The organism is Wolbachia endosymbiont (group A) of Limnophora tigrina (assembly GCF_964263225.1).
Taxonomy (GTDB): Bacteria; Pseudomonadota; Alphaproteobacteria; order Rickettsiales; family Anaplasmataceae; genus Wolbachia.
Genome location: NZ_OZ181654.1, coordinates 807,402 through 865,072 on the forward strand (window position 1 = coordinate 807,402; position 57,671 = coordinate 865,072).

Annotated in this window: 56 protein-coding genes and 3 pseudogenes (1 of these 59 only partly in view); 16 read left to right on the forward strand and 43 right to left on the reverse strand. The window is 35.0% G+C overall.

Features of this window, described 5'->3' with window-relative positions; genetic code table 11:
* The 3 genes and pseudogenes from ACE38P_RS03725 to ACE38P_RS03735 form a co-directional block, all read right to left on the reverse strand.
* A protein-coding gene (locus ACE38P_RS03725; RefSeq protein WP_374699526.1) for an RHS repeat-associated core domain-containing protein crosses the window boundary here: on the reverse strand, positions 1–976 show its 5' portion. Its footprint begins 731 nt before the window's first position; the window shows 976 of its 1,707 coding nt (coding positions 1–976); it begins with the start codon at positions 974–976; its stop codon lies off the left edge, out of view.
* A complete protein-coding gene (locus tag ACE38P_RS03730) occupies positions 969–6,527 on the reverse strand; it encodes a SpvB/TcaC N-terminal domain-containing protein (RefSeq protein ID WP_374699527.1) in 5,559 nt (1,852 codons plus the stop codon). The genes ACE38P_RS03725 and ACE38P_RS03730 overlap by 8 nt, the downstream gene beginning before the upstream one ends.
* A 154-nt stretch (positions 6,528–6,681) precedes the next feature.
* Positions 6,682–7,218, reverse strand: a pseudogene (locus ACE38P_RS03735) (patatin-like phospholipase family protein); the annotation flags it as partial.
* A gap of 221 nt (positions 7,219–7,439) precedes the next feature.
* On the opposite strand from ACE38P_RS03735, the gene ACE38P_RS03740 reads away from it, so the two are divergent.
* Entirely contained in the window at positions 7,440–8,453 is a 1,014-nt protein-coding gene (locus tag ACE38P_RS03740; RefSeq protein WP_341816137.1) for an IS110 family transposase, read from the forward strand.
* A gap of 45 nt (positions 8,454–8,498) precedes the next feature.
* On the opposite strand, the gene ACE38P_RS03745 is transcribed toward ACE38P_RS03740, so the two are convergent.
* From ACE38P_RS03745 to ACE38P_RS03755, 3 genes and pseudogenes are all read right to left on the reverse strand, one after another.
* Positions 8,499–9,428, reverse strand: a complete 930-nt coding sequence (locus tag ACE38P_RS03745) for a patatin-like phospholipase family protein (protein ID WP_374699483.1) — start codon at positions 9,426–9,428, stop codon at positions 8,499–8,501.
* 317 nt (positions 9,429–9,745) lie between these two features.
* Positions 9,746–10,141, reverse strand: a pseudogene (locus tag ACE38P_RS03750) (patatin-like phospholipase family protein); the annotation flags it as partial.
* On the reverse strand, positions 10,138–10,356 hold the full coding sequence (locus ACE38P_RS03755) for a hypothetical protein (protein WP_012673232.1): 219 nt from the start codon (positions 10,354–10,356) through the stop codon (positions 10,138–10,140). The gene ACE38P_RS03755 and the pseudogene ACE38P_RS03750, both read right to left, overlap by 4 nt.
* A 124-nt stretch (positions 10,357–10,480) precedes the next feature.
* Here ACE38P_RS03755 and ACE38P_RS03760 point away from each other — a divergent pair, with 124 nt between their 5' ends.
* On the forward strand, positions 10,481–11,017 hold the full coding sequence (locus ACE38P_RS03760) for an ankyrin repeat domain-containing protein (RefSeq protein ID WP_374699529.1): 537 nt from the start codon (positions 10,481–10,483) through the stop codon (positions 11,015–11,017).
* On the opposite strand, the gene ACE38P_RS03765 is transcribed toward ACE38P_RS03760, so the two are convergent.
* From ACE38P_RS03765 to ACE38P_RS03780, 4 genes are read right to left on the reverse strand one after another with little or no spacing between them, the layout of a single operon-like run.
* Positions 10,983–11,963, reverse strand: a complete 981-nt coding sequence (locus ACE38P_RS03765) for a phage late control D family protein (protein WP_374699530.1) — start codon at positions 11,961–11,963, stop codon at positions 10,983–10,985. The genes ACE38P_RS03760 and ACE38P_RS03765 overlap by 35 nt on opposite strands.
* Position 11,964: 1 nt before the next feature.
* A complete protein-coding gene (locus tag ACE38P_RS03770) occupies positions 11,965–12,138 on the reverse strand; it encodes a tail protein X (protein ID WP_374699531.1) in 174 nt (57 codons plus the stop codon).
* Between the two features lie 10 nt (positions 12,139–12,148).
* Complete coding sequence (locus ACE38P_RS03775; protein ID WP_374699532.1) at positions 12,149–12,556, reverse strand: phage tail protein; 408 nt, start codon at positions 12,554–12,556, stop codon at positions 12,149–12,151.
* A gap of 3 nt (positions 12,557–12,559) precedes the next feature.
* Positions 12,560–14,422 (reverse strand): phage tail tape measure protein, encoded by a 1,863-nt coding sequence (locus tag ACE38P_RS03780; protein WP_374699533.1) that lies wholly within the window; start codon positions 14,420–14,422, stop codon positions 12,560–12,562.
* A 47-nt stretch (positions 14,423–14,469) separates the two neighbouring features.
* Between ACE38P_RS03780 and ACE38P_RS03785 the strand changes: the two genes are divergently transcribed.
* Positions 14,470–15,927 carry an IS4 family transposase gene (locus ACE38P_RS03785; protein WP_374699293.1) on the forward strand — a complete coding sequence of 486 codons (1,458 nt, stop codon included), beginning with the start codon at positions 14,470–14,472 and terminating at the stop codon, positions 15,925–15,927.
* On the opposite strand, the gene ACE38P_RS03790 is transcribed toward ACE38P_RS03785, so the two are convergent.
* The 27 genes and pseudogenes from ACE38P_RS03790 to ACE38P_RS03920 form a co-directional block, all read right to left on the reverse strand.
* Complete coding sequence (locus ACE38P_RS03790; protein WP_374699534.1) at positions 15,902–16,276, reverse strand: hypothetical protein; 375 nt, start codon at positions 16,274–16,276, stop codon at positions 15,902–15,904. The genes ACE38P_RS03785 and ACE38P_RS03790 overlap by 26 nt on opposite strands.
* A 112-nt stretch (positions 16,277–16,388) precedes the next feature.
* Entirely contained in the window at positions 16,389–16,640 is a 252-nt protein-coding gene (locus ACE38P_RS03795) for a phage tail assembly protein (RefSeq protein WP_253309268.1), read from the reverse strand.
* A gap of 16 nt (positions 16,641–16,656) precedes the next feature.
* The gene (locus tag ACE38P_RS03800; RefSeq protein ID WP_374699535.1) at positions 16,657–17,157 is read right to left on the reverse strand and encodes a phage major tail tube protein; all 501 of its coding nucleotides are present in this window, start codon (positions 17,155–17,157) and stop codon (positions 16,657–16,659) included.
* Complete coding sequence (locus tag ACE38P_RS03805) at positions 17,157–18,335, reverse strand: phage tail sheath subtilisin-like domain-containing protein (protein ID WP_374699536.1); 1,179 nt, start codon at positions 18,333–18,335, stop codon at positions 17,157–17,159. Before ACE38P_RS03805 ends, ACE38P_RS03800 begins: the two co-directional genes overlap by 1 nt.
* A complete protein-coding gene (locus tag ACE38P_RS03810) occupies positions 18,328–18,879 on the reverse strand; it encodes a hypothetical protein (RefSeq protein WP_374699537.1) in 552 nt (183 codons plus the stop codon). The genes ACE38P_RS03805 and ACE38P_RS03810 overlap by 8 nt, the downstream gene beginning before the upstream one ends.
* 15 nt (positions 18,880–18,894) lie before the next feature.
* A complete protein-coding gene (locus ACE38P_RS03815) occupies positions 18,895–20,346 on the reverse strand; it encodes a hypothetical protein (protein ID WP_374699538.1) in 1,452 nt (483 codons plus the stop codon).
* Entirely contained in the window at positions 20,343–20,537 is a 195-nt protein-coding gene (locus tag ACE38P_RS03820) for a hypothetical protein (protein WP_007301885.1), read from the reverse strand. Before ACE38P_RS03820 ends, ACE38P_RS03815 begins: the two co-directional genes overlap by 4 nt.
* A gap of 4 nt (positions 20,538–20,541) precedes the next feature.
* Positions 20,542–21,732, reverse strand: a complete 1,191-nt coding sequence (locus ACE38P_RS03825; protein ID WP_374699539.1) for a hypothetical protein — start codon at positions 21,730–21,732, stop codon at positions 20,542–20,544.
* A gap of 12 nt (positions 21,733–21,744) precedes the next feature.
* Complete coding sequence (locus ACE38P_RS03830; RefSeq protein WP_374699540.1) at positions 21,745–23,670, reverse strand: DUF4815 domain-containing protein; 1,926 nt, start codon at positions 23,668–23,670, stop codon at positions 21,745–21,747.
* Between the two features lie 16 nt (positions 23,671–23,686).
* Positions 23,687–24,373 carry a hypothetical protein gene (locus ACE38P_RS03835; protein ID WP_374699541.1) on the reverse strand — a complete coding sequence of 229 codons (687 nt, stop codon included), beginning with the start codon at positions 24,371–24,373 and terminating at the stop codon, positions 23,687–23,689.
* Between the two features lie 20 nt (positions 24,374–24,393).
* Complete coding sequence (locus ACE38P_RS03840) at positions 24,394–25,599, reverse strand: phage tail protein (RefSeq protein ID WP_374699813.1); 1,206 nt, start codon at positions 25,597–25,599, stop codon at positions 24,394–24,396.
* A 6-nt stretch (positions 25,600–25,605) separates the two neighbouring features.
* Positions 25,606–26,403 carry a baseplate J/gp47 family protein gene (locus tag ACE38P_RS03845; RefSeq protein WP_374699275.1) on the reverse strand — a complete coding sequence of 266 codons (798 nt, stop codon included), beginning with the start codon at positions 26,401–26,403 and terminating at the stop codon, positions 25,606–25,608.
* Between the two features lie 9 nt (positions 26,404–26,412).
* A complete protein-coding gene (locus ACE38P_RS03850) occupies positions 26,413–26,748 on the reverse strand; it encodes a GPW/gp25 family protein (protein ID WP_264687695.1) in 336 nt (111 codons plus the stop codon).
* Positions 26,749–26,753: 5 nt separating this feature from the next.
* The gene (locus tag ACE38P_RS03855; protein WP_374699276.1) at positions 26,754–27,008 is read right to left on the reverse strand and encodes a PAAR domain-containing protein; all 255 of its coding nucleotides are present in this window, start codon (positions 27,006–27,008) and stop codon (positions 26,754–26,756) included.
* Between the two features lie 8 nt (positions 27,009–27,016).
* Positions 27,017–27,472, reverse strand: a complete 456-nt coding sequence (locus ACE38P_RS03860) for a phage baseplate assembly protein V (RefSeq protein ID WP_065094332.1) — start codon at positions 27,470–27,472, stop codon at positions 27,017–27,019.
* Entirely contained in the window at positions 27,459–27,932 is a 474-nt protein-coding gene (locus ACE38P_RS03865; protein WP_374699277.1) for a hypothetical protein, read from the reverse strand. Before ACE38P_RS03865 ends, ACE38P_RS03860 begins: the two co-directional genes overlap by 14 nt.
* The gene (locus ACE38P_RS03870; protein WP_264377374.1) at positions 27,913–28,401 is read right to left on the reverse strand and encodes a phage tail protein; all 489 of its coding nucleotides are present in this window, start codon (positions 28,399–28,401) and stop codon (positions 27,913–27,915) included. Before ACE38P_RS03870 ends, ACE38P_RS03865 begins: the two co-directional genes overlap by 20 nt.
* The gene (locus ACE38P_RS03875) at positions 28,394–28,714 is read right to left on the reverse strand and encodes a hypothetical protein (RefSeq protein WP_374699278.1); all 321 of its coding nucleotides are present in this window, start codon (positions 28,712–28,714) and stop codon (positions 28,394–28,396) included. Before ACE38P_RS03875 ends, ACE38P_RS03870 begins: the two co-directional genes overlap by 8 nt.
* 83 nt (positions 28,715–28,797) lie before the next feature.
* The gene (locus ACE38P_RS03880; protein WP_374699279.1) at positions 28,798–29,802 is read right to left on the reverse strand and encodes a major capsid protein; all 1,005 of its coding nucleotides are present in this window, start codon (positions 29,800–29,802) and stop codon (positions 28,798–28,800) included.
* Between the two features lie 43 nt (positions 29,803–29,845).
* The gene (locus ACE38P_RS03885) at positions 29,846–30,217 is read right to left on the reverse strand and encodes a head decoration protein (protein WP_164224825.1); all 372 of its coding nucleotides are present in this window, start codon (positions 30,215–30,217) and stop codon (positions 29,846–29,848) included.
* Positions 30,210–31,295: a S49 family peptidase gene (locus ACE38P_RS03890; protein ID WP_374699814.1), complete on the reverse strand. Its 1,086-nt coding sequence runs from the start codon at positions 31,293–31,295 to the stop codon at positions 30,210–30,212. Before ACE38P_RS03890 ends, ACE38P_RS03885 begins: the two co-directional genes overlap by 8 nt.
* Positions 31,295–32,700, reverse strand: a pseudogene (locus tag ACE38P_RS03895) (phage portal protein). Before ACE38P_RS03895 ends, ACE38P_RS03890 begins: the two are co-directional and overlap by 1 nt.
* On the reverse strand, positions 32,701–32,925 hold the full coding sequence (locus ACE38P_RS03900; protein ID WP_174516715.1) for a gpW family head-tail joining protein: 225 nt from the start codon (positions 32,923–32,925) through the stop codon (positions 32,701–32,703).
* Positions 32,915–34,756 carry a phage terminase large subunit family protein gene (locus ACE38P_RS03905; RefSeq protein ID WP_374699280.1) on the reverse strand — a complete coding sequence of 614 codons (1,842 nt, stop codon included), beginning with the start codon at positions 34,754–34,756 and terminating at the stop codon, positions 32,915–32,917. Before ACE38P_RS03905 ends, ACE38P_RS03900 begins: the two co-directional genes overlap by 11 nt.
* A complete protein-coding gene (locus ACE38P_RS03910) occupies positions 34,753–36,222 on the reverse strand; it encodes an ankyrin repeat domain-containing protein (RefSeq protein ID WP_374699281.1) in 1,470 nt (489 codons plus the stop codon). Before ACE38P_RS03910 ends, ACE38P_RS03905 begins: the two co-directional genes overlap by 4 nt.
* 18 nt (positions 36,223–36,240) lie before the next feature.
* Positions 36,241–36,714: a hypothetical protein gene (locus ACE38P_RS03915; RefSeq protein ID WP_374699815.1), complete on the reverse strand. Its 474-nt coding sequence runs from the start codon at positions 36,712–36,714 to the stop codon at positions 36,241–36,243.
* 129 nt (positions 36,715–36,843) lie between these two features.
* Positions 36,844–37,314 carry a Holliday junction resolvase gene (locus tag ACE38P_RS03920; protein WP_374699542.1) on the reverse strand — a complete coding sequence of 157 codons (471 nt, stop codon included), beginning with the start codon at positions 37,312–37,314 and terminating at the stop codon, positions 36,844–36,846.
* 920 nt (positions 37,315–38,234) lie between these two features.
* On the opposite strand from ACE38P_RS03920, the gene ACE38P_RS03925 reads away from it, so the two are divergent.
* From ACE38P_RS03925 to ACE38P_RS03945, 5 genes are read left to right on the forward strand one after another with little or no spacing between them, the layout of a single operon-like run.
* Positions 38,235–38,726 carry a sigma-70 family RNA polymerase sigma factor gene (locus ACE38P_RS03925; protein ID WP_374699543.1) on the forward strand — a complete coding sequence of 164 codons (492 nt, stop codon included), beginning with the start codon at positions 38,235–38,237 and terminating at the stop codon, positions 38,724–38,726.
* A 51-nt stretch (positions 38,727–38,777) separates the two neighbouring features.
* Positions 38,778–39,575 carry an ATP-binding protein gene (locus ACE38P_RS03930; RefSeq protein WP_374699544.1) on the forward strand — a complete coding sequence of 266 codons (798 nt, stop codon included), beginning with the start codon at positions 38,778–38,780 and terminating at the stop codon, positions 39,573–39,575.
* 23 nt (positions 39,576–39,598) lie between these two features.
* Positions 39,599–40,087, forward strand: a complete 489-nt coding sequence (locus tag ACE38P_RS03935; RefSeq protein WP_374699545.1) for a hypothetical protein — start codon at positions 39,599–39,601, stop codon at positions 40,085–40,087.
* A complete protein-coding gene (locus ACE38P_RS03940) occupies positions 40,084–41,310 on the forward strand; it encodes an AAA family ATPase (RefSeq protein ID WP_374699391.1) in 1,227 nt (408 codons plus the stop codon). Before ACE38P_RS03935 ends, ACE38P_RS03940 begins: the two co-directional genes overlap by 4 nt.
* A 15-nt stretch (positions 41,311–41,325) precedes the next feature.
* A complete protein-coding gene (locus ACE38P_RS03945; RefSeq protein ID WP_374699390.1) occupies positions 41,326–43,341 on the forward strand; it encodes an AAA family ATPase in 2,016 nt (671 codons plus the stop codon).
* A gap of 12 nt (positions 43,342–43,353) precedes the next feature.
* Here ACE38P_RS03945 and ACE38P_RS03950 read toward each other — a convergent pair whose 3' ends face one another.
* Together ACE38P_RS03950 and ACE38P_RS03955 are read right to left on the reverse strand one after the other, a co-directional pair.
* Positions 43,354–44,463, reverse strand: a complete 1,110-nt coding sequence (locus ACE38P_RS03950; RefSeq protein WP_374699389.1) for a hypothetical protein — start codon at positions 44,461–44,463, stop codon at positions 43,354–43,356.
* Positions 44,429–45,625, reverse strand: coding sequence for a hypothetical protein (locus tag ACE38P_RS03955; protein WP_374699388.1), 1,197 nt, complete (start codon positions 45,623–45,625; stop codon positions 44,429–44,431). Before ACE38P_RS03955 ends, ACE38P_RS03950 begins: the two co-directional genes overlap by 35 nt.
* Before the next feature lie 342 nt (positions 45,626–45,967).
* Here ACE38P_RS03955 and ACE38P_RS03960 point away from each other — a divergent pair, with 342 nt between their 5' ends.
* The 7 genes from ACE38P_RS03960 to ACE38P_RS03995 all read left to right on the forward strand — a co-directional run bounded on the left by ACE38P_RS03960 (position 45,968) and on the right by ACE38P_RS03995 (position 53,030).
* On the forward strand, positions 45,968–47,599 hold the full coding sequence (locus ACE38P_RS03960; protein ID WP_374699546.1) for a recombinase family protein: 1,632 nt from the start codon (positions 45,968–45,970) through the stop codon (positions 47,597–47,599).
* On the forward strand, positions 47,529–48,995 hold the full coding sequence (locus ACE38P_RS03965; RefSeq protein WP_374699547.1) for a YifB family Mg chelatase-like AAA ATPase: 1,467 nt from the start codon (positions 47,529–47,531) through the stop codon (positions 48,993–48,995). The genes ACE38P_RS03960 and ACE38P_RS03965 overlap by 71 nt, the downstream gene beginning before the upstream one ends.
* Positions 48,996–49,072: 77 nt before the next feature.
* Positions 49,073–49,579 (forward strand): hypothetical protein, encoded by a 507-nt coding sequence (locus tag ACE38P_RS03970; RefSeq protein WP_374699548.1) that lies wholly within the window; start codon positions 49,073–49,075, stop codon positions 49,577–49,579.
* Between the two features lie 227 nt (positions 49,580–49,806).
* Positions 49,807–50,991, forward strand: a complete 1,185-nt coding sequence (gene ftsZ / locus ACE38P_RS03975) for a cell division protein FtsZ (RefSeq protein ID WP_264375783.1) — start codon at positions 49,807–49,809, stop codon at positions 50,989–50,991.
* On the forward strand, positions 50,991–51,389 hold the full coding sequence (locus ACE38P_RS03980) for an EVE domain-containing protein (RefSeq protein ID WP_064085650.1): 399 nt from the start codon (positions 50,991–50,993) through the stop codon (positions 51,387–51,389). The genes ftsZ and ACE38P_RS03980 overlap by 1 nt, the downstream gene beginning before the upstream one ends.
* A 339-nt stretch (positions 51,390–51,728) precedes the next feature.
* Positions 51,729–52,187, forward strand: a complete 459-nt coding sequence (ybeY, locus tag ACE38P_RS03990; protein WP_015587883.1) for an rRNA maturation RNase YbeY — start codon at positions 51,729–51,731, stop codon at positions 52,185–52,187.
* A gap of 54 nt (positions 52,188–52,241) precedes the next feature.
* Positions 52,242–53,030 carry a succinate dehydrogenase iron-sulfur subunit gene (locus ACE38P_RS03995; protein WP_064085649.1) on the forward strand — a complete coding sequence of 263 codons (789 nt, stop codon included), beginning with the start codon at positions 52,242–52,244 and terminating at the stop codon, positions 53,028–53,030.
* A 3-nt stretch (positions 53,031–53,033) separates the two neighbouring features.
* On the opposite strand, the gene ACE38P_RS04000 is transcribed toward ACE38P_RS03995, so the two are convergent.
* From ACE38P_RS04000 to ACE38P_RS04015, 4 genes are read right to left on the reverse strand one after another with little or no spacing between them, the layout of a single operon-like run.
* Positions 53,034–54,170 (reverse strand): hypothetical protein, encoded by a 1,137-nt coding sequence (locus ACE38P_RS04000; protein WP_019236658.1) that lies wholly within the window; start codon positions 54,168–54,170, stop codon positions 53,034–53,036.
* A 35-nt stretch (positions 54,171–54,205) separates the two neighbouring features.
* Entirely contained in the window at positions 54,206–54,997 is a 792-nt protein-coding gene (locus ACE38P_RS04005; RefSeq protein ID WP_064085647.1) for a GNAT family N-acetyltransferase, read from the reverse strand.
* Complete coding sequence (locus ACE38P_RS04010; RefSeq protein ID WP_029237689.1) at positions 54,987–55,469, reverse strand: phosphatidylglycerophosphatase A; 483 nt, start codon at positions 55,467–55,469, stop codon at positions 54,987–54,989. The genes ACE38P_RS04005 and ACE38P_RS04010 overlap by 11 nt, the downstream gene beginning before the upstream one ends.
* A gap of 19 nt (positions 55,470–55,488) precedes the next feature.
* Positions 55,489–56,466 carry an NAD(P)H-dependent glycerol-3-phosphate dehydrogenase gene (locus ACE38P_RS04015; protein WP_374699550.1) on the reverse strand — a complete coding sequence of 326 codons (978 nt, stop codon included), beginning with the start codon at positions 56,464–56,466 and terminating at the stop codon, positions 55,489–55,491.
* 323 nt (positions 56,467–56,789) lie between these two features.
* Here ACE38P_RS04015 and ACE38P_RS04020 point away from each other — a divergent pair, with 323 nt between their 5' ends.
* The gene (locus ACE38P_RS04020; protein WP_010406882.1) at positions 56,790–57,560 is read left to right on the forward strand and encodes a response regulator transcription factor; all 771 of its coding nucleotides are present in this window, start codon (positions 56,790–56,792) and stop codon (positions 57,558–57,560) included.
* The last annotated feature ends 111 nt before the right edge of the window (positions 57,561–57,671 follow it).

Genomic DNA, 57,671 nt, shown 5'->3' on the forward strand with positions numbered 1-57,671 from the left:
CATCTGAAAATAAACCTGTACCTATAAACGAGTTATTCAAGTCATCTATTGTGGTATTTGCGTTAGGGTATAGTGATTTAGCTGCCGTAATGTATGGACCTCTGCTTTTAGTTAAGCCATAAATTTTATCTCCCTCTTGAAATGTGTTAATAAATTCTGTATAATCAACAGCATTTTCACCTTGATTTCTAGCATTCCCACCTTTATCTCTATAAATTGCAGGATTACCCCCAACAAACTGATAAAGATTAGGTCCGTCCACAGTCCCAGCAGGATCAGGATTTATCCATCTTAGGAGCCACGGAGCATAATAACGTGCACCGTAGTAATAGAGACCTGTGCTATCATCTCTTTCTTTCCCTGAATACCTATATTCTTTTTCTGTAACTTCACGGACAGTTTTCCCGGCAATAAGTGCTGTGCCACCAAATGGCAGATACTCTTCATATGTCATGATTTCAGCATTATCGTTCAGTTCTAATGCCACTGAATCTAAATGATTACTCAGCTGATAACGGTCTTGGCTTTCTCTTGTCTCGTCTGAAGTGCCTTTAGTCCAATAATGATGGAGAGCTACTCTACTTTTATCGTCCATTACATGGACAGTATACTTCTCTTTGCTTAAACTATTATTTTGGTAGGTTCTGATAACTTCAATATCACCAAAGTAAATTTTTTCCACTCGAGTAGAGTTTGTTTCATTATTCTGATAAGTTTCAGTAACTTTTCTGACTCGTTGTCCACTACTGTCATAGACATAATATTCACTATCATTTTTCCCGCTAGGCCTAGTTATAATATCAACATAGGCGATGTTATCGCGGTAATTCCAGTGCAAGTTCTGTGTACCACTGAGCTTCAATAAATTACCCCTTTCATCGTAACTTGCATCTATATCATTTTCACTCATAGGCCTAATATCTATTATCGGCAAACAGCGATTAGATTTATTCGATATGTAAAATTCTTTAGCCATTAACACCTACATGCCTAATTTTCGTAATGTTACTGCCATAATCAAAATCATAATATTCAGTGTAATTACTAATCGCATTTTGATTATTTAGATGCGGAATTTGTGTAATAATTCCTTCCTTTCCACTAAGTGCTGGATGTTCTTTGCCAGTTGCTTGAATCAGTCGATAAAGCGAATCATAGTGATAATCAGACTTAGTATCTATGCTTTTGTTATTTGGAAAAATAGTCTTATAAGACTCATCTTCCATTGTAGTAATGTTTCCTATTGGATCATACGTATAGTGAATACTTTGTAATTTCTTTTGTCCTTTTTGACTTTCTAGTTTAGTAAGCTGAAAAGTTTTAGGATCATAGCTATAGCTGGTAACAACACCATTACCATAGGTAATCGATATACGCTGACCTTTAGGATTATAGTTAATATTCGAAACATAGGTTTTAATTGCTTCTTCTCTTTTTTTAAGCTTAATTTGCTTTACTCTCCCTGCTATATCATAAACTGGTATATGAGCATTATTCTGTGGGTCCTTCTTTTCAATTATTTCGCCTAGTGCATTGTACTGAGCGGTGAAAGAAAATATTTCTCGTTCAAGATCTGCATGAGTTGTAGTAATACTTTCAACACCTTTCCAGTCTGCTTCTTGTTTATAATTCTTTCTCAGAATGTAGCTACTTTTTAATGTCTGACCTTTAAAATCATTTTCTTTAATCTCAGTTAGTCCTGCTTGATCATAATGAGCAATTAGTGTTCCATAACGATTTGTTACCTTATCTTGAATGTCTTCAGAGTAAAAGAATCTTTCAACGACATTGCCATTTAAATTTAGGTCCTCATCGGTAATTTTTACCTTTATTGGCCGTTGCAATTTATCATATTCTGTGTAAGTAAGAGATCCTCTGCTATTCCAGCTATATACTGCGCTTCCTGCGACATTTGCTAGACTCCAGATTTCTCCGACATCAACACTGGTGCTTTTTAAAAGCCCTGCCATCGAGTAAACGTGGCGAAAATTTTTTACCTTTTCGTTTTCTTCCTTACCTTGGTTTTGCTCATAAAATCTTGCATCAACACTTTCTAGCTCATTTCCTTGAATATCAAGTTTGACGTGGGATTTTAATTCTACATTGCTTTGTCCATCCTTACTTAAGGTCTCTATCTGCAGAAACTTTCTTCCCAAGCTGTCTAAATGCTCTATCGTTGGTGTATTATAATGCTTTTCTGCTTTGCTGAGTGCATCTTTTTCGTCTCTTAAAGTTATTTTTTCTTCTGCGCTTGCTTTATTCCATTTCCCGGTAAATTCTTTGTAGTATGCTGAATCTTTTACCGTATCATTAAGATCAAAATTTTTAGTACTCCACGAATCAAATTCTACTTTGCTGAAAAAACCTTTTGGCGTATCAATGCGAATATTCCTCAGCAGAGGATCATAATAAAGAGTGTCAGATACTCCCTGATTACGCACACTCTCTTCGAGGTCATAAAAAGGTGAATTACTATAAAAAGGTTCATACTTTTTCACCTCCGTGCCTTTATTGTTATATACAACTCTCCCTGATGCTAGCCATTGTTTACTATCTGAATCTACGAGCATTTTAGTCTCAAGATTTCTACCAAACCCATCTATATGAGTTACAACTTTCCTGATTCTTGTCGAATTTCCTTCTGAAACGTGAGTTTCTCTCTGCAGATTAATCACATGCACAGGTTGGCCATTTCTTCTCCATGCTTCAAGATCATAATAAAAGAAACTTGTCGCATTCTGTAAATAGTGCTCTGGGCCATTTGCTTCTTCTGCTAAGCCTAAAATATCTTCAAAGCTCGAATCCTTTCTAACTTGATATTCGAGTAATGGTTTATCACCTTTCTTTTCCCCGTTTTCGCTGCCATAAACAGAAGTAGCAATTACCACTCCGAGTGGATTTAATATAACTTCTGAAACGTTATCGTTATGCTCAGTGAGCTTTACTGGACTTAATCGTTGATAATCATATTCTGCTGTAGTTTCATAATTTGAGGTTGCAGTTGCTTTAACTATTGTTTTTATTGGCAGCAATGCATACTGATCATAAATAACTGCAGTCTCAGCGCCAAAAACATCAATTACTTTTTCAGGTAAATAGTATTTATCACTACCACAATAGTACTGAGTAGGACTTGGCACCAACCAAAAGTCAGAAGTTTTTTTGTAGCCAAGGTCTTTTAGCATCTGATCAGAGGTTATTTTGCCCGAAAACACTTCTTTGATTTGGCTATCAGAAAATGCCATAGCTTCAGTATGGTGAAGTAGTGCTTGCTGAGTTACAGAACCAAGTGGTAAAGTAGAATTTTGTTCTTTATTCCAAAAATAATTGTGACTTTCACTTAAGATCCTTGCTTGCGGATTTGTATAGTTTAAGTTTTCTTCAAATTTTATCGTATTTTGTAGAGATCTCTCTACGTGTGTCCTTAATTCACTAATGTTAACATAGCTATCTGTTAAGCCCCCAATCTCAAAAGCTTGTGATTTATAAAGAGCTCCAAGCAAGTAAAATTCTTTAGTGTTATTAATGTAAAAGTTATGTTCTAAAGTAGCATGTAACTTTTGCTGCTCTGAGTAATTATTTGGCTGATTTCGGCGAGGGTAAGTAATACTTGCTGATTTAGTGACATTACCATATTCATCTACTTCTAAAACAAAGTCATGCTGAATACGTGGATCACAGCAGTTTCTTTCATAATGATAGCTAATAGTTTCCTGTAAATTAACAAAGAATATTCCGTATTTAAATCTAGAGTCTTTATTAGTATTATCTTTACTCGATCTTAGTAGTTTTACTGCAGCGCTGGATTCAGTGACTGAATATGGATGCTGGTAAAGATCCGGCCTATCTAAACCATACACTTCTTGTCTTAGCACTTGCCCTTGAATCCCGCGGTATGCTTCTCTTATATCTTCTATTGAGATAATCTTTTCATCTAATACTTGTGGTGTTATTTTTAACTCTTTACCGTCTCCTTGGTAAAATTCCTTTCTATAACTCTCAACTAAATCTCCTGCTTTTTTATAAGCTCCAGTGTGATACCAAGTCTTGGTATAAATAGGAGCAACATAATGTTTTTTTTCACTCTGATCAACTGTAGTAAAATCTTCAGTATCCCAAGTTTCTACAAAACCAAATCCACGGAACTCTTTCTCCGCACTATCATAAAAACCATGATGATAGCTATATTTGTTGGTAAGTTTACTTCCTACTATATTGTCTATGGTTTCTATTTTTTCAATTACTTGTACTGGGAACGGCAGACTTGTTACCCACGGGCGATTTTCTTTTCTATCCTCTAAATAAAACTTAGTAGAAGCTGCATAATGAAGACGGGTAATGTTACCCATATTATTATCTATTTGCTTCAGTAAGTGCGGTTTTACTCCATTGTAAAAGTCATAGTACAAATGCTGTAATTTTAAATTTTGATCAAGGTAACTAATAAGCAAACAGTTAGTTCCATTGCCAAGAATATCAGCAAATTCAATATGGCTAATATGATTATAATCAACTGGTAATTTTAAAGTTACTGGCTTACTAAATGAATTACCACTATTGTTATAATAGATATCTAAACTATTATGGTTAGCATAGACTAAATCAGTAGTACCAGAACCATCAATATCAGCAAAGTATAAACGTTTGACATTGAACCCATCCCTAAAATATGGAGCATTTTTAAATACAACTTTTTCACCAAATTTACCATAGCCAAGATTTGGCCAACATTCTACTTTGCCATTTTCTATTTTAACTAAATGACTTTTGCCATCACCAAACATATCAACGAAGCGTACTAAAGTACTCTCTAAACTGGCACGTTGATTTGGCAAGTCTTTTGGCGCTTTACTGTAAATAGCTTCTTTGTATCCTTTTTTTCCCTTTGATGGATATACTCTGACGCTTTCTCCTTCAAATACTACGATATCAGTTCTTCCATCTCCGGTGACGTCTATCATCTCTTGAATTTCGCTGCTCAAGTTGATTACTTGCGATTCAAGAGGCTTAAATTCACTCCATTTACCATCAAAATCATGGTAACCTTGAAAACCACTTTCATTTACATAAAGCTGCAATTCACCGTTACCTTCTAGGCTCATTAGTGAATAAGTAGTTTTTCGGAGTAATGATGGAAAACGCTCGAGTAGTTTAGCTTGAGCAAACTCTCCATTACCATTTGGTCTAAAATAAAGGATTGTGTTGCCATCGTTATATAATATCCCTTCAATACCTTCTTGATATAAATCAACCGATTGAAATCTTCGATCATTTAAATACCCAGGAAAGTTTTTGTTTATTCCTTCTATTTTTACTGGCTTAAAAGAGTTTTTATTATTTCTATTGTGAAGGTCTAAAAAATTTCCTTTTTCTTTGATTTTCCAATTTGAGTTTTCTTCAGAGACTTCTGAATCTTGCTCTGAAAAGACAAAATCTTGTTCTTTTAAAATCTGCAAAAGCTCTTTAGATGGTTTGTTGCCATCTTTAAGTCCGACAGATGAAACTGTTGCAATGTAGGTAGAATCATCATTGGTATGAGAAAAAACTAAAGTTGGTGTTGATTTGCTAAACCTTTTTTCTCCTCTCTCATAATAGCCAACTTGTTTTACCGCTCTTAAATACGTAATCGTTGGTTTTTCATCGTAATCAAAGTACGTTCCATTGACTAGCTTTGGCTCTTTACCAAATCGATGGTAAATCCTTATCGCTCGGCATAAGAGTTCAGTTCTAATCGCAAACCCTGTAATGTGTGAGGTAAACGAATCTTGACGGAGAACTGCATTTCTTTCTTCGCTATATTTTTTATCTATAGGACTGGCAAAGTCATTTTCGCCATAATCAAATAAAACTTCAAAGTGATTATAGTTTAATTCTTCATTATGGCCATAAGTAATCCGATCAATTACTCTGCCACTACCTTGTTTTTCTGTACTTGAGCGATAATGATAAAATATTTTATTTCCATATACATCGCTTAATTCCTCAAGTAACCATTTTGCTATGCATCTATTACTCTTTGGATCATAAATTTGTGCTTGTTCATTCTTACCATAAATAGCAATGCTGCCATCTTTACTAGTAACTTGCCAATGAATAGTGCTATCACTTTTACTTATTAAACGCTCTATTTTTGCAAATAGTCCTTCAACACGTGGCTGATAATAAGTAATATCATATTCGCTATTACTTGTTTGATTAATCGCAACCAAGTCATCTGCTCCACTGAGGACAAAAATATCTTCATCATCATAAGTTGGAATTTTTTTGGATGTTTTTCTGATAATACTTGCTATTGAAACATTAAACCCTATACCAAATACTCCGTTACCACTTCCAGAGCTGTAATTAACGCTTAAAGAAGGTGAGAAATTACGACAAGTTGGTAGCGCAATTGGTATTGAGAAAGATCCAGTACCAGTGAATGAGTTAGCCTCAAAAGCTTCACTGATTCCTTTTATCGCTCCTCCGCCTTTTGGCAGCTCAATCTTTTTGGCCTCAATAGTAGACTTTTGTGAAGTAGATTCCATATGATTTATTTGCGTGAAAACGCGCTTTTATGTTATATATATACAAGATTGGTAAAAAAAACGTCCAAATTATTTTTTAAAATTCTATCTTTTTCAAAAAAGCTTTGAATTTTATAACTCTCTCGTAAGAAAAAAGTTTTTTCATAAACTTATATTATTTTGATAGCACATCAATTACTCTTTGATGACTTTCTATCATTGCCTTTGCTTCTTGCTGCAAACATTTAATATTTTGAGGTGTTATATCATCCATTTCAGCTGATGCTACTTTCAATTGTGATTGTATTCGCATATATTTATCATCTATTACTTGTTCTAGTTGATAATCAACACAATCCAATCCAGAGGCGAACATCACATTCAGTAGTGGCTTGACCCAACCTATTTTTCCAAATCTTCTTGAATTAACATACTCTATGCTCCTATCTGTTCTGCCAGTACCTATTGATACCAGTACAATATCATCATTTGGAAATAACCTCTTAGCACTTGCATATGCACAAGCAGCTGGATTATTGGCAAACACTCCGCCATCTATCAACACTCTCTCTGTTTGACTAATTTTTAGACGTTTTGGTGTGAAGTACGTTGGAGCAGCTGTTGTAGCTCTGAGTGCATCTTTTAACTTAATGTTTTCTTCTTTCCAACTTTTAAAGAAAAATTCACAACTATTGTGAATGTCATAACTTGTATCTTGTAAAAAGCATCTAGTGTTTTAAGCTTAAGCATTAGGTGGAGAAGGGAAGAACTCTGAGTCATAACTTAGATATAAAATCTGTTGACCAGATAAGAGTCCCCCTTCTCAAAAGTATAGGCTGGACGGTATCGTAGAAAGACCTCAATGGTTCTAATTCTGTATTCACAAGGTAAGCCTTACTTTTCATTTTAAAATAGTAACGTATGGAGTTATATATGATCAACAACTTTCTTGGTATAGATGTTTCAAAAGAACGCTTTGACGTTTTTCTTTCGTTTATAAGTAAAAAAGGAAAACGTGAAACTAGAAAAAGGAAATTTAAAAACGATGATTCTGGATTTCAAGGCCTAGCAAACTTTCTACAAAAACATAACATAGAAGAGGTAAAAGCCTGTATGGAAGCTACTGGTTGCTATAGTGAAGCTTTGGCTGAATTTCTCCACAATGCCGGATATTTCGTTAGTGTTGTAAATCCTTATTGCATAAAATCTTATGCAAGGAGTAAGTTGAAACGACAAAAGAATGACCAGTCTGATGCAGAGATTATTGCAGATTATTGTCAAAGACAGGAACCTTCTCGTTGGACACCACCTTCTCCTGAAAAGAAAAAATTAAAACATCTTTATCGTTGCTCAGATGCATTAAAAGATGAGTTAACACTAGCAAATAATCATTTAGAAAAAAAAGAGAGACTTCCTGAAGAAGTTGTAAATGCTTGGGAAAGCCTTGCAATGAACATAGAACAATCAACAGAAACAATAAAAAACTCCGTACGTGAACTATTAAATCAACACAAAGAATTGTTGGAAAATTTTCAACTTCTATTGACTATTCCAGGCATAGGAGAAGAATCAGCAATAGCTATTTTAGCTGAAATTCCTGATATAAAAACTTTTATAAATGCCAGGCAATTGGCAGCATATGCTGGAACTATACCACAAAATATAACATCAGGCTCATCTGTACATGCCAAGCCCAGATTAAGTAAAACCGGTTCACGCATATTACGTAAGGCAACGTACTTTCCTGCTATAGTAGCTAAAAATCACAATCCTATCATTATGACTTTTTGTGAGAAGTTAAAAGAGAAAGGCAAGCATAATATGGCCATTGTGGGAGCTGCAATGCGTAAATTACTCCATATAGTTTTTGGTGTTTTAAGTTCAAGGAAGGCTTTTAATCCAGATCATATCAAGAACTATAGAGTTAGGAGGTTTACTGAAGCTTAAAAGGAAACGTCCAAAAATGCGAGTTCTAGATTAAAAGGTTAAAGTTTATGATACTACTGTACAGAATTTATCTATTGCTTTTTGATTACATTCAATCATCATTTGTGCTTCTTTTTTTAAACACTTGATATTTTCGTATGTTGTATTGTCCATCTCCGTTGATGCTACTTTTAGCTGCGATTGAATTCTGATATAGCTATTGTTAATAATCTGGTCTAGCTGATAATTTACACAATCTAGTCCAGAGGCAAACATTACGTTTATCAATGGCTTAATCCAGGATATTTTGCCAAGTCTTTTCGATCTGAGGTATTTAATGGAATGAGACGATCTGCCAGTGCCGATGGACAGAAGTACTACATCATCGTTAGGAAATAGCTTTCTGCTGCTTGCATAGCTACATGCTGCTGGATTATTGGCAAAAACTCCTCCATCTATTAATACCATTTCCTTTTGGTTGATTTTTAAATATTTAGGTGCAAAGTAAGTAGGTGCTGCAGTTGCTGCTCTTAATACATCCCTTAATTTAATAAAATTTCTATCCTCTTTCCAGCTTTTGAAGAAAAATGGGCAATTATTGTGAATATCGTAACTCGTAATCAACACATTACTTAAAGTGTTTTTAAGGATATCATCGCCAAAATATTTATGAAGTACATGTTCAATATTTTTACTGGGGTATTGTGCACCGTTAATCCAAGAAAATATTGATCTTCTTAGAAATGAAGACTTAAAAATATAAGGTCCGTACTCCTGATAAAGATTAACCAAGTCATCAGCTGAATATTGTAGCTTTCCTTTGCTATCTTTTTTACATAATCCTGCTACAATAGTACCACCAGTTGAAGTACCCACCAATAAATCAAAAATTTGAGAAATAGGTTTACCCGTTTTTTGCTCTATTCTGGATAATATCATTGCTGGAATAATTCCTCTTATTCCACCACCATCAATTGAGAGAATATATTTTGTCATTTGTACTAAACTTTAGATGTTCTTGAGTATCTTTATTACCTGGTTACAATTGCTGCTTGTTTTATAAGAGACAGATTCGCTGAACGTATAACTGATGCACTGCCTCTCACATTGACTTTAACAGAGTTGCTTAGTAACTTTGTAAAACAATTCTCATAAAATAAGAAGGCACAGTAAAAAATTAGTGTAACTATTTATAAGTACGCCACACAAACTGAAAGTACTTATAAATAGTTACACTAGTTTATAGAAGGTATCAGCCTAAATTAAAACTTTTTGTTATTTTTTATTCTTTTTAGCTAAATAATTTGTTGACAATAAAGACGGTATCTGGTGAGCAGTAGATTACTCGCAACATCAGCCATAGTGCTTTCACCGAAGTATTTATTGAGAATAAATTCCATATTTTTATATGAGTACTGAGAACCACTCAGCCAAGAAGCGATTGATCTTCTCCAAAATGATGCTTGAAAGATATATGCTCCATACTCTTGGTAAAGTTCAACCAAATCATTGGCAAAGTATTGAGGGTTTCTCCGTTCATCTTTTTTACATAACCCGGCTACAATAATCCCACCGGTTGAGGTGCCTGCCATTAAATCAAAAATCTGGGAAATTGGCTTTTTTGTTCTAGATTCAATTTCTGCTAGAATAATCGCAGGAATTATTCCTCTAATTCCTCCTCCATCAACCGATAAAATGTACTTTGTCATTTTTGTCTCTGCTCAAGCTCGTTAACTTCTTCAGCAAGGTTTTTGACCCTTTCTTCAAGACGATAGATGATTTCTGTAGTCCTTTGATTTTGCTCTATAAATTTATCATGCATGTGCACTCTTAAGTCGAGCTTGGCCAGCCACCAGATCAATGCTATTGTTTGTATCACCATAGTAGCAATTACTGCTACAGGGATCTTTCCTGTGTTTGTCATCTTTTTTAAAGGAAAAGTTGTATATATACATATACAAGATTCATCAAAAATACGTCCAAAAAATCTTTTCTAAAATAAAGTTAATTAGTTGCACTAAACAAGCGATGTAAATAATATAATCAACATGAAATCTAGCCTTTTTTGGAAATTGTTAACAAGTTCAATAACACCAATAATATGCGTTATTGTTCTGTATCAGCACTTTAGTACAGACCAATTATCAAAAGATGTGCCAATAAAAAGTAAGGCAAGTGGCAATGATCTGGAAACATTATCTACTGCAGCTGAAAAATGTAATTTAGATACTGTAAGATCCTTAATAAAAAATGTAGTAGATATCAATGCTACTCATCATTTTGGTGCAACATCATTACACTATGCTACAAGCGGAGGCTGTTTAGAAGTCGTAAAATTTCTAATTGAAGAAGGCATTGATGTAAATACTACTGATGCTTTTAGCTGGACAGCTCTGCACTATGCTGCACGAAAAGGACATCTGGAAATTGCTAAATTTCTACTGAAAAATGGAGCAAATCCTTCTGCTAAAAACAAAGATAAAAAAACTCCTTTAGATCTTGCTGTAGAGGAATTAAACAATAATAAAGAAGATATCTATGAGGAAATTATCAATTTACTTTCCAACTATCAATTATTCCCGTAACAATAGTACGATAGCCAAGGTTATCAATTACATGCTCAGCCCTATTTATTATCCATTTACCATAAACTCCTTTGCGAAATCCAGAAAGATTAATCTTTGCTTCAGCAAATAATTCAGGATTTCCTGGCATTGTGACATTGAGTGTTGCTGCATTACTCATCAGCTGATTCAACTTCGCAGATGCTGCACTTTGTGCCAAATCACTACTTGCATAAATATCTCGCAAAATATAGCTTGGTTCTTGATCACCTACTTTTTCCGTTATTGTCTCTGCTTTTTCATAATCATACCAGTAAGCAATAGCCGAGCCATATTGATTACGCTCATTAAATTTTACTTTCCAATTTGTAATATCTCTAGGTGTTAAAGTAATAGTGCTTAAAGTTTTTCCGGTAACTGATTTTGCTTTTCCTTTTGAAACAAACAGTAAATATCCTCCTGCAGGTTTTGCTATTGCTCCATAAATTTGAGCAAGCCTGGTTAAAAAATGCATATCGCTCTCTGCAGTTTGATCAATATGTGATATCATGATATTTACAAACTCTGCAGCAACTTTAGCTTGATAGCCATGTTTGTCTGCAATCTTTTTTACCAAATCATTTAAGGTGATTTGATGCCACTCATTAAACACTTGTTCCTTTAATGACTCTTTTAGATCCGCTGCATGACTTTTAATCTTTAGTGATTGTGGCGGGCCTTGTAGCGTAATTTCATTTACTATATAATCTCCCATTGGCACAATGCCAGTTTCCTTATACCCGAGTAAAATATTTAGCTTTGCCCCAGTTCTAGGAATCTCAAATAATGAATCACGGTCATCAAGATGAATTACAGCAGTATCACTTATTACTCCTGCTTCATCAGTAATATGCATTGATACCAATCGACTTTTCACCAATTCAGTGATGGAAATGCCCTCTACTGAAATACTAAAGTCTGGTGTCATTTTAATCCCATAGTTTTACTACTTGCTTTTGTGTCTCTTTTTGAATAACAGGAAGTTGAATGATTAATCCTGCAGGAAGACTTTTATACTCTGCAAGTCCAGGATTAGCTCTTAACACAATCTCAACTGCTTCTGAGCTGAATCCATAGTAGTTCCAGCAGATTAAATCTAACATATCATTTTCCTTAGTTTTGTAGTACATCATTGTCAGCTGCAGTAAAGTCAGTAGTGTTATTTTGTGATGATAAATTGCTATAATGTTTTAAACTTAAATGAAACTCAATCTTTCTTGGTTCACCATTTGGAAAAAAATATTTCTGCGTTTCTTCTATTTTCACAATAACAAAATGGCCTAAAATGTTACCTTGGCCATCAATAAGTAAAAGAGGTTTCGATGAATTTCGCATATTATTTATTTGCTTCAGCCCTCCTGAATAGATTACTCCTGCAAGCTCAACAATGTCCTCTCCAGGACCAATACTTTGAAGCAATGGCTTTTCCCCAATACGCTCAAGTGCAGGCCAGCGATATTCACTTCTGCGTGTAAAGCCTTGCTCAATTAATGAAAATCTATATGGACCAAAAGATAACATAATTTAATTTATATCGTAAAGTGCGCCACTAAATTGCTCTCTAATTCGCTCCATTACTTCATCAGCAATGCTACGTGTATCTTGCCCAGGGGTTGAATGAATATTAATACTGAAGTGATTATTTTGAGTTTTATTCTCTATAGCTTTACTGTGTGCCGCAATGGGGTACTTAAGAGAATCACTTATAACGTTATTTACAGACTTAACTTCTAGTTTAGACTCATTTCTTTTATTCCACAGATTACTGATTGTTCTAAAGGGCTGAGTAATATTATTCCAAAATTTTCCTACCCAATCAGAAAAAGACTTCCATACAATTTTCACTGATTCCCAGATAGTAACAAAAAAGTTCTTTACTGCTTGCCATTTGGTAATTATCAAAGTTGCAGCAACAGCAATACCACCAATAATCAGCCCCATAGGGTTGCTCATCACAGCAATTGTTAATGCTTTAAATCCAGCAATAATTGCTGGAAAAACTGCAGAAGTAGAATAAAGACCTATTTTTACCAAAGTAATAACAGATCCAAACATTCTCCAAGTAGATAAAAGAGCGAATAAAGAACCTTTTACAAAAGTCCAAGCATAGCCAAGAGATATAGCTGCTATTTTAATGCTAATCAACGCTGTAGTAGTACTCATGATTACTGTAGTCAATACTGGATATTCCTTGGCATAAAGTGCTACTTGTGTAGTTGCTGACCTCAGAAGATTAACAGTAAAATTTAAAGGTGGTAATAATACAGAACCAAGATTCATTCCTACTTCTGCTATTGAATTCTTAAGTAGCTGAAGATTATTTGCTGTAGTATTTGCTCTATTTTCAAACTCTCTTTGCATTGAGCCCTTATATTCCCCGTTTATTAATCGTAAAGATTTTTTGTACTCGTCAAGACTACCAATGAGTAGTGCTATATCGTCTTGATATTCAAGACCAAAGAGATCAAAAAGAACGCTAGAACGTTCTTGCTTACCTAGTTTTGCAATTGTTTCTAAAAACTTAACTAATGTGCCTTGTGCATTCTTGCCAATTGCTTTTTCAAATTCCTTAGCATTTATTTTTAGCTGCTGAAAAGCTTTTTGAAAATTGCCACCTTGCTTACTTGCTGTTTGCAACTTACTGAGCATCGCATTAATTGCTGTACCTGCTTTTTCGGGGGTCTTACCAAGACTAATGAAGCTACTTGCTAAAGCTCCCGCTTCTACTGCAGTTAAGCCAAATTGCCTTGCTGTACCACCGATTCTGTTTAATGCAGGAACAATGTCTTTAGCTTTTGCTGCAGTGTTATCAGAGATATGGTTTATTGCATCACCAATGCCTTTCATTTCACCAATTTCAATTTGATAAATATTAGAAAGTTTAGCAATAGCGTCTCCTGCTTCTTCTGCTGACATATCAAATGCAGTTGCCATTTTGGCCACAGTGTCTGTAAAAGTCGTAAGATCTTTAGCTTTAATACCAAGTTGACCACCACTTGCAGTAATTTGCGCAAGTTCTGCCGCAGATAGCGGAATTGTACGCGACATTTCCTTTAATGTTTCCCCAAGTTTTGTTAAGCCATTTACATCTGTATCTTCAAACTTTACAACTTTCTTTACATCAGCCATGGCACTCTCAAAACTAATTGCAGCCTTAAGTGGTGCTGCAAGGGTGAGGCCAAGTGCCACAGCATCCATCATTTGAGCTTTGAAATTTGCTCTTTGTGCTAAAACTCCTTTACGTTTTTGCATTACGGAATTTAAAGCTGTATAGTTATTTTTAAGCTTTTCAATAGAAGAGCCAAGTTTAACTTGATCTCCAATAAGAGATTTTATATCTCTACCACTTTTACTGAACTCCGTGCGTAAATGCTCACTTTTACCCACAAATAAAAAAGTGAGTAAAATGGATACCAAATAAATTTGGGATTAAAATGAGTGAAGTAAGTACAAATGTGCAATATACTGATGGCTTAGGGGATAAATGGCTGGAAAGAGAGTTAAAACACGTTAATTTAGGAGATACAAGACTTAATAAGAGACTTATTAAAACAGGCTATTGTATAGAGGGTAAGGCGTCTGGATCAATTAATCAAAGCTGTAGTGGATGGAAAGAAGCTAAGGGTGCATACAGATTATTTAGCAATGAAAAGCTTAAGGATAAGGAAATTTATTCTTCCCATTACAAAGAAACTATGGAGAGAATGAAAGGAAATCAGTTTGTTTTTTCAGTTCAAGATACAAGTTATTTGGATTTTGACTCTCATATAAAAACTAAGAGGCTAGGTAGTATTTCTAAAGCTTATACGAAGCATAAAATGGGTTTACTGTTGCACAGTGCCTTAATAGTCAGCAAAGACGGATTGCCTTTAGGTCTATCTTCTCAACAATGTTGGGCACGTTCTATTAGGGAAAAAGAAACGTCACAAGAAAAAGCAAACAGGAAATACCGTACCTCCATAGAAGAAAAAGAAAGTTATAAGTGGATAACAGCTCTCAAAGAAAGCATAAACAACCTTCCTGCAAATGTACAACTTGTTACCCTTGGTGATAGAGAGGCAGATATCTTCAAATTTTTATGGATCACTGAGACATTAGGTAGTTTTTATGTAATCCGTAATCGAACTAATAGAAGATTTATCTGTACTGAAATTGGAAAAACAGATTTGCAAACACGCATCACTCAACTGCCAGTAAAGAAGAAAATTTCTCTAGAAGTTAATAAAGGTGGAAACCAAAGATCAAGGAAAGCTAATATTGAAGTTAAGTATATGAAAGGCTATATACCTATCAGATCTTCTTCAATTTATGGATCAAAAGACACAGTGCATAAAATAAGTGATAAAATCCCTGTATATGTGGTAAGTGCAAAAGAAACAAATCCTCCTGAAGGATTGGAAGCTATTGATTGGACTTTGCTGACTAATGTACCAGTTAATAGCACTTTAGATGCTATAGAAAGGATAAATTGGTATAAGCTAAGATGGAAAATTGAGGAGTATTTCAGGGTTTTAAAATCAGGATGTAAAATAGAAAGCTCTCGTTTAACTACAAAGGAAAGGCTACAGAAATTAATTGCTATAAAGAGCATTATTGCATTTAAAATTTTATATTTAACAAAAGTCGCTTTATCAAATCCCATGGAAACCTGTACTAAAATTTTAAGCAACGAAGAGTGGAAGGCCCTTTTCATACGTGAGCATAAAGTAGCTACATTGCCAGAAGAACCTCCAAACATAAAACAAGCTATTATTTGGTTAGGAAAATTAGGTGGATTTATGAATAGAAAAAGTGATAATTTACCAGGGGCTATGACTCTATGGCGGGGCTATGAAAATCTTAAGGAGAGCATAGTTATGCTTCACATCATGACCTCTCAAAATTGTGGGTAAAAGTGAGGCGTAAATGGTGGAGAGCACTTCTTTTTTGTAAATAAGCTGTTTTAGCTTTCAGTGCTGCAGTTTTAGACCTTGTAAACTCGTTTTGCAGGCTCTTACTTGGTGCTCCTGTATTTTTTATCTGCTGAGCAAGAGATTTTGTTTTTATTTCTAGTTCATTCCAAGAACGCCTAGCAAGCAGAGCATCGTGGCTTAATTGTTTAAACTTGGATACTGATTTACTTGATGATTCAAGTTGTTTTATCGTACTACCAATACGAGAAAGTTGCTTCGTGCTACCTGCTATCGTACTATTAAAACTGCTTTGCAGTGTTGCTCCAATTACTATAGAAATTGCCTTCATTTGTATAATTTTCCGCTACTTTCAAACCAAGTAATAAATTCTTCAATATCCATATCAAGCCACTGATTGATTCCACCACCAACCATTGAGCTAAGTGATAATATGCTCAACCTCAATTCTTCTGCTGAGACAAAAAACCTTGTAACGCTTCTTGAATCTTATTGTAGTCTGCTAAATCAAATTCTTCTACTGCTTCTCTTGAAATACTTGCAAGATTTGCAATCAGTGCTACTTCTTTCTCTGCATCGCTATTACCCATACGTTCAACAGCTAAACGATCTCGAACTTTTGGACGGCGTAGAGTTAGCTCTGAAACTAAAATTCCATCGATTTTTATTGGTTCAGTTAATTTAATTTTTTGCATTGTTTTACCCTTTTAGTTAAATTCCTAAAGCTGTGCGCATAGAAGTCATTTGATCAACACCATCGATCTTGCGAATCATATTCTCAGCGTCAATTTCAATCAATTCTCTGCCATCAATGGTAAGCTTATAATAGTTAGCAGCAATTATACATTTTAGTGTTGCTTTTTCAGCAGCCTTCCAGTTACCAAAATCAAGTTCCTTAAAGAGCCCTCTTAAGTTAATTACTACTGATTCGGCATCACTACTTCCCTGCAAACCTCCTCTTAAAGTAAGAGAGACTGCATTATTGTTTATCAATCCGAAAAGTCTAAAGAGCTCAGAGTCATATTCAGCAAAAGTGAGCTCTGCTTCAAGTTTTTCCATACCAATATCAATGCTAACTGGTATATCCATTCCACCTCCGCGATATTCCTCAGTTTTAATTGCAAGTTTTGGTAAGCTAATTTCATCAATACGCCCTGCATAGCCTCGGCCATCAACAAAGGCAGTAAAATTCTTTAAAATTTTTGGTAGCATTATATTAACTCCTCAATGTAATCATTAATTAAATGTGAGCGGAAAGTAATCTGCTCAGCAGGATAAGGTGGAGTGAAGTTGAAATCAAAGTAGACTTTACCATCGGCGATACTTGCTGCAGTATTTAAATCTGGGTTTGCATAACATTTTCCTCCAAGAATAGCACCAACTGCTTTTAAATGTGCAAGGTAAGCATTTACACCTTCAATTACATCATCCAAATATGTACGAGTAATGTTTCGATCAACTGCCCAAAGGTGTGCACGAAGAAGACTATCATTAATTAAATCTGCTGTTCTTCTTACTGATAAAAACTTCCACTTTGAATCGCTTGAACACGTTCTATTTCCCCAAAGTCTATATCCCTTTTGATGAATAATGGTTGCAATTTCGTTTTCGTTTAAATGATTAGCCCTACAACTTGCATCACCAAGTGTAAAATCAACAGGTCTTGCAGTACCAACAATACCATTAATCTCCTGATTTGAAGGTGACCACCAAAACCCATGTTCATTATCAATTTTAGCAATCAGTCCTGCAACAAATGGACTAGCAGGTAAAATTTTCTCCTTTTCATTAAATACCTTAACCCAAGGATCAACAACGTAAACACGAGGACTGCCAACACTTTTTCTCCACTTTATTGCTTCTTCACCATTAGTATTTGGTCCATCTGCTACTATTATGCTTCTCAGCTTTTCTGCTATAGGAATTAATGCTGCAACCACTGGATTTTTGCCATCTTCTGGTAATGGATGAGTAAACTGAGGTGCAATCAGTATTCTTGGGGCAACATGAACTATACTTTCACTGCTGAGGAATGCCTCTATCCCTTGATACTCTCCAGTCTCTTTATCAACTCCACCGATTATACTTTGAATAGTTTCACTTTCTTTGAGCTTTGGATCACTTTCTTTAACTCGAATAACTACTACTGTTGCACCGATTTGGGAAAATATTCCATTTACTGCAGAAGGTAAACTGCCACTCTTTCCAAGCTTTGCTGCTTCCTTTAAACTTCCTGCTATCAGTACTGGCTTATTCAGTGGAAATTTTTGTCCATCAGCTTCAGGTGCAGTACCAATTACACCTATCACTGATGATTTAGCTGTACGTACTGTTTTTGCCCCTGAGGTAACCTCAATAACATTTACTCCGTGCAAAAATTCTTTAGCCATTTCTTTGCATCTTTTGTTTAAAATCGTTTAGTAAGTTCTCTAGCTCTCCTTCGCTTTTGGCTTCTTCAATTTTTCTCTTGGCTAAATCTTCAAGCTCTTCACATTTAATTATTGCTTTTACTGCTTTTTTTGCCTTTTCCTCAATTATTTTTGCCATTTCAATAACTGTAATACAACGTACTTTTGCTAAAGGCTCTATAATTTCTACATCTTTTTCATCTTGGTCTGCTAGAATGCTTTTTGCGGCTTTTTCTTGTATTTGATACGATTTAGCTTTTTGGTAAGAATTTCCAGCGTATTCGTTAGTATAGTTATCATAATAAGCACGAAGATTAGAAAGTGCAGAAAACTTCGCATTTTGTAGTAACTCCAATTCAATATCTTCTTGACTCCGCTGAGCAATTTCTCCTCCTTCTGTTAGACAATAACTTTTTTGCCAGTCGAAATTCTTTGGCGCTTCATACCAATCATTTCCAGTTGGCTTACTTTCAAGCGTTGTTGTTTCTACTTGTTTGTGGTTTTCAAATCTAATATAAATTGGCATTGGTTTTCTCCGTTTTTAATTCCAAATTTTATGAGTGGCATCTAATCCTGGGCATTGCCACGCTCTTAGTGTTCTCTCTACGTCCACCTCAAGTCCTGTGGTGAGAAAATTGCTACGTATGTTATAAATTCCCCACTGAATAAATTGACCATAGGTATATACATTACCTGAGAGCACACCTTCACTAACTTTTGTTCTGGAATATAGATAAGATGATGTATAAAGTAATGTTGCAACTGTTTTTCCTGCTGGAATCTCCACATTACCAGATCCAGCTAATTTGCTATCAGAACTCGTGTATTGGTAAACATTTTTCCATACTATTTTTGAAATACTTGATTTATTAGAATTAGTATTATCTGGTGTTCCCACAAATAGTCCTGCACCCCCATACTCCGTACTAGAGTATGATGATCCAACAAATTCTATTGTTTTATTTATGTTCACATTGGTTGTATTTTTTACAAATACTACTCCAAGTGCAGCATATGGGTAATAGTATATCTCATCATAACTACCCGAAAAACTTTTTGTGCATAACTCTCCGTAAATAAATGTTCCTTTACTTCCCTCTATAAAACTTAGTTGTCTTGGCCGATAAAAACTAACATAGCTTGTATCGTACGTGTGAGTACCTGCAAGTAGTTGCAGCATATAGTCTGTTTTTGTTATATCACCGCTCCACTCTCCAAGCTCTGTTGTAAAAGTTCCGTGGCCAAAGTAATTATTTTTTCTGCCAAGCACACCAAATAAGAAAGGTAATGACCCTGATTCAACCATGTTGCGCTTTCTTATTTCATTTATAAGAGACGCTTTTAACTGTTCATCCCGAGTTTTTACCTCATTAGAGATGTTTTTAATTCGAGTTTCTATTTCTCCTATAATTGATGAGCCAGGTGGTACATTATTAACAGCACGAAAATCTTCTACTAAACCTTTAAGACCATCTTTATGACTGTTACTAATGCTATTTATTGCTGCAATATTGGCATTCTTTCTCGTATCAAGTAGCGATATGTGCGAATCTGATGATGCTTTTAAAGTATTTAAGGAATTATCCCTAAGCTTGTTGATTTCATTAACAGACTCTGTTTTTACTGCAGTTATTGCTGATATTGAGTTTGTTTTATTGCTGTTTATATCATTTAGGTGTTTTTTTGCACTATCAAGAAGTTCTTTTAGCTTACCATCTGTCATCTGTACAATTTCAGAAACTGAACTTTTATCGACTATTGATTCCAATGCTTTAGCAAGATATGCTAATTGATCTGGAGTACTGTTTGCTACTAAATCCTTAAGTCTTTTTTGTAGTGCGTCAATTATTTCTTTTATTTTAGCCATTTGCACAATATTAGAAATAGCTTTTTTATCTGCTATCAATTCCAGAGATTTTGCAAGATATGCCAGTTGATCAGGTGTGCTGTTTGCTGCTAAATCCTTTATCCTTTGGTATATTGCTTCCTTCATTCCCAAAAATTCAAAAAAGTTTCAAATCTAAATCGTTTAAAATTATTTTTTAGTTGATTATGCTCATCTTCTCTTTCGGTAATATCTTCATCTATTTTCTCAATTGTGGTACGGATACGAACAACATCTTGCACAGCAATGTTTTCTGGATGAGGCAAAGAGTATCCTCTACTTGTTTTATCATCTGACATTCTGCTACGTGACAATGATTCGTAGATTTTTGACTTTTGGACGATAGACAACCGTTCCACTTAAAACTAATTTTATCCTTGTTTCATTGGCATTAAAATTTGATAGCACGTGAGTTCTCTCCACCCAATTTTCTCCGATTGGTTTTCCTGCTGTTAAATCTACTAATTGCCATCCTTTAGCGCTTTGTTCCACATATGATTTTACATCTGCAGTACCAGGTATTAATGCATCATACGTTATGGTAATTTTAGTGTTAGCTCCTGCGGTAATGCTCCTCGTGACATAATCTCCTTCTTCCCCTATATTTCCCAGAACTAGCTGTAACCCAGGATATAGCACTGGACTTTTTTCTTTTGACCCTTTTAAATTTGCCTTTACTGTTAACTCTCCAGATAGTCTTTCACGCAGCGCGAGCGGCAAATTATCAGACAAAAAATTTTCTCTTCCCTCTTCATCTGTTAAGATAAATTCTACATTGGTATCAAATGCTACTTTTTCGACGTTCGTCAAAACAATTAAATCTGATACATTATTTACAGTAACTTTGCCCAGATCAACAACATGAGAAACTTCACTAAATTTTGCAGCTAGTAATCGAAACGTTAAATCTAAATTTTGATGTGGAGTCCACGTACTTGCATTGCTAGACGACAGTAATACTCCTACTTGATATGGCTGACTTGTTACCCAACGGCTATTTACTGCATCATATTTGCCAAGTTCTGCTATTTTGACTGTTGTCTCTGAATCATCAGTAAGCAGTACTATTGCATACTCCTCTCCTGCATGGCAAAACACTGGCGACCATTCTATACGTGTTGCTGTGCCATCTACTTTTATATCTTTTGGCTCAATATAGCTTTCAGCAATGACAGTTTGTGAGGGCATTCCCACTGATGTTTCGCGAATTTGTACAACAACACGTTTTTTGCCTTTATTAAAAAACCATAGTTCTACACCTCCTATGTGCCTACTCTCATTTAGAGTAAATGTTTGTGCTAAAGGATCAACTCTTCTTGCTGCGATCACTCTTCTTCTTTCCTCTATGGTAATAGTTTTTTTACCAGTATAAGTTGCTTCTCCATAACTGCCTTTATCACCGAAGAACTGTACTAATTTAGTACCTGCTGGAATATTTGCTGGTACTTTCACTTTTCCCTTTAATTTCCCCTGGTTGTTAGCTCTTTTTTCCACCTTTTTTGCCTTCTATGCTATTGGTTGAATACTTAGGCCATCAAATTTTACTTCCTTAAGCTTTTCATCTGGCTCAAAACCTTCAATTTCAAAATTCTGTACTGCTTCTCTCATAAATTCAGCTTCGTATGTTCTGCTTGACAATACCTCTGTGGTTTCCGTAATATTAAAAACTCTTGTCACTGGACTTTTCCAATTTGTGGTAGCCTCGGTCCAGTGATCAATGTTTTTATTTAGAGTAACTTTTGCGGTTACTTTATCAAAAGCTTGATATGGATTAATTTTTTCACTTTTAGTCTGTAAAAGCTGTTCCAATACCGGCTCAAGTTCATACGGCAAAAGATATCTTTCCCTACCTTTTTCAATATCTGCAACTTCTACATCTATTGGCAGAACTAGCTCTCTATTTACTATCGCTGCAGACTGCGAAATTCCTTGATCACGCATATCATCATCAAAGAATGAATCAACAAACACTCCTTTTTTGGTGGTAGGTTCTCTTGAATTTGCATCACTGCGTAGACGTTCCTGTGCAACCAGCGCATAAAGATCATTTATTCCTTTTTTCATTGCTTCAAGCTCATTCATCGGTACAGCATGAATAGCATTATTCACTATTTTTACCCCTTCTTTTTCTCCGTTTTTCCATGTTTGGTGAATGTAGCAGAGCAAAAGTTGTCCGCTAGGCGCTTTAGGCATTGATGGTCTCCAAGGGTGAGCTATACCTTTTATTCTCCTTACCACCCCTTTGCTATCGATAGTAATTAAATCAAAGCGGGGCATTTTCCAGGTGTAATCAATCAGAACCAAGCTGTTATCAACGGCACCTCTTACTTTACATCCCTCTTCACTTATATCTTCAGGGCTTACATGAGTGCGACAGCGATAGGTTATTAGGTAACTACTTCCAGGAGCTGGCTCTTTACCTGGTAATGACCAATCGACGTTTCCTGCGTTTAACTTATAGTCTATACTATTTTCATAAATAACATTGCCTTGTTTAACTTGAATAATCTCAAGTACTGCAGAGTCAGGTATTGGATCAACAGCTCCTGAGTATGAACCGTGAGTAATGGTAATGGTTTTTTGAACAGTTATATCTACTTTTTTAATTTCACTTATTGGAAAATCATTAACCTTCAGTTCCATTACCCTTTGGCTATTTGGCTGAAAAGTATGTGGTTCTGATTCAACTGATTTTATATCCGGATCTTGATCAAAAGAAACTCGAATACTGTGAGGAAGTTCAATCTCATAGCCATCAACATGAGCTTTGCCCTCATTAATCACAAATATTTCTTTTCCACCTTCTTTATGTAGAAACATTACCTCTAGGCCATTTACAACGTAGGAACCATTTGCTTCTTTGTCATAACGAGCAAGAGCTGTGGTTACTATATTTGCTTGTGGAGGTGGTGAATGTTCTATTAATACTCCATTTTCAATGTTATAGATTGGATAAAACTCTCCTGCAGAAAAACGTGGAGAAAGACCTTCAGATTGATAACTCCAAGTGGTGGAAACTTTAAGCCTTGCAGCGCCTACTTCCTGATAATTTCTTGTACCAACTGCAGGATCACGAAGATTTTCGTCCTCAAGTTCTGTAATCGTAGATTCTACGTAATAAACACCGATACGAACTGTTGTACTCAGTGGAATAACAAACTCTTTTGCCTCTACCTTTCTCACCGCTCCACGCAGATAGATTTTTCCTGATTCAAGTGTAACTTTACCAGTTTCTCTATCTATAATACAATTGCTTCCTATTATAACATCACCATCACGAAATATTGCATCGCCTATGCCTTTAAGCTTAGAGAGAGCATACTCCTGAGTCTCGTTTAGTTCTGCAGATTGCAAACCTCTTCCAGCAAGAAATAAGCTTTTTTCGTATTCTTTGTCAGGATTAAAGCGGTTATAATAGGCGTTTAAAGTCATTTTATGCTAGAAAAATTCAAAAAGTTACAACAAATGAAAAAGTTTCCCGAGTTGCAGATGTTCTGATAAGTGGTACGGTGTGTTCTAAAACTAACAAAATTCCAGGATTTTCCACGTCTTTTGGCTCGAAATATCTCTGCCCAGATGACACTTTTTCCTTTACCTTTGTACCAACCATAACCCCGAGCTCCCTTATTACTTGATTTGCTGCATCCGTGAAATCGAAAGTAAATTTGAGATAAAGATTATTAGTTGGTACATCAGAAGGCTTAAACCTTCCAGATGGAGTTACAAGTTCTCCATTCTCATCACCAGTGCAAAAGAGCACCTCATCAACAACACGACGTCCAACTTCCTTTAGCAATTGTGTAGAAGTAATAAGTTCCGGTGGTGTTCCTTGAGTATACCCTATAGTGATTACGCTATCTGCTATAATTGCACTATTTTTCACACGTTCAATCGTACCTTCGCTGCTGTCAACTGTGTAATCTATGCTTGACTGATAGATTGTTTGCCCTGTATAAACTTTTACATCTTTAATAGTGTGGTGATCTAAGGTTATTTTTCCGTCAGCTGCAAAAGTTTTTTCAACTTTATAGCTGCTTTCCCAAGTAGAATCTCCAGATCCCCAAGCAAGATGTATAGCTTGTTCCTTAATACTTGCAGCAATAGCTGCTCTACCTGATTGTGTAAGTATTGACATATACGATTATGCGATTGATATTATATATATACAAGATTCATAGAAAAAACGTCCAATTTTCTTGCAATAATAGGCTCAAAATTTTTCCAAGGGCGATTTAAGTGGCGATGTTCATGCCAAGTGACTATACCTGGGTAAAATGTTGTTACGTAATTTTCTAGCTCATGAATAGGGTCTTTCTGTTTTAAATCTGAGTCATTTTGATAATCAACATGATATTCTCTTAAACTAGACTCTATTATTCTTTGATCAGTAAAATTCTTCGCTTCATAGTAATAAGATATACTAAATCGCTCTAAAATTGATGTGCGTTGAAAATTCCAAATCTGCTCAGAGAGTTTATCTTCACTTAAGTAAAATGTACGCTCTATTTCTTCATAAGCAGTTGATGCAAAACAAGCATTTATATCCCCTAAGTTCCAACTACCTGACAATACTATCAACGCTTTAGCAAACTTAATTTCTGGCAACAAACTCTGTGGTAGAGGATATAGTGCTTTTAAGTTATACCACTGATGACTTCTTTCATATATACCGTTGTAATTCTTCGTGTGAGGCTCTGTTTCTGATAATATTGCGACATCTAACCTATATAAATCATTACTGTAGCTTCTATCATAATGTGATCTAAAAGTGCCAAATTTAAATCTTGGATTTCCTATTTTCAGTTCAAATGAGTTTTTTCTTCCAAACGATAACACTGGCCCTTCTTTTGCTATTTTTATACCTGAGTAATCTGAAAGAAGATCTCCAAAAATACTTTCATCTAATATAAACCGCTGAGCATTGTAATAGTCATTGAATATTCGCATTAATCGAGATCTTGCCGGTGCAGAAAGTTTTGCCAAAGCAATTACACTATCGACAAAAAAATCATTAGGAACATCAGTGATGCCAATTTGAAATTCAGCAAAATGCTCTCCTGGTGGTTCTTCTTGAATAGTAATATTATCAATGTTTGCCCACTTAAGTGCCATCTTCAGTGACTCTGGTGTACCGCGCAAACGTTGAAATTTTATTCCGTTTTCCTTAGCTAAGCTATAATCTACTTTATGCTCTGGTAGTTGGGATAAAATTTCTTCTAGGCCATACTCAGCTACTAGCCACGGTAACATTTCTGTCTTAGGATTAAATTTAAATCCCCGTAGAGATTTTGTATCAAGAGAATAATTAATTACATCTGTAAGTATTTGCTCTTGCTTTAATGAATTTGGAGGAAGTATCACCATTGTTTACCTAACTTTCAAACCACGTAAAGTAACGCATTCATTATCTTGCACGATGATGTCTTCTATCGGCTCTGTAAGCTCTATATTCTGCACAACTTCTGCAAAGAGATGGGCAATAATCCATGATCTGGTAACATTCCACCCTAAACCTTTAGTAGACTCAAAATCTTTGACAAATTGTTCTTTTGCAGCTTCAATCACATCTCTTGATGCAGTAGGATAAATATGCACTTTAGCATGAATAGTAATTGGAATAATACTACAGCCAATAACTGTAAGCGTATCTGTTAATACACGAATATCATCACGAACAACGTGACTTCTGACGACCTTTAGCAATTCTTCCGAAGGTACACCATCATTTTCTGTGGAAAGTATTGAAATCTGTACACTTCCTGGTATCGGCGATACCACTTGTGCATCTTTTACTCTTGTGTCAGCAGACAACGCATGATAGCGATAATGCTCTTTACTCCCTGCTGTTGACCAACCAACAATTTTGGCTTTTACCCGCTTCCTTAAGGATTCATCATTCTCTGACTCCTTTCTCAGCACACCATAAAATTCAGCCAAGTGATCAAGGTCATTACCTCTTGCAAAAGCAAGTAAATTTGCCTGTGCTGCATCATTAATCCTTTGCCTAAGCAAAAGTTCACGCCAGGCTGCTACTTCCAAGATCTTCATTGCTGGATCACTTTCAGTTAACGCAGAAAAATTTGCATTCCGACGCACTAATTCTTCTTTCATTCGCGAAAAGATTTCCTCAAATTTTAATGTTTCAACAATATTTGGTGTTTTCATTCTACTGCCTTATACTATAATACCATCAAGGCGGATCAGCTTTCCATTTGGCAGATAGATTCCCTCTAAAATGAGAGTTACTTTACCTTCTTTTATTTCTGTTATTTGTACACGTTTAAGCTTAAATCGACGCTCCCACTTTTCTAATGCTTCTGCAACTGCTGCATAAAGTTCTTGTGCAAAACCAGGTACAATTGGATGATCAATCAGCTCAAATAACCTTGATCCGTAATCTCGGCGCATAACACGAGTGCCAATTGGCGTAGTTAAAATATCAACTATTGATTGTTTTAAATGCTCTATACCACTTATTGTTTTACCAGTTTCAGAACTCATACCACGCATATTATTTACCCTGCAAAAACGTTATCACTCCCTTCTTCTGCTATTGCTACACAGGAAATTAGGTCACCAGTACGAGCAATGGCTTTGCCATTTACAAACACTGCTTTCGACCCTTGTGTCATTACTTTTCCTTCACTAAAATTATCTCCTTGCCTACAGACAGGTCTTCCGTTTATAAATACATCTCTGCTTCCACTTATACAAAAATGCAGCAACGCTCCTTCACAGTGATCTCCTAGGCGTATAACTGATTTATTCATTCCTTTCCCTAATTTAGATTTACTCTTTTTGCTTTTAGTTTTATTTCGCTCTTTGTTATCTCTACACTTGATTCCCCAACATTCAGTGTTATCTTGTCTACTACTTCAATCTCTAAATGATGTTTCTCTTTATCATACGTAAATCTTGTCCCATCTTGAAATTTTACACTATTTACTTCCTTTTTATTCTCTGGAGGAGGGTATTTTTCCTGATATATTGCCGGTAACACCACCCCCAAAGACAATTCTCCCAATGGTGATAATACTATTACCTGTTCATCAATATTTGGTGGTGACCAACTTTCAGCTCTATTTGTTATCCATGGAAGAAAATCTGTTACAAGTTCACCTATTTTAACTTTTACTTTAGCTTTTTCATAATCTATTTTTTCGACAATGCCTATACGGACAATGTTGGCCAATTTCCTCCGCAATTCTGAAATTGCAAAATTACTTTCCAACATTCACATCGATTAAACGAGGTTTTATTTTACTCACTTCCCAAATCGATCGCCCTACATGCAATTCGTGCGCCCAGTCTACCATCCACACTAAATATGCATCGAGCTCTGGCCTAAAATCATCTCCTCCTCCTGATATAAATTCTCCTGGTGAAACATTTTTCACGTTCCAAGTATTTTTATTTACTACTCTGGCAACCTCAGCAGCTAATGATCTGACAATAATAGAGGCATTTTCTATTGTGCTATCGATCACTATTCGTGCCTCAAATTTTGCTCTCAGCGCTAGCTCCTCTGTTCCTGGATCTTTTCCTTGCTCTAGACTTGACAATTCTATAAATACCGCTGGAGCTGCTAACTCTTTCCTTATTGCTGGATAAACCTCACAAGTTTGAATTGCTGGTATCTCTGCCTTTAGCGTATTACAGATTGCCTCATGTAAATTAGTCCAAAATGCCGTCATAAAATAACTTATGTGTAAAATATTTTTCAAATATCCTTTCAACTTCATAATTAACAAGATTTTCTATTATCCTTGAAGCCTCAGGTTCAAGTGGTAGTTTAACCTCCTGTATCGGTAGTGCTGTTCTTCCTACACGTTTAAAAATACCACGATAGCCTCTTGGCATCGTTGCCATAAATGCATCATTAAATGCTGTTCTTATTTTTGCTTGTTTTATATTTATATCATACAGATATGCTCTAATTAAAACCTTCAAAGTGCTTTTCCTTGCCTTGATAATTCTTAGTCTTTTTCTAATTACTTTTAGCCTAATTTGCTTTTCTTCACTGATTTCTCGGACAGCCTGAGATTTTAACCATAATGCCGTTTTGTTTAGCGCTCTTACCGCTGCCAATTCTATTTTGGCTTTGTTAGCATCAATGTTGTGAATAATTCTCTCAATATTTTCATTAACCTCAATGTTAAACATCATTCTCTCCAAGTACTGTACATTTTATATTCCATACTATTCCTGAATTATCTCGCAGTGGTGGAGAATATACTTTATATTTACGACCATCAATAACAAAAATATCTCCCACCATTGGCCTCAGTACATCAAAAACATTTACCTCAAGAAAAAGCATCTCTCCCACAAATTGTCCTTCACCAATCTCGTATAATTTATCTGGCTGTTGCTTTAGTACTTGTACCATATATGACTTATCCTTTGATTCATACAAAGCTACTTTTCCTAAATGAGCAAAACAATCTTTAAATAATCTCTTAATATTCTCTTGCACATTTCTCCGCTATATACTAACATTTATATGCTAAGAAGAGGTAAAGCATTCTTCTGCCTCACACCGCTTTATATTTGCTCTACCTATGTTGCAACGATCTTGACTAGTATTGCTGGACGGTGGCACATTGGCAGAGGGTTTGACTGCGTATGCAAATCAGTCCCTCTATCAAATCTTCTTGGCTCTTGTTTTGCATAGAGTGGCTGTCCAAGAGTATTCACTGTTTCATTAAAATCTGCTGGTGCAAAATATGTTGTAAATGTGCTTGCTGTTCCTACTGGAAAACAGTGCCCCGTATCCCTTTCTATAAATCTTCTCACGGTTCCTTCAGGATCAGTTGCTTGTCCTCTATATTCCTCAAACGTTATTCCACAGAACGTAAATCCTGACCTCATATCATTTCTTAGCGCTGCTCCTTCTTGCCATCTCTCATATGCTTCTTTCACTTTAGCATGAGAAGTAAGTGCATCAAAAAACTCAGGGCTTACTAAAGCATGAATTCCTGTCATATATTCACCACTTAAGTTGTCCTCAATATGCCGCAATACTTCCAAACATTTTCTCTTTACATCTGTTGTTGCTGTTCCCAGGGCAAAATTTACTACTTTTGGCGTGATTTCAAATTCGTTGTACAGATTTAATAATTCTGACCCGTCAGCATCTAAAATTATTCCTTTCAGCGCTCCCATTCGCAAATGCTCTAATGTTATTGCATGTTTGTTCCTCATCAATTGCAAATGATCGGTTATTACATCTGCCAGCGCTTTAAGTTCACTCTCTGATCCAAATGCCCTTATTCCTTGCACTTCTTCTGGCAGTACTACATCATCATGTGGAATATGTGGAATCGTAAATGTTCTTACTTTTCTTTTTCCTCTTTTTCCTACTGTTGCTGGTGCTCCTGGTATTTGTGTTGGTAATAAACTTAATACTCCGTTGTGTTCTTCTATGGTAATATGTCTAAATCTTACTGACCTACTTGGAAATAAATTTAAATTTTCAACCCGTCCATAATTTATCGGCAATATATTCATCGCATTAGTTAGTGCCGTCATACTAAATGCTGTATTTGTAAATGGATTTTGCATTTTTTCTTTTCCCCCTTTGTGTTTTTTATTGTTTAATATAGCTTTAGACTGCTTTACGGATAATGATCCCTCGTGTTTCAAGTTGCTTTATTGCTGCATTTTTCTGCTCTTCAGTGATATTTGCTGGCCATACAACTGCATGATCTGCTAGCATTGCACCGCGAGCAATAATTACTCCTTTAGCATTTTCCTTTGCGTTTACATCACTTGAAATTACTCCTATTGCCGTTTGTGTGCCATCGGTTGCTGTTAGATTTAAGACCCTAATAAAACCATCTTCAGTCTTTTTAGCAACTACTGCACCAAGCTTGAGATTCTGTCCTTTGGCAACAGTTATTTGATCTCGTGAATATAAATTTGATGCTTCATATTTTAGAAGATCACCAAGGTTATTTTGTTCTGTTATACTACTCATTTTGCTTTTCTCCTTTTGTTATATATTTTAAATGCCTACGACTTTTCGCTACCTGCATCATCAACTCTTCTCCTGAATTCTGTGGTATTGTACTTATTATCTCTGTCTTCTTTGTTCTTTCTGCAAGTAATTCCATTAAAACTTCCCTTGCTTGCTCAACACTTACACTCTGCTCAATAAATTCTCCTATTTTCTCTGGCATCTTTGATATATTACATAAACGTATTAATTCAAGAACTTCAGTACGATACTTAGTTAAATTATTAGTTTCTTCTTTTAGGTCAGTTATAGTTTGTTCGTTCATAGTAATACTCCTGTTTTTATTAATATATTTAAACTCTGAAAGAATTGTCATTCCGTCTGCAAGGCCTATTTCTACTGCTTTCTCCCCAAAATATAGCCCTGCCTCTGTTGATCGAATCTTTTCAATTGAAAGACCTCTGTTCCTTGCTATTAGCTGCAAAAACATTTCATATAGTCGATCTACTTCTTTTTGTAAGCTTTCCAGACTTTCAGACGTCATTGGCTCATGTGGGTTTAAATCATTCTTTCGACTACCAGCAAAGATTGTGGTGTACTTAATACCTTGCTTTTCATCAAATCTACTTTGATCTATATGACTTGCTATTACTCCAATACTGCCAACACCAGAAGTTCTGCTCACAAATACCTTTTCAGCGCTAGAAGCTATAGCGTACGCTGCAGAATATGCATCATCATTTGCTATTGCCACAATTCTCTTTTTTGCTCTTGATTCGTAAATAAAATCAGCCAGGTCAAATATACCGTTTACCTCTCCTCCTGGGCTATCTATTTCCAGTATAATTGTCTCTATGCTACTATCTGCTAATGCTTGTGTAATTTGTACTTCTATTTGCTCATATGATGTCATCCCGAGCATTTCATCAAACGCACCTGGTTTTTTAGTCAAGATTCCATGAATTGGTATAATTGCAGTTCTTTCTACGTTACTTTTGATGGAGTGCTTTATGTTTTTAAACGTGGGATGTTTTTGATTGTTCAATAACAATAGCTCAAAACTTCTTGGCTCAAGCATTAATGGTTTTCCTAAGAGCATCATAATCCTTTACAATCAGAGTCAAACATTAAGTTGAGACTATTTGCACGCTTTTGATCTTCTGCTATTTCCTGGTCAATTTCTTCTACATCATAACCCATTTCTGATACTACTTCCGATCGACTCTTAAATCCATTTCTTACTGCCATTTGCTGTGCTTGCTGATCTTTCAGTGGATCCACCCAATCAAATCCCTGTGGTATCCATTTTACTTCTTCTTTCGCTGCTTTTACTACTTTTTCATCTATACTCAGTTCTCCACAAAGCACTGCTAATTCTAGCCATCTATTCCAAATAGGTCTACAAAACTGGAACACTATCACGTTATGCTGTAACATTGCGCACCTTCTGCGAAACTCTATCAACCCTGCCCGAATGGATGAATAATTAACGCTTGTTAAATCTCCTGTTAGCTGCTCATATGTTATTCCTGTGCCTATTGCTATTGCCCTCAGTTGCTGTCTCATGAATGCTTCATAACTTCCTCCAACATCAGACGGCTCTGAAAATTTTATGTCCTCTCCTGGGTCTAAAGCTGCATTGTTCCTGGCTCTAAACCTGATAATGCTACTCCTTGCTCATTCGCTTCACCTTCTCCTAAAATATTTGCCTCAGGATCAAGTCTTGTAATAAACCCTGCAAACATTGCTGCTGTCTTTTTTCTCACTAATTCTGCATCATCGTATTGATCAAGCTCATAAAGTTTCAGAAGTATACTCGAAAGCCATGGCTCCCCTCTAATTTGCCCAGGTCTTAATGGTCTATAGATATGTAAAACATCGTTTGCTGGTACTCTCACTGACTCTCCAAACGAACCTTCTCCTGGATGTTCTCTAAATAAGTAATATGCCTCTCTTTGCCCAAGCTTGTTAAACTCAATCCCGTTTCTTATTACATTACCATTTCCTAAAGTTTGATTTGTTTTATTATCTAAATGTTCAGACTCAAGTACTTGCAGTTGTAATGGCACAGAAAATCTATCTTCCAGCTTTCTCGTTCTTAAACGTACAAAACATTCTCCTCCCTCTATCATACTTCTGCATACTAGAGCTTGTAATCCATAAAAATCACTTACTCCGTTACTATCTGCTTCATCTGTCCATTTTAGCCATAATTCTTGCACTTTCTTTCGAAATTCTGCATTCTTTGCTTTTGATTGCGGTTTTATTCCTGTTCCAATAGAGTTACTTACTATTGTATCAATGATATTTGCTGCATATGGATTTTTTCTCACCATATCACGTGATCTACTACGTAAAGTTTCAAGGCTTTGAGACAGCAAATTGTTTATACTTCCTAACTCTGGTTGAAAGTGAAAAAATCTTCTTCCTGAGCCTGCTGCATCCCACGCTGAGCTTTTTATCTTTGGTTTGTTAAATAATTGCTTGAAGGTTTTTAGCAGCATTTATAAAATTCCTTTACTCGTTGAAAAAACAATTTTCCTCTTTGGCCTCATGCCTGCAACTTTTAACCCCGCTTTTATTCGTTGCCTGAGCTCCAATAAATCCTTTATTTGAACTTCCCCGTACCTCACAACATGGTCACCATATGCAATTGAGACAACTCTTTCTCCGCTTTGCAGTTTTTGAATTGCTTTCTCAACTTGAGTTAAATATTTTTCACTGTACATTTTGATTACCAAGCCACTTACTCTGTCTTACTTTTTTAGGCTTTTTGCTTTCCATTTTTCCACTTAAACTATTCCATTTACTCTCTGGCCATCTGTCTATTCCCAGTGCTATCGATGCAGCTCTTGCGTAAATTCGGCAATCTAGTACTTCATTTCTTTCTCTTACCTTTTGCCACTCTTGTTTGGTGTATCCTTTTACTACCTTGCTGACTAATTGCTCTGCCGTTAGCTGCTTAAAATATTCAGGTGCATACTCAGGAAAATGACAGTATCCTGCTGGCACTTTTTCTTTTTCCCCGTTTTTTAAAACATTAAGTAGCTGAAAAAGCTCTGACTTTAATATCGATACTCCTACTGGCCACAGCTTTATTCCTCTCTTTAGCTTTTGACCACCAACTGTTATATCTACTCTACTTGGGCTGCTAAGTGGTACTAGTGCTTTATTTACACCTTTTACTGCCATTACTCTTCCAGAGCCTTGATGACCTCTTACCCAATTGTATACTTCTTGTGTCGCATACCCAGCATCAACCGCCATCATACTTATCATATATTCAAGACCATTTTCACCAATAAAATGATGATTTAAGAGCTCAGAGAGTTTTCTCCATACTTCTCCACCCCCAGTATCTCCTTCAAATACTTGGTAGTCTATTGACCAACTTTCACGGCTTTTTCCCCAGGCTACAACTTCTACTTCTAAACAATCTTTTTGGACATCAACACCTGCTGTGAGAACTACTTCGCCTTTTGGTACTGTACCAATCTGAAAAAATTCTCTCCTGTTAAATAATTGCTTCCAGTCTGGTACTTCTCCTTTATCTACCCAAGTTTCTCCTAAAGTGGTATTTATCCAAACTTTTAGTAATTGTTCACTCTCTTTTGCATGGAGAAAATCCTCTACTGCTTGTTGCCAACTATACCAGCCTACTGGACTATACAAACTCGATAAATGAAACCCTTTTTTTTCACCTTTTATTGGATTGGTAGGCCTCCACTCTCCTCTAGCTAGCATCTCTGTTTTTTGATGATTTTCTATTTTGCCGTTACACTCTATACACACATAGTGCGCTGTATTTGGATTTTTATCTTTCCACTTTATTTGTGGCCATTTCAGCACCTGATAGTGATCACAATGTGGACAAGGTACAAAAAAGTATCGTTTATCTGAACTCTCAAACTCTCTCTCTATTCTGCTTATTCCGTGAACCGTTGGCGTTGAAACCAAGAATATTTTTCGCCGCGTAAATGTATTAGTTCGAGCAATGCTGAGCAAAACTGGATCTCCTTCTCCTCCTGAATCCCCTGGATACGCATCTACTTCATCAAGAAAAAGATATTTTACCGGCATAGATCTCAGTCCTACACTGCTGTTTGCTCCAGTTATTACTACTATTCCACCTGGAAATTCCTTACTTTGCACAGTATTCCCTGAATCTCTTGACCTTGGGTCTTTTACTTTATTTTTTAAACATGGCGTACTTTCAATCAGTGGCGCAAATCTTCCCTTTGACCAACGCTTTCCCATTTCGACTGTTGGCTGCACAACTAACATTGGACCTGGTGTTTGATCGATAATATAGCCAATCCAATTGTTACCTGCTTCTGTTCCCCCAATCTGCGCTCCTTTCATGAATACTACTTTTTCTGCTGGTGAGGACGGAGAAAGTGAATCCATGATTTCTTTTAAATAAGGAGTTCTTTCCGTTCTCCATTTCCCTGGCTCTGATGCTGCAGTTGCTGCTAAAACTCGATACTCATTCGCCCACTCTGATACTTTAAGCTGGGGATCTGGTCTTAAACCTTCAGAAAAAGCTCTAGCGTATATCATTGTCTGCATCTACTCATAACTGGTTCTATCTCGACATCATTAACAATAGAACTACACTCCTCCATCTCCATAAACATCTTTTTCTGAAATTCCTTTTCTATATATCTTTTGCTCATCTCACTTATCATTATTGCTATAACAAGAGCAAATATCCCTGTTATTGTTGCAAAAATGATTGCACTGCTTATTGTTGTTGCTGTTAAACCTATATATGCTGCCATTGCTACTGCACTTACTGAGGTAAAAACACAGATCACATTGTTGTATTTTCTTACTTTTGCATCTCTATGTTCTATACACCTATAATAAACTGGTACAGACTTGCCTATCTCGTCTGGTAATTTGATGCTCTTTTCTTTAAATAAAGTTTTTAGCAACTCTAAATTATTTGACTTGATTGCTAAGTGCAGAACAGGTGTATAATTTGCTCCTTTTTTCAGCAATAACTTTACTACATGTAAATGCCCTTTTTCCGCAGCAAGGTAAATCGGTGATAAACCTTTATTATTTACAATATCAATATCGATTTCTTCTTTTAAAATTGTATCTACAATCTCAATTTCTCCTCTTTGTGCAGCTAAATGTAGTAGACTACTCTTTTCAGAACCGTATTTATTACTTATCAAAGCCTTCTTTATCTCAGGTTTAGCGTAATCAAATGGTGTCTTGCCGCTATCGTCTTTTACCAGAGGGTCTATATCTTCTCGCGTTAGTAAAACCTCTATTGTTTTAAGTCTTTCAGCGTAATGTAGTGGCGTTTTATTTTCGTAATCTTGTAAATTGACTTGAGCATTAGGCTCCTTTATTAAGCATTTGAGGATATCAAGACATAAGTCTCTTTCATCGTAATTAGTATTACTTACAGCTATATGCACAGGTGATAATTTCATCGAGTTTTGTCCTACACGTGCGCTATTTACATCTGCTCCTAGCTCCAGTAATAACTTTACTATCTCCAATTTTTTGTTGTTAACTGCATAGTGCATTGGTGTCTGATTTCGTGCATCAAAAACCTCGATTTCAGCTTTTCCTTCTCTTATCAAAATCTTTACAACTTCTGCATGTCCTATCCCTGCTGCTAGATGTAATGGCGTATGATGCAAAGCATTTCGTACATTAACGTCAATACCTTTTCCTATCAAATATCTCACTGCATTAACTTCACCTATCATTGCAGCTAAATGAAGTAAGCTATCTTGTTCTGACCCGTACTTGTTATTAATTAGCGCTTGTAATATTTCTGCTTTTTTCCCTTCTTTGGCGTAATCAAGAGATGTTTTACCTTCATTATCTTCCACAAAAGGATTAATATTCTTCTTCGTGAGTAACAAATCCACCATGCTTAATTCATCAAATTCTATAGCGCAATGTAGTGGGGTTTTTCCGTTTAACCCTCTGACATTAACATCTAATCCAGGTTGATTGATTAAACACTTTATTAACTCTAAACTTAAGTTATCAGCCATTTTGTATTCAAAATCTTTTTATATTTTAAATTTAGCGTTAGATAATTCTTCAAGTGAGTTTGTAATCTCTTCAGTTAGCGCCATATGAATCTTTTCAGTCTCACTCAGTGATGCAAGCAGCGCTGAAACTCTATTTGGAATATTAAGCAAATTATTACGGACAACTCTTGCTACATTAAATGCTTCAGTTTTTACCTCTTCAATTGACACAAATTTGCCTACTTCAGCTTTCACTTTAGCTTCCAAAAGTTTACCACGCTCCGTTTCATTTTTTATTCGCGTTTTTAGCAATATCGTTGAAAGTTTTTCTCCATTCTCTTTTCTTCTCAGTGGTTGACTTGGATCACGAACAGCTTTCAGAGCTTCATTTGCTTGCTCTCGGTCAATGAGTCCATCTTCCAGTTCAACAATTCCTTTCTTCGCTAAAGAACAAACATATTGCCTCGAAAACCCTTTTTCTCTTGCCCATTCTGCTTGAGTAATTCTCACCATTTTTCTCCTTTTTTGGCACTGATCAGCTATAACTGCACAAGTAGTCAACATTTAAAATATCTCTGACGCTAAAGAAGGCCTGGGGTTGGGACCACCAAACCCTCCATTCTGGCCGAAAGGACCCACTTTTTATGATATTTTTAATACACTAAAATCTTTACTAAAATTCATAACATAGAACATTAAAGCTAAAGAATCTGCTTCATTATCATCTGTTGGACAAAAACCCTTTTCCTGTACTGCCTCAATGACATCAGCTTTACTTGCATTGCCTTTGCCTGTTATAAAGCGTTTGATAGTTTTCACAGATACACCTTTGTATGGCACATGATGTTCTTCACACCAAGCAGAAAGGTGTGCTAAAAACCCTCCATAGATATGTGCAGCATCAGTTCCTAAGTGTCTTCTCACTTCTTCAAAGTACACAACTTCAATACCTGGAAATTTATACTTAAGTGAATTAAGCCAATTGCGAAAATTTAAAAACTGCACTCCACCACCACTAAACCTGCTAACATGAAAACTTTTACTTCCACTTTGTACTATTCCATCATGTAAAATAGTCCAGCCAGTTTGTTTGCCAAGATCTAGTGTGAGCATTTCCTTTCAATTGTCAGATATACAAGATTCGAAAAAATTACGTCCAAAAAATCTTTAATTTTTGAAATTCAACAACTATCCGCTCACATGAAAACTCTTACTTCCACCTTGCGCTATTCCACCATGTAAAATAGTCCAGCCAGTTTACTTGCCAAGCCTTTCAATCGTCAGGTACATATATATACAAGATTTGAAAAATTTTTGTCCAAAAAATCTTCAAATTTTAAGGAATTTTTTTTATAATTCTCGAATTTGAAGACCTTTCAAACGGCTTTCTCTACTTTTAGAGGTTTTTATTATTCTAATCTCATATTTTATATGTTTTGATATATATGTATATTTTTATATATGTATTATATATATATATTATATATAAGGGTTTTAGGAAGCTAGAGTCCTCCATATTGGCGAACTTCAGATATGCCGTTCCTAGGAACGGTTTTAGGAACGCATGGTGAAAACCCGCCATACAGGCTAACTCTAGATTCCTGATTCCTAATTCCTGATTTAGGAAGCCAGTAATTAGGAACGGAACTTACAGTTGTAGAGGTATGTTTTTTAGTTATATTTTTCTTAAAATTTTAAGCTATTTTTTTAGTAGTGAAATCCTAGGTGATTTTGAATTTTAAAATGTGAGATTTTTATATATTTTATTATATTCTTAATATAACTTAAAGCCTCCTGGTTTATGCAGTTTCCTTTTTTAACTGTCTTTAAAAAACATTGAAATCCATTCAAAATAGGTTCCAAAAACCTGAACTGTATTATTTTAAATTGCATCAGTATTATTCTCAAAAAAAAATAACAGAATATCAATAGATTAAAAATCGCATCAGTATTATTTATTTTTGCTTCTGTCCTACATAACGGCATTAATAACTCTCATCCTTAAAAGCATCAATTTGTTTTTAAGGAAAGTTATGAAATTACAAAACTACCATATAGTTATTAAAAATGTAAAATATCAAGCTTATAGACTGAAACTTGCTAAGTGCTTTATTAATGAAGCTCACGAAGATCTTGAGCAAGAACTCTTCTGTGAAATTTGGCCATGTCTTGATCAATATGATGAAGATAAAAGTAGCTTTAACACTTTCGTAGCAAGATTAACTGAAAACAAAGCTATTAACTTGCTAAAGAAACAGCGATGTGCAAAACGCGATATCAATAACTATATTAGTATCGATGTAACAGAGCTACTTGAGAGTGAAATAACAAAACGCATTGATGTAGACTACATGATCTCGGTTTTACCAAAGGAATGGCAAAATATATGTGAGCAACTTAAATTTTTTAACTTACATGAAGTTGCCAAAATGAACCACGTTTCAAGAACCACTTTAAACAATATTATCAAGAAGATACGTGCTAAACTTTCTCCTATTTACTACAAAGGCAAAAAGAAAAATTGAACAAAATTTTTACCTTTCTTGTATATATATACATCGTAGCATGGATAAATAATGGTTCTTAAAATTTTGAATAATAGTGAAAGATTGAAAGTAACACCAAGTGTAAAAATGGTCATCTTTGGTCCTTATGGTATTGGTAAAACAAGTCTCCTAAAGACCATAGATGAACCAACACTTTGTCTTGATTTTGAAGCAGGACTTCTTGCCGTTCAAGACTGGCAAGGAGATTCAATAAGTGTTCGCACTTGGAATGAAGCCAGGGATATTGCTTGTATTCTTGGAGGACCTAATTCTACTGTGAGACCTGATCAGCCGTATAGCCAAAAACACTATGAATATGTGTGTAGTAAAGAAAAAGACACTGCTCAGAAACTTTTCAGATATCAATGCATTTTTTTCGACAGTCTGTCGTTTGCTTCAACACTATGTTTAACATGGGCACAGTCACAGCCAGATATTTTTTCTGAAAAAACAGGCAAGCCGAATGGTCTTGCAGTATTTGGTAAACTTGGTCAAGAAATGATAGATTGGCTAATTCAACTTCAACACATAAAAGATAAAGACATTATCTTAACCGCTGGTCTTGAAAAGAATCTGGATGAGTTTAATCGTCCAATTTGGAGTATTCAATGTGAAGGTAACAAAACCACCAATGCAATTCCAGGTATTGTTGATGAAGTAATTAGTATGGTTGGTATAAAACAGAAGGATGGAACTGAGAAACGCTCTTTTGTTTGCCACACTTTAAATCCCTGGGGATACCCAGCTAAGGATCGTAGTGGACGTCTGAGTATGGTTGAAGAACCACACTTAGGTAAGCTGCTTACAAAGATTAAAAGCAAGTTTTAAAATTTAAACATGGAGAATGATATATGTTAGAAGACCTGTTAACTGACTTTAACACTGTAAAACCGCAAAGTAGGTTAATACCTAAAGGTACAATAGTAAAGGTAAAGATGACAATCAAGCCCGGAGGTTATGAGCATTGGTTCACCAAAAGCCCCACTACTGGTAGCATTTATTTAAATACAGAATTTACCGTTATTGAAGATCTGTACGCAAAGCACAAGATTTATCAGATAATTGGTATTAAAAGTAGTAAAGCAGAAGATACTTGGGGAGAAATGGGTCGCTCTATGCTTCGCAGTATTCTAGAATCGGCACGCGACATTCATCCACATGATAACTCAGAAGGTGCAATCCTTGCTCGTAAGCTAAATTCAGTTGCAGAATTAAATGGCTTAGAGTTTACAGTAAAGGTAGGTGTTATAACTGATGAATATGGAGAAAAGAACAAAATTGCTTCAATAGTTACTCCGGAATACCGTAAAAATTATGAAATTGACAGAATACCATTTTGAAGTACGACGAGGAAAAGCTTTGGTCTGCTGTCGTTACTAGAGGTATTCAGGACTCAGTAGGAAAAAACCCAAAGCTAAGAGAAGAAGCAATTAATTGGCTGAATTCAAAATCTTTTGAAACTGTTTGTGAGCTAGCTAATCTCAACTTTAAACGTATAAAAAATATGTATGGGAGTTTTATGTCTAAAAAGCAAGAAAAGATAAAAGCATTATTAATCGATAATATCAAGGAGTGCCTTTCTTACCTACTTCCAAATGGTGAGTTTTACCGAGAAAAAACTTATATTGGAGACTTAAATGGAAATACAATTACAGTTAAAATAGTAGGTAAGGAAGCTGGTGATTGGCGTAATTTTACTGAAGGAACTGGTGGTGATATTATTGATCTTTGGATTTTAATTAAGGGTGATATATATTCTGCTAGAAAGTGGCTCAATAAAAAATCAAAGAGTGGAGAAAAAAAAGGGGGGAAAAGAGAAGAAAAAATATTTTCTGTAAAGCAGTACTTAAATGATCAATCACCAATACCAGAAGACATAATAGCTCCACGAATTCTCACTCCAGGTGGTCTTTTAGTCATTGGTGGTACGCCAAAGGTTGGCAAAAGTTATTTTCTTCTCTCTTTGCTTGCACATCTTGCAGCAGGAGTGTCGTTTCTTAAGATGAAATCAGCAAGGCCACTAAAAATAATCTATCTGCAAAATGAGATGGAGTACAATTACATCAGGGAACGAATACAACAAATCATAACCAATCAAAGGCTGCCAAATCTAGCAGAAGAAAACTTGATTGTTACTACAAAGATGAGATTAACTTTAAACGATGAAGGTATAGAGAGAATAAAAGAGATCATAGGAGAAAAATTTAAAACAATAGACCTTATCGTCTTGGATTCTCTTGACTATAAAAATATGTTTTCTGGCCTGCAAAGCAGAGTAGAAAAACTACGTTCTATAATTAATCCTATGGCTGGAATCATTATTACACGTCACACCAGAAAAGTATCGACAGCTACACTCGCAAAAAGCCCTTTTCAAGCTTTAATTGGTGCTAATGCTTTAAGAAGCTTTTATACATCTGGTATTGTAATGTTTCAACCAAGTAAACGTGCAAATGTCTTGCAAGTAGTATATGAACTAAGAAACGGTAAATCAATACCAGCAAAATTCATTAGCAGAGTAAATGGGCGTTGGCAGAACTCTAAAGTTATAGCTACGGCTTAATTTGTCTGCAAAAACGTGGTAGAGCTAAAAACTCAGCTTCTGCAAAACATCAGATCTTGTCTTTTTCACCTACTACCAAGAGGAACATTTCGTGGCGATAAGTTTTATGTAGGTGATGTACAGGGTAACAAAGGCAAAAGCACTGTAATAGAGTTAACAGGTGAAAGAGCCGGATTATGGAAAGATTTTGCAACAGGAGAAGGTGGTGATATTATTGACCTTTGGGCAACAATACACGGGAAGAATGCAAAAACAGAATTTCCTGAAGTAATGCTCTCAATAAGTGAATGGCTTGGCATCAAAGAAAAAAATAATATTAGAGATCTAGAACAATACCTGACTTGTAGTTGGAACTACTACGATGAAAATAACCAATTGATTGTAATAGTCTACCGTTATGATCCTCCTTTAGAGAAAAAACAATTTAAACCATTTGATGTTAAAAAACAAAGATTCAAAGAGCCAGAGATAAGGCCACTCTACAACATTCTGGGTATTTTAAGGTCCGATAAAGTTGTTCTTGTAGAAGGAGAAAAATGCGCAGAAGCACTTATAGAGAAAGGAATTACAGCTACAACTGCGATGTTTGGAGCAAATGCGCCTATTGATAGAACAGATTGGACTCCGCTAAAAGGTAAACATATTATCATTTGGCCAGACAACGATGAAGCAGGTAATAAATATGCCAAAAACGCTGAAAAGAAGCTTTTAGAACTTGGTGTTGCATCACTTGCTACGCTTAAGATTCCACCGAATAAACCAAGGAGTTGGGATGCTGCTGATTGTCTGTTAGAGGGAATAAATGTTTCGGAATTTATTGAAAAAAACTCAAGAAAAATAATTATTAAACCACCACTTGATATTTTCAGCTGGAGTGTAGAGCGTTTTGTAGGTCCAGTACCAAAGCAAAGATTCTTGGTTGAAGGATTATTTCCTTTGGGTGTAACCTCCATTTTGGCTGCAATGGGTGATACTGGTAAAGGTATGCTACTTCTTGACCTAGCCCTCAAGGTTGCGGGTAGCATAGATCAGGTATGCGGATTTGGTCCACTTGTTACTGAACATGGATCTGTGGTGGTATTTTCTGCAGAAGATGATACAAATGAAATACATCGTCGCTTAGAACGACTTGATCCCAAATGTGAAAGATTAAAATATAAAGATAGGCTATTTATTGTACCACTGCCAAATATAGGAGGATCTTTTGCCATACTTAAGAATGTTCGCGGTAAAGTTGTAGAAATATCTCCAGAATTTGAGTCGGTAATGAAGCAGCTGAGCAAAATAAAGGATTTAAAGCTCATTATATTTGATCCCCTTGCTTCTTTCATTCATGCAGATTTAAATGCTGACCCAGCAGTAGGGGATTATCTCATGTGTTTATTATCTGATTTAGCATGTAGCACTGGAGCTTCAATAATTACTGCACATCATATGAGAAAGCTGAAGGGAGAAAAGCCTATATCAACAGTAGAGCAAGCACGAGATGCTATTCGAGGTACTTCTGCTCTCGTAAATGGAGTCAGGTGTTCTTTTGCTTTTTGGCCTGTTGAAGATATGACTAAACCAATGATTTTTAGGTCAATTGGAAAAATCCCAAGACAAAATGCACTATTTTATGGAGCTGTTGTTAAAGCAAATGGCCTGGCTGATCGTACCATACGCACTTACCTAAGAAATGAAGAAACAGGGCTATTGGAAGACATTACTGAACAATTAAAAGCTCAAAATATTAGCGATAAAGATCTTAAAATATATCTTATTGATTCAATTGCGCGAGCTGCTATTTCAGGACATCCATTTACTCATACAGGAAGTGCAGGAATACATAAACAACGACATAGATTGCCTGAAGTTTTTCATAGTATGGGAAGGGATAGACTAGAGCGTATAGTGCAAGAGCTTTTACAAGCAAAGCAAATAGTTAAAGGAATGGCTAATGGTTCAAAAGAAGATAAATGGCTTGATGTAAAAACAGGACCATTTGCACGTGGAGTTGGAAAATTTACTCATGGAGCTGAAAATTTTTAAAATCAGGAAATTCTATTTTTTTATAGTCAAAGTAAAAGGGTTAATACGATAACCATATGATGATCTTTGCCAACCAAGGGTTTGTATTACATCATCACGTTCAATATTTAATCCTAATTTCTCAGCAAGTGCAGATTTGATTGTTCTTTGCATCTTATTTAATGGTTTTCTGATTTGATGTTCTAAATCTGCTTCTAAACTAAGTCCCAAGAGTTTTTCTAACTGATTAATATTGAGAAGTGTATGTTTTTCAGGTGGTAACTCTTTCTCACAGTCATGTAAAAATTGCTTGAACAATATTCGAAAAATATTAAGGCATGATGCAGCTTTTTTATTTATAACTTCAATACTATTAACATATACCATACCTTTAACTACTTGTAACTCCAAAAGTTTTGTTGGTATAATTGGTTCAACACGTTTAAGCGAAATATATGAAGCTGGTAAAACTTGCAAAGAAGTATTTTCTACCACCTCTGGTACTCCTCTTTTATCTGCCTCTTGGAATATCTCAGTTACAGTCTTAAGCTGACAAAACAGTTTCACCATTGGCACTACATATAGATTCAGCAATAGATTTGGTATATCTTTTTTTAGAGTGATGAGAACCGTCGGATGGACTCTAAGTTTATCTATAGTTAAAAATATCGCATCAGTACAAAAATCAAGGATTATTAGATTTACAATACGACCTTGATTACAAATATAATAAACTCCTTTTTCCACTTTTTCCCACATAAGTCTTGAATCATTCAACTTTGTTTCAAACCAGTCTACGATTCTCTCTGTATTTAAATATATGGATAAGAGATGAAATCTCTGTTTTTGATAAGTATTAGGCAAAATATGACGAGAGCAGTTTTCACAAATAGCGTCATCACATGCTTCATCAAAGTCTGGATCAATGAAAATCTCATTGCTACAACTTGGATCAATTACATTTGGCCAATCAAGATAATCTTCTTCACAAGAGCAAACAATATAATACCTTTCTTGCATTTGTATCCATCCAAGATCAAATAAGTATCTTGCTGCTTTAATGTGATTTTGACTTGGATTGACCCAAGAACTATTTGAACTTAAAAGATCAGCAATTTGCTCGTGAAAGGATTTTAAGACCATAAGATTGTTCCATATGTTTCTTTAGCTCCTCTCTTTCTTTTTTATTGAGCGGATGCTCTGAATAATAAATTTCCCCACTTGCTTTGAAAGAAAATGTTACCTTTTTGCTTTGAAACATTACTTTAGCTGATTGAATAGATTGTAGTATGTTGCCAATAGCTGGCTTTAAAATATGTAACTCTGGTGCAATAGGATCATATGGCTTTACACTCAAAGTAAGATATGTATTACTATTTTTAAAATAATCTGACTTAAAATTTAACTCAAATATACAAATATTAGGATCAGAACCCTCTATACATGCTTGAAGAAATTTGTGCACTTGTAGTGGAAAGTTCTTATCTTGTATATTTACAAAAGTACATTCGCAGTCGAAATAGCAACTTACAATGCTATTTGCTATTTCCACAGCTTTATTAGTATTTTTAGCACAGAGATTAACCTTTGTACCATCAAGCGAAAAATCTAAAATCATCCACTCAGGTTTATGACCATGAACAACTTTGTTTGAATTAAGCAGTAAATCCATGTCACTTCCTCGGCGTACAAACATATATATTCTATCTTGGTGATGAAAAAAACCCTGCAATTGGTTATCATCCCTAAGTATCTGCTCTACAGTTTCTTGTGACACAAATGCCTTAAATGAAGTATTTATTTGTCTTGGTGGTTTCTGTAGAGCAAATGATACGAAACCTTTCTTTTGCACTTTATCAAAGTGATGGACAGATTTTAGAAGTTCACAATTTATGTGAAATAGTAAAAACAATAAGGATCTTTTATCATACTTGGTATTATTTTTTATCAGATACGACCTCATTAACTCTTGAGTCAGGGCAAATCTTGCTACTTCACTGACTGTAGCCTCAAGTTTTGTACGATCAAAGTAGCTAATGAGATAATAGTTAAAAAGAGAGCCAGAGTAACTAGTAAGTATCTTGCGTTTTTGTTGAGTGGATCTGTCATCGTAGTCTCCATCTTGAAAAAGTTGTCCATTTAAATGATTTTTAAAGCAATGCTGAAAAATAATGCTCAGTTGTTTACCAGAAAGGGAATCTAACCAAGACTGACGTATATTAGAATCCTGAAAACGATCTAATAAAAGGTTAACAGGAACTTCTAAGTCGCTCTCCCAGAATTCGTAACTTGGATGAATATTCATAACAGATTAAATAAGCCATATTATACATAATATGACAATTCAAGAAAAGATTTTTTGGACATAATTTTTTCAAATCTTGTATATTTAATTAAGGAGAATTTGTGTGAACTAGATAGCTTCCTTAAATAAGGTACGCATTGGTTTAGTTTAAAATGGTAAAAGTTTTCTTTTAGCTGGTGATAAGAATTCTCCCAACCTATCAGAAAATTCACAGGAAGAAAAACATGCAAAAAGGGGAATTAACTATTAATTGCCGTTATGAACCTCACAGATTGGCGAGTACATATTTGGCAAATGCTTATGAACAATTATTGAAATATAAAATAAAGGAGGTGAAAGAAAATGACAATAGTAAGCTTGTATGCAAGAGTTTCATCAAGACAACAAGCACAAGAGAATACGATAGAGAGTCAGATTGTAGAATTGGAGCGTCGCATTAGTAGCGATGGATATGAATTGTTAGATGAACATAGGTTTGTTGATAATGGCTACAGTGGATCAAACTTAGAACGTCCTGGCTTAGAGAGTTTACGTGATAGAGTAGCAGAAGGTAAGATAGATAAGATATATATTCATTCACCTGATCGGCTATCACGGAAATTTTCATATCAAATGATCTTACTCGAAGAGTTTAAAAAGGCTGGATCTGAAATAGTATTTTTGAATCATAAGTTTGATGATAATCCGGATTCCCATTTATTTCTACAGATTCAGGGAGCAATAGCAGAGTATGAACGTGCAAAGATTATGGAACGAAACCGTAGAGGTAAACTTCATGCGGCCAAAGCTGGGTGTATAAGTGTGATGGGTAGGGCGCCTTACGGTTATCGCTACATAGCAAAACATGTAGGTGAAGGAAGTGCTCAATTTGAGGTTGATGAAGAAGAGGCAAATATAGTGCGTAAAATATTTAGTCGGGTTGGCCAAGAAAGAGCAAGCATAGGAGAAGTTGTACATGAACTGAATAAGATACCGGTAATAACACGAACAGGAAAAAGGTATTGGAAAAGGAGCACTATTTGGAACATGTTAAAAAATCCTGCTTATATAGGACAAGCAGCTTATGGTAAAACTAAGACATGCTCAAAACCACAAGTAAAAAAGTCAAAAAAAGGAACTTGTGGTAAACTTAAAAGTGGTCGCTTTAATAGTGATAAAGAGAACTGGACTTATATTCCAGTACCAAAAATAATCAATGAAAATTTATTTGATTCAGTGCAAACACAATTAGCTGAAAATAGACAAAGAGCAAGAGTACGACAAAGAAGAGAAACATATTTATTACAAGGTTTAATGGTATGCCAACGTTGTCAATATACTTATTGTGGTACAAACCACGTTCATAAAAAGTCGACATATTATTACTATCGTTGCTCTGGTACAAACTCTAGCAAATTTAATGGCAATAAAATCTGCGATAATAAATCAATACGCACTGATATATTAGATGGAGTTATATGGGAAGAAGTCAAGAGTATCTTGAAAGAGCCAGATAGGATTGCAAATGAATATCAACGTAGATTGTCAGAGAACAAAAAGCCTTTACATAATCAAACACGTGAAAAGCAAGAAAGTAAGCTAAGATTAAGTATCAAAAAATTTATTGATAGCTATGCCAAAGGGTTTATAAGCCAAGAAGAATTTGAACCAAGAATCACAACAATGAAACAGCATTTGAAAGAAATTGAAGAAGAGAAAGAAAGAACGCTTGATCAAAAAAAACTACAACAAGAATTGAGCCTTGTTACAGATAGCTTGAAAAACTTTTCCTCAAGTGTTGAATCAAAGCTTGATCAAGTGGATTGGCAGACTAAGCAAAATATTATTAGAATGTTAATTCATCAAATTGAAATCAATCACAATCACTTGTATATAGTATTTCGCATAAAAAGTCTTGCAAATTTTGATCAAAATAGCCATAATAGAATTATGCAATGTTGTACTAGCAGTCAATATTGTTGGACTGCCGGATAAAACTGTTGCAGAATCCAGAGAGCGTATCAGAGCAGCGTTAAATTCAATCAATCTTCTGTTACCTCCAAAAAGAATCACAGTTAATCTTTCCCCTGCGGATTTGCTTAAAGAAGGTAGTCATTATGACTTAGCTATTGCTGTTGGATTACTTGTTGTAATGAATGTGATACCAGTTGAAAAAGTTCAGTCTTATATAATTATGGGCGAGCTTGCACTAGACAGCAGAGTCATACCAATCTCAGGAGTACTTCCAACAGCAATCAATGCAAAACAGGCAAATAAAGGAGTAATTTGCCCAAGGGGAAATGGAGTAGAAGCTTTATGGGTAAAGAATGTTTCTATTCTAGCTATAGAGAAATTAACCGATATTATCAGACATTTTAAGGGTGAGCAGTTAATTCAGCCGGTAACTTTTAACTATAGCGCTGCACCCAAAGAAAAAAATTCAGTTCCAGATATAAAGGATATTAAAGGTCAAGTTGTTGCAAAAAGAGCAGCTGAAATTGCAGCAGCAGGTGGACACAATATGCTCCTTGTTGGACCTCCTGGTACTGGAAAGTCAATGCTTGCTAAGCGATTTATAGGGCTATTACCCGATTTGACTGAACAAGAGATGATTGATGTTAATATTATCTCTAGCATAACAAAAGCCGGTAACGAAACATTTAAAGTAACTCGTCCCTTTCGTGAACCTCATCATTCATGCTCCATGCCAGCGATGATAGGAGGAGGAAAAAATGCAAAGCCTGGGGAAATCACCATGGCTCACAATGGTGTGTTATTTCTTGATGAGCTACCTGAATTTCCAAGGCTTGTACTTGATTCTCTACGTCAACCACTTGAAGATAGAAAAGTTACTATTGCACGTGCAAATGCTCACATTACTTATCCAGCTAATTTTCAACTTATAGCTGCAATGAATCCCTGCAGGTGCGGTTATTTAGGTGATGCAAGTAGATCGTGCAACAAAGCTCCAAAATGCGGCACAGATTATAGAAATAAAATATCAGGACCATTGCTTGATAGAATAGACATATGCATTGAAGTGCCAAACGTTAGCATACTTTCTCCTGAAATCTCTGTGGAGGGAGAAAGTACCGAGGTTATAAGAGAAAGGGTGATAGCAGCGAGAAAAATTCAAACTGAGCGTTATAGTAAATTTAATATTCGTTGCAATGCAGAAGTCAGTGGTGAAGCATTAAATAAATTCACTGAACCAGATCAGGAAGGGTTAGAATTGCTAAAATACGTATTGAAAGAAAATTATATTTCTAATCGAGGCTACACACGCGTATTAAGAGTCGCAAGAACCATTGCAGATCTTGTAAAAAGTGAAGAGGTAAAGAAAGCACACATTGCAGAAGCGCTGAATTACAGAATAAGAATATATAAATAAGTTAATTGACTTGACAGACAACTTTTTTTTGCCATATACTACCATTAGTTAAATTTTAATATTTTAGGAGTAGAATTATGCCAAAAGTTGAAACAATAAAAAAGAAAGCTGAAGAAGTTTATAATCAAGGCTACAATTTTGTAAAAGGACATAAAAAGGGAACAATTTTTATTTCTTTAGCAGTTATAGCAGTAGCTTCACTTACAGCTGCTTATTTTTTAAGTCCAGCTTATGCAACTTTTGTTGGTACAGTTGGAACAAAAGCTGCAACACTTGTTAGTCCTGCTATTACTGCAATATCTGCATTTGCAGTTGCTCATCCACTCATTGCTAGTTTGGTAGTTCTTGCTGCATTAGCAGCTTTAATAACTGCACCTGTGCTTGCATATAAAAACAGTAATAAGGCAAGCAAATTTGAGGAAGTGAAACAAGATATGTCTAATGCTCTTAAGAAAGATTCTAAAGGCAATGTTAACTTAGAAAACAATCAAGTTGAAATTGCTGAAGGTAATGAACCAAAAGGACTTCTTACTAGAGCTTGTGTAACCCCTGGAATTGTACCATTACAACAACCTAATCAGTAGTTTTACAAAGTAAAGGGATAGGCTTCTATCCCTTTTTCACAATTTTTTTTTGCATTCTAAGTAGTGCTGTTTGAAAGCCTGCAATTATTATACCTACTGATTAACAATGTTAAGAATAAGTAAATCTTGTTTACTGTTTGCGTATGTCAAAATGAAAAATGTTTGCATATTGTTAAAAAAGCAGTAACTTGTTATCAAGTGAATTCACTAATATTTGAGTAATTTAAATGTCAATTGACCTTAGTTTACCAGAATTACCCATATTGCACCCAAGGATTACCGTTGTGGGAGTGGGTGGTGCTGGTGGAAATGCTGTAAACAACATGATTCAATCCAATTTACAAGGAGTAAATTTTGTTGTAGCAAATACCGATGCTCAAGCGTTAGAGAAGTCATTGTGTGATAAAAAAATTCAACTTGGTATTAACTTAACTAAGGGCCTTGGTGCTGGTGCTTTGCCTGATGTTGGTAAAGGTGCAGCAGAAGAATCAATTGATGAAATTATGGAGCATATAAAAGATAGCCATATGCTCTTTATCACAGCAGGGATGGGTGGTGGTACTGGAACAGGTGCTGCACCGGTAATTGCAAAAGCAGCCAGAGAAGCAAGAGCGGTAGTTAAAGATAAAGGAGCAAAAGAAAAAAAGATACTGACTGTTGGAGTTGTAACTAAGCCGTTCGGTTTTGAAGGTGTGCGACGTATGCGCATTGCAGAGCTTGGACTTGAAGAGTTGCAAAAATACGTAGATACACTTATTGTCATTCCCAATCAAAATTTATTTAGAATTGCTAACGAGAAAACTACATTTGCTGACGCATTTCAACTCGCCGATAATGTTCTACATATTGGCATAAGAGGAGTAACTGATTTGATGATCATGCCAGGACTGATTAATCTTGATTTTGCTGATATAGAAACAGTAATGAGTGAGATGGGTAAAGCAATGATTGGTACTGGAGAGGCAGAAGGAGAAGATAGGGCAATTAGTGCTGCAGAGGCTGCGATATCTAATCCATTGCTTGATAATGTATCAATGAAAGGTGCGCAAGGAATATTGATTAATATTACTGGTGGTGGAGATATGACTCTATTTGAAGTTGATGCTGCAGCCAATAGAGTGCGTGAAGAAGTGGATGAAAATGCAAATATAATATTTGGTGCCACTTTTGATCAGGCGATGGAGGGAAGAGTTAGAGTTTCTGTTCTTGCAACTGGCATTGATAGCTGTAACAACAATTCATCTGTTAATCAAAACAAGATCCCAGCAGAGGAAAAAAATTTTAAATGGCCTTATAATCAAATTCCAATATTAGAAACAAAAGAATATGCTTCAACTGAGCAAACAAATGAAAGAGTTAAGTGGGGTAGCAATGTTTATGATATACCAGCTTATTTAAGAAGAAAAAAATAATGCAATTTTGGCTACTCAAGTCAGAACCAAGTGAATACTCGTGGCAAAAAATGGGAAAGGAGCAGGTGACGCAGTGGAATGGTGTATGCAATTATCAAGCTCAAAATTACATGAGAGCTATGAAATTAGGCGATCTTGCATTTTTTTATCATACAGGTAAAGAGAGAGTTATACTTGGAATAGTTGAAGTATTAAAGGAGTATTATCATGTTTATAATTCCAAATTTGGACTAGTGAATGTAAAATTTTTGAAACCTTTAAGTAACCAAGTGACGTTAAACAGTATAAAACAAAACCCACTTTTGAAAAATATGGTTATATTAAAACAATCACGTTTATCAGTTTCTCCGGTTTTAGAGACTGAGTGGAATGAAATAATAAGGATGAGTGATGTGTAATACCTGTTGCCAAACAATATTACCTCAGCACACAACATACAGCTGTATGAGTGTTTGTTTCGAAGTAGCCGATTTTTCATCAAACACAAAGCAGTGCTTGACACTGGAATCCAGCTGTAATGCAACCACATTAAAAATGTTGTGTTTTAATATAGCTTTTATATTCACTCACCTAATGTCTGATCAGAATTCCTGGATCCCAGTGTCGGAGCACTGGGATGACATACTTCTAGTGTACAATATTCGTATAGTTGTGTGTATGATACGATGGTCTATAATTCTTCTTTTTTGGGTTCCAATGTCAAGTGATGGGATAATGTCCTTTCTGGTGCTTTATTCATGTTAGAAGTAAATATTCTTGATAAGAGGTGGCATAGTATTACGAAGGACCCACAGAGTTTTGTATTAAATATTATTAACGCTTCTCTAAAAGAATTAAAAATAGATCATTATAAACCAAATATATCAATAGCTCTCGCTGATGATAACTTGCTACATCAACTTAATCTTAAGTTTAGAGAAATAGATAAGCCAACTAATGTACTATCATTTCCATGCGAACAGTTATCTAGTGAATGTGATCTAGGAGACATAGCAATTGCAGTAGATACAATAGAAAGAGAGTCTCATGAGTACTGTATATCTATCCTCACTCACACTGCACACATGTTAGTTCATGGATTGCTGCATTTACTTGGCTATGATCATCAAAAAGAAGATGAAGAAATTATAATGAAAAGTTTAGAGAGCAAGATTTTAGCTTTGCTTGAATTTGAAAAGGAAAAGTATGGTAGATAATACCAAAATATGTTATTTACAAAAAAGGGGTTTTAGCTGTAAAAGGTAAGCAATATGGTTCAGTTTTCTTTACCAAAAAATTCTAAAGTTAATAAAAAGGGCAAGATTTATCCTACTCCTACTGGAGCAAAAAATATTAGAAGATTTCAAATTTATCGTTGGTCTGCTGATGATGATAAAAATCCAAGAATAGACACATTTTTTATCGATATGGATAATTGTGGCCCTATGGTACTTGATGTATTAATAAAAATAAAGGATGAAATAGATTCAACCTTAACTTTTAGACGCTCTTGCAGAGAAGGAATATGCGGATCTTGTGCAATGAATATTGATGGTACCAACACTCTTGCATGCACTAAATCTATACATGATATAAAAGGTGAAGTAAAAATATATCCACTACCTCATATGTATATAGTAAAGGATCTAGTTCCAGATCTAAGCCAATTTTATGAGCAATACAAATCGATTAAACCTTGGTTACAAACAGATAAATCTGCCTTACAAAATAAAGAATACTTTCAATCTCCTGAAGATAGAAAAAAATTGGATGGTCTGTCTGATTGTATACTATGTGCTTGCTGTTCGACTGGTTGCCCAAGCTATTGGTGGAATGGTGATAAATTTTTAGGGCCAGCGGTATTACTGCAAGCTTATAGATGGATTGCTGACAGTCGTGATAATAAGAAAGAAGAAAGACTTGCTTCTTTAAACGACCCATTTAAGTTGTATCGTTGTCATACAATAATGAATTGTACAAAAACCTGCCCGAAAGGGCTTAACCCAGCAAAAGCGATAGCGAAAGTAAAACAGCTTATGGTAGAGAGAGAAGGAATTTGAGTGTTATTTCTGGCACTCTTCGTAAGAAAATAGTAGACCCTCTGAAGCATAGGGTATTGTTAATACTCTAAACGTTCTTCCATTCATGAAATGTATTGTTTCACCATATGATTCCAGTAATCTTTTAAACAACTCATGTCTTTGATTATTAATAGTTTGAAAATCCTTTTTTCCTAAAAGCTTTTTAGATTCAAATAGGTGAAGCATAATCTCGTGATAAGTTGGATAAGACTCCAAAAATTTTGGATCAAACTGAAAAGTTTTTATAAAAGCATTATTATAAAATTTTAGCTTTTGATTCTTACTATATATCGCTACAGCAATCGATAGCTTCTCAAGCAAACTTTCTTGTGCAGCTAAACAATTGCTTAGCTCAGTATGTAATTTTTTTTCATCACTAATATCTTTTCCATACATTACTATGCTATTAGAATTTTGCACTGGAACTTCAACAAAATTAAAAACCTTAGGTTCGTTCTTGTAAGTTATTACACACTCTCCTGGTTTTACGTTATAGGAGCCACTCGCAACAGTAAATTTTTTAGAGCTGCCTATATATTTATCATAAAATAAGTTATAAAACCTTACTTTTTTATTCTTATTGTGCTTCAGTATTGGAAATGGTAAAGAGTCAAAAATTTTTTTATAGTTCTCCAATTCTCGCATAAGCTTACTATTTTCTAACTCAAGTTCATTAGCTTTTATCTTATAATCGGAGATATTCCTTATCCATAACAACACACCAATCACATTATTAGAATAATCTATTATGCTTTTACCATAACATGTGCAATAAACCTCACTGTCTTTTGACTTTAAATCTAGAGTAAAAGATTTATTTATTTCCTTTGCCTCAGCAAAACTTTTAATTAAGCTTTCTGATTGCTCAAAAAAATTTACAAACTCATTAAATGAATAAAAAACAGTATTAAGCAAAATTAGTAAATTGGGAGAAAATTTTTCTATACGTTTTTTTGCGTCCCAAATATAAAATCCATCATTCACAGTATCTATTAAATTATTTATGATAACATTTTGATGTTGTAAGTCCTTAATTTTATTACTAATTTTTAATTTAGAATATGAGAAAAAGAAGAATACTAGAATTAGTAGTAAAACTATTTCATACAAAAAAAACATAGTATTCTAAAACAAATATAAAAATTTGTAACCTCTCAGCAAAGAGATTGTACTGAAGAGGTATATAAGTGAAGATTGCCCAATACCCTAAAGCCTAATCTCTTATAAAGGTTTACAGAAGGTTTCATGCAATGTGCTACTATGTATTTGCACTCAAATTGCCTAGCTATCTTTATTCTTTCTAGAACCATTTGAGTTCCTATTCCACGACCCCTGTAAATTGGTAAAACTCCATCGCTATAAAAACCAGCTATGCTGTCTTGAATATAAAGACCGCATGTTCCAACAATTTCGTTATTTAGCATTACAAGAAAAAATCTTAACCTTGAGCTCTTATCATCATAATTCGATAATTGGCGAAAAAATGTGCTAACAATACTAATTCTATGATAAAAAATTTTAGAAGTGTGTAAATCTAATTGCTCTAAGAGCTCACTACTATTTACAACATTGAACTTCAAATTTGGAACAGCATCATCAGGCAAAAAATAATCTTTTATATTGAGTAAAACTTTTTTTGGTGTGCTAACGTGTTTTATTTCGCATTTTTCTAAAATACCCCCTATTTTTATACGTGGACTTATTATCCATGTTGCTTCTATATTTCGTGCTTTTAGATAATCTAGAGTTCTGCATATGGAAAGCTCAGTACATTGATCTTCACAAAACACAAAATTAAATAACGATTCTCTGGTACCATTTACTGTAAATATAACATTATCAAATTCGTCATGTATTTCCCACTTGGACAAATTCGTTGCATAAAGTATATAATCCTTTAGGTTCTGAATAATTAAGCTTGAATAACAAATTTTTTTATTCTGCATAAACCAACAATAAACAATAAAAGGCTCCTATAAAAACAAAGGCTAAAATTGCAGCTACAACATCATCTAGCATAATACCTAAAGGACCTTTTGTATTTTTATCAATCAAATTTATAGGCCACACTTTTATTATATCAAAAAACCTAAAGGAGAAAAAGCACACCAACAATACAGAGCTATTCATTTCTTGTTCTAATAATATTGAAACTAGAAGTACTGTCAGCAATTGACCAACTACTTCATCAATTACTACCTCTTTTGGATCATGCGGAGCTTTGTAATGTTGTATATAATTGCCTGTAGACCATAATCCAACTAAGAATAAAAAAAAAATAATTGCTGTACCTAAAATTCTGTCATTGAGTAATATAGGAACAATTGGGTAAGCAGCCAAGCTGCCTATAGTACCTGGCATGTGTTTTACCGTGCCAGATAGCCACCATGTTGATATTAATTTATATAAAAATTTCACAATATACCGAAATATAAAACTAATTTACAAGAACAGAAATAGTATCTTCTATAGAAGTATTTTCATATAGCAATCTATAGATCGCTTCACATATGGGCATTTTTATCTTTAGCTTTTCTGCTAAATCAAATGCAGACTTAGCAGTGTTAAAACCTTCAATTACCGACTTACCTTCTGATAAAATCTGCTGAGCACTAGAACCATTACTATTAGCTACTTTAGATCCAAAAGATAGATTTCTTGAATTTAATGATGTGCATGTCACAACCAAATCGCCTAAGCATGCTGGTCCAAGTAGTGTATTTATATCTACATTGCCGTCACCAACTTTTGCTGAGTATAAAGCCTTAATTTCACTCATACTTTTCGTAATTAATGCTGCATGAGCATTAAACCCAAACCTACCTAGAACAACCCCACATGCTATAGCAAAAACATTCTTTAACGCTGCACAAACTTGTATTCCTATAACATCGCTACTAAGGTACAATTTAATATTTTCTTGCTGTAGCTCTGATACTAATTTTGAACCTAATACTTCATTTTGACATGCAAGAACCATCGAATATGGTAATTTTCTTGCAACTTCTATAGCAAAGCTAGGACCAGAAAAAACAGCAAGAGGATTATTAGGTAAAACTTCATTGACTACTTCACTAGGTAATTTTAATGTAGATTTTTCTATTCCCTTACAAGCCAAAATTATTGCTACATTTTTTTTTAGGTTACAATCATTCAATTGATGACATATCTCCCTTAGAGACTGAGTGGGAACAGCTAGAATTATTACTGAAGCATTAACTGCATCTTCAATAGCTAATTTTACTGATACATTATCAGAAATTGGACAATCAGGTAGCTTGTCACTTTCTCTTTTCTCTTTAATTGATTTAAATATGGCCTTATTGCGAGTCCACAAAATTACATTTTTCTTACTACTTAATGAAATCGCAATTGCTGTACCCCATGCGCCAGCACCTAAAACTGATATTACCACTCAATATTCCTGAAAGTATTACTTATAATTTAAAACTGTAGAATAAGTAAATTAAAAATATAACATAAAAGTATAAAATAGTTTAAATATCTATTAACCTAAGTATTCTTTTAATAAAAATAGCTTCTATTCAATATTTACTAAAAATAGTGTTATTATAGTATATCTATTGTATTTTAGATCTATTTGTATAATTTTGGAACGACACATTAACTATTAATTAATAAGTGTAATTTCTATTATTCATTAATAAAAATTTGATTTGTTACTTTCCTTGGTTATATATATTACTAAAATTATAAATTATTTATGGGGTGTAAAATATGCGTATATTATTAATTGAAGATGATCAAGTAAGTGCAAGGACTGTAGTTAATGCCTTAACTTCTGATGGACATTTTTGCGACGTTGTTACTTCTGCACAAGATTATAACAATAATATGGTTTCCTCGGGTGGAGACTGTTACGATCTAGTTATTCTAGATATACACCTGCCTGGTGATATTGATGGATATGATATACTGTTAAGATTAAGAAGTGCAAAAATCAAAGTTCCTGTTTTAATACTTTCGTGTATCTCCGCTGCCAACCATAAAGCTAAAGGACTTGGGTATGGTGCCGACGATTACTTAACCAAGCCATTTCACAAGAGCGAATTATTAGCTCGAATTAAGGCCATAGTCCGACGTACTAAAGGCCATCCCGAATCAGTGATAAAGATTGGTAATATGAATATCAATTTTGATCACAGGATTGTTGAGGTAAAAGGCAAAACAGTTCACCTTACTAACAAAGAGTATTCCATGATAGAATTGCTGGCATTGCGTAAAGGAGCAGTATTGACAAAAGAAATGTTTTTAAACCATCTTTACAATGGCTTGGACGAACCTTCAGACAACAAAATAGTTGATGTTTTTATGTGTAAATTACGTAAAAAACTTGAAAGTGCAAATGATGGAATAAGCCACATAGAAACCGTTTGGGGTAGAGGATATGTTCTAAAAGAGTATGTTGACGATGAAGAATACTCTAGTGTTAATATAAGCGAAAGCAGTAGTGACTATCAAGCAGAACAAGTGAAGGACAACGCATGAAATGCTTTATTCACCCATTCATTGAAGCAACAAAATAGGTAGATGAAATAAGATAAAAACCAATCGTAAAAGTGAGGTAACATGGTTAGTCTTTTAGAACTTTACAAAGAC

Coding starts and splice junctions, on each gene's coding strand:
- ACE38P_RS03930 (WP_374699544.1), top strand. CDS start 38,778: ATGGTTCTTAAAATTTTGAATAATAGTGAAAGATTGAAAGTAACACCA.
- ACE38P_RS03770 (WP_374699531.1), bottom strand. CDS start 12,138: ATGTTAGATTTAATCTGCTGGAACTACTATGGATTCAGCTCAGAAGCA.
- ACE38P_RS03785 (WP_374699293.1), top strand. CDS start 14,470: ATGAGTGAAGTAAGTACAAATGTGCAATATACTGATGGCTTAGGGGAT.
- ftsZ (WP_264375783.1), top strand. CDS start 49,807: ATGTCAATTGACCTTAGTTTACCAGAATTACCCATATTGCACCCAAGG.
- ACE38P_RS03870 (WP_264377374.1), bottom strand. CDS start 28,401: ATGTTTAACATTGAGGTTAATGAAAATATTGAGAGAATTATTCACAAC.
- ACE38P_RS03755 (WP_012673232.1), bottom strand. CDS start 10,356: ATGACAAACACAGGAAAGATCCCTGTAGCAGTAATTGCTACTATGGTG.
- ACE38P_RS03845 (WP_374699275.1), bottom strand. CDS start 26,403: ATGAAAACACCAAATATTGTTGAAACATTAAAATTTGAGGAAATCTTT.
- ACE38P_RS03980 (WP_064085650.1), top strand. CDS start 50,991: ATGCAATTTTGGCTACTCAAGTCAGAACCAAGTGAATACTCGTGGCAA.
- ACE38P_RS03900 (WP_174516715.1), bottom strand. CDS start 32,925: ATGTACAGTGAAAAATATTTAACTCAAGTTGAGAAAGCAATTCAAAAA.
- ACE38P_RS03800 (WP_374699535.1), bottom strand. CDS start 17,157: ATGCTACCAAAAATTTTAAAGAATTTTACTGCCTTTGTTGATGGCCGA.
- ACE38P_RS03885 (WP_164224825.1), bottom strand. CDS start 30,217: ATGAGTAGTATAACAGAACAAAATAACCTTGGTGATCTTCTAAAATAT.
- ACE38P_RS03865 (WP_374699277.1), bottom strand. CDS start 27,932: ATGACGGCATTTTGGACTAATTTACATGAGGCAATCTGTAATACGCTA.
- ACE38P_RS03795 (WP_253309268.1), bottom strand. CDS start 16,640: ATGCAAAAAATTAAATTAACTGAACCAATAAAAATCGATGGAATTTTA.
- ACE38P_RS04005 (WP_064085647.1), bottom strand. CDS start 54,997: ATGCAGAATAAAAAAATTTGTTATTCAAGCTTAATTATTCAGAACCTA.
- ybeY (WP_015587883.1), top strand. CDS start 51,729: ATGTTAGAAGTAAATATTCTTGATAAGAGGTGGCATAGTATTACGAAG.
- ACE38P_RS03775 (WP_374699532.1), bottom strand. CDS start 12,556: ATGTTATCTTTTGGTCCATATAGATTTTCATTAATTGAGCAAGGCTTT.
- ACE38P_RS03820 (WP_007301885.1), bottom strand. CDS start 20,537: ATGTCAGATGATAAAACAAGTAGAGGATACTCTTTGCCTCATCCAGAA.
- ACE38P_RS03835 (WP_374699541.1), bottom strand. CDS start 24,373: ATGTCAATACTTACACAATCAGGTAGAGCAGCTATTGCTGCAAGTATT.
- ACE38P_RS03805 (WP_374699536.1), bottom strand. CDS start 18,335: ATGGCTAAAGAATTTTTGCACGGAGTAAATGTTATTGAGGTTACCTCA.
- ACE38P_RS03970 (WP_374699548.1), top strand. CDS start 49,073: ATGCCAAAAGTTGAAACAATAAAAAAGAAAGCTGAAGAAGTTTATAAT.
- ACE38P_RS04020 (WP_010406882.1), top strand. CDS start 56,790: ATGCGTATATTATTAATTGAAGATGATCAAGTAAGTGCAAGGACTGTA.
- ACE38P_RS03765 (WP_374699530.1), bottom strand. CDS start 11,963: ATGACACCAGACTTTAGTATTTCAGTAGAGGGCATTTCCATCACTGAA.
- ACE38P_RS03730 (WP_374699527.1), bottom strand. CDS start 6,527: ATGGAATCTACTTCACAAAAGTCTACTATTGAGGCCAAAAAGATTGAG.
- ACE38P_RS03960 (WP_374699546.1), top strand. CDS start 45,968: ATGACAATAGTAAGCTTGTATGCAAGAGTTTCATCAAGACAACAAGCA.
- ACE38P_RS03955 (WP_374699388.1), bottom strand. CDS start 45,625: ATGAATATTCATCCAAGTTACGAATTCTGGGAGAGCGACTTAGAAGTT.
- ACE38P_RS03920 (WP_374699542.1), bottom strand. CDS start 37,314: ATGCTCACACTAGATCTTGGCAAACAAACTGGCTGGACTATTTTACAT.
- ACE38P_RS03935 (WP_374699545.1), top strand. CDS start 39,599: ATGTTAGAAGACCTGTTAACTGACTTTAACACTGTAAAACCGCAAAGT.
- ACE38P_RS03880 (WP_374699279.1), bottom strand. CDS start 29,802: ATGCAAAATCCATTTACAAATACAGCATTTAGTATGACGGCACTAACT.
- ACE38P_RS03760 (WP_374699529.1), top strand. CDS start 10,481: ATGAAATCTAGCCTTTTTTGGAAATTGTTAACAAGTTCAATAACACCA.
- ACE38P_RS03915 (WP_374699815.1), bottom strand. CDS start 36,714: ATGGTGAGAATTACTCAAGCAGAATGGGCAAGAGAAAAAGGGTTTTCG.
- ACE38P_RS03925 (WP_374699543.1), top strand. CDS start 38,235: ATGAAATTACAAAACTACCATATAGTTATTAAAAATGTAAAATATCAA.
- ACE38P_RS03850 (WP_264687695.1), bottom strand. CDS start 26,748: ATGCGTGGTATGAGTTCTGAAACTGGTAAAACAATAAGTGGTATAGAG.
- ACE38P_RS03810 (WP_374699537.1), bottom strand. CDS start 18,879: ATGCCAATTTATATTAGATTTGAAAACCACAAACAAGTAGAAACAACA.
- ACE38P_RS03890 (WP_374699814.1), bottom strand. CDS start 31,295: ATGCTCTTAGGAAAACCATTAATGCTTGAGCCAAGAAGTTTTGAGCTA.
- ACE38P_RS03740 (WP_341816137.1), top strand. CDS start 7,440: ATGATCAACAACTTTCTTGGTATAGATGTTTCAAAAGAACGCTTTGAC.
- ACE38P_RS03830 (WP_374699540.1), bottom strand. CDS start 23,670: ATGACTTTAAACGCCTATTATAACCGCTTTAATCCTGACAAAGAATAC.
- ACE38P_RS03995 (WP_064085649.1), top strand. CDS start 52,242: ATGGTTCAGTTTTCTTTACCAAAAAATTCTAAAGTTAATAAAAAGGGC.
- ACE38P_RS03815 (WP_374699538.1), bottom strand. CDS start 20,346: ATGAAGGAAGCAATATACCAAAGGATAAAGGATTTAGCAGCAAACAGC.
- ACE38P_RS03950 (WP_374699389.1), bottom strand. CDS start 44,463: ATGGTCTTAAAATCCTTTCACGAGCAAATTGCTGATCTTTTAAGTTCA.
- ACE38P_RS03790 (WP_374699534.1), bottom strand. CDS start 16,276: ATGAAGGCAATTTCTATAGTAATTGGAGCAACACTGCAAAGCAGTTTT.
- ACE38P_RS03860 (WP_065094332.1), bottom strand. CDS start 27,472: ATGTTGGAAAGTAATTTTGCAATTTCAGAATTGCGGAGGAAATTGGCC.
- ACE38P_RS03905 (WP_374699280.1), bottom strand. CDS start 34,756: ATGATATACGCTAGAGCTTTTTCTGAAGGTTTAAGACCAGATCCCCAG.
- ACE38P_RS03855 (WP_374699276.1), bottom strand. CDS start 27,008: ATGAATAAATCAGTTATACGCCTAGGAGATCACTGTGAAGGAGCGTTG.
- ACE38P_RS04000 (WP_019236658.1), bottom strand. CDS start 54,170: ATGTTTTTTTTGTATGAAATAGTTTTACTACTAATTCTAGTATTCTTC.
- ACE38P_RS03745 (WP_374699483.1), bottom strand. CDS start 9,428: ATGACAAAATATATTCTCTCAATTGATGGTGGTGGAATAAGAGGAATT.
- ACE38P_RS03910 (WP_374699281.1), bottom strand. CDS start 36,222: ATGGCTGATAACTTAAGTTTAGAGTTAATAAAGTGTTTAATCAATCAA.